This is a genomic window from Pseudomonas sp. DTU12.1, from assembly GCF_009873475.1.
GTDB lineage: Bacteria > Pseudomonadota > Gammaproteobacteria > Pseudomonadales > Pseudomonadaceae > Aquipseudomonas > Aquipseudomonas proteolytica.
Map to the genome: position 1 here is coordinate 2,057,142 of NZ_CP045254.1, position 55,506 is coordinate 2,112,647.

The 55,506-nt window shown below is 60.9% G+C and carries 58 protein-coding genes (2 of these 58 running past the window's edge); 20 read left to right on the top strand and 38 right to left on the bottom strand.

Annotated elements, in window-relative coordinates:
- Nucleotides 1–1,089: the 5' portion of a carboxy terminal-processing peptidase gene (locus GDV60_RS09210; RefSeq protein ID WP_169852119.1), read on the bottom strand. 993 nt of this gene lie to the left of the window's left edge; only the first 1,089 of its 2,082 coding nucleotides appear in the window; it begins with the start codon at nt 1,087–1,089; the stop codon falls past the left edge of the window.
- Between the two features lie 138 nt (nt 1,090–1,227).
- Between GDV60_RS09210 and GDV60_RS09215 the strand changes: the two genes are divergently transcribed.
- Nucleotides 1,228–2,190, top strand: a complete 963-nt coding sequence (locus tag GDV60_RS09215) for a zinc-binding dehydrogenase (RefSeq protein WP_159906923.1) — start codon at nt 1,228–1,230, stop codon at nt 2,188–2,190.
- Nucleotides 2,191–2,374: 184 nt separating this feature from the next.
- Here GDV60_RS09215 and GDV60_RS09220 read toward each other — a convergent pair whose 3' ends face one another.
- The 6 genes from GDV60_RS09220 to GDV60_RS09245 form a co-directional block, all read right to left on the bottom strand.
- On the bottom strand, nt 2,375–3,028 hold the full coding sequence (locus GDV60_RS09220; RefSeq protein ID WP_029292818.1) for an HAD family phosphatase: 654 nt from the start codon (nt 3,026–3,028) through the stop codon (nt 2,375–2,377).
- Between the two features lie 31 nt (nt 3,029–3,059).
- The gene (locus tag GDV60_RS09225) at nt 3,060–4,049 is read right to left on the bottom strand and encodes an ABC transporter ATP-binding protein (protein ID WP_070995363.1); all 990 of its coding nucleotides are present in this window, start codon (nt 4,047–4,049) and stop codon (nt 3,060–3,062) included.
- Nucleotides 4,046–4,846: an ABC transporter permease gene (locus GDV60_RS09230; RefSeq protein WP_070995362.1), complete on the bottom strand. Its 801-nt coding sequence runs from the start codon at nt 4,844–4,846 to the stop codon at nt 4,046–4,048. Before GDV60_RS09230 ends, GDV60_RS09225 begins: the two co-directional genes overlap by 4 nt.
- Complete coding sequence (locus tag GDV60_RS09235) at nt 4,833–5,678, bottom strand: ABC transporter permease subunit (RefSeq protein ID WP_159906925.1); 846 nt, start codon at nt 5,676–5,678, stop codon at nt 4,833–4,835. Before GDV60_RS09235 ends, GDV60_RS09230 begins: the two co-directional genes overlap by 14 nt.
- Nucleotides 5,675–6,481, bottom strand: a complete 807-nt coding sequence (locus GDV60_RS09240) for an alkaline phosphatase family protein (RefSeq protein ID WP_159906927.1) — start codon at nt 6,479–6,481, stop codon at nt 5,675–5,677. Before GDV60_RS09240 ends, GDV60_RS09235 begins: the two co-directional genes overlap by 4 nt.
- 158 nt (nt 6,482–6,639) lie before the next feature.
- A complete protein-coding gene (locus GDV60_RS09245; RefSeq protein WP_159906929.1) occupies nt 6,640–7,707 on the bottom strand; it encodes an ABC transporter substrate-binding protein in 1,068 nt (355 codons plus the stop codon).
- Nucleotides 7,708–8,056: 349 nt separating this feature from the next.
- Between GDV60_RS09245 and GDV60_RS09250 the strand changes: the two genes are divergently transcribed.
- Nucleotides 8,057–8,770, top strand: coding sequence for a UTRA domain-containing protein (locus GDV60_RS09250; RefSeq protein ID WP_159906931.1), 714 nt, complete (start codon nt 8,057–8,059; stop codon nt 8,768–8,770).
- Here the strand turns inward: GDV60_RS09250 and GDV60_RS09255 are convergent.
- The 7 genes from GDV60_RS09255 to minC all read right to left on the bottom strand — a co-directional run bounded on the left by GDV60_RS09255 (nt 8,746) and on the right by minC (nt 15,627).
- Nucleotides 8,746–10,923, bottom strand: a complete 2,178-nt coding sequence (locus tag GDV60_RS09255) for a mechanosensitive ion channel family protein (RefSeq protein WP_159906933.1) — start codon at nt 10,921–10,923, stop codon at nt 8,746–8,748. The two genes, GDV60_RS09250 and GDV60_RS09255, sit on opposite strands and share 25 nt — an antisense overlap.
- Nucleotides 10,924–10,995: 72 nt before the next feature.
- Complete coding sequence (locus tag GDV60_RS26545) at nt 10,996–11,172, bottom strand: hypothetical protein (protein WP_166647837.1); 177 nt, start codon at nt 11,170–11,172, stop codon at nt 10,996–10,998.
- Nucleotides 11,173–11,427: 255 nt separating this feature from the next.
- A complete protein-coding gene (locus GDV60_RS09260) occupies nt 11,428–12,717 on the bottom strand; it encodes a M18 family aminopeptidase (protein WP_029300406.1) in 1,290 nt (429 codons plus the stop codon).
- Between the two features lie 173 nt (nt 12,718–12,890).
- Nucleotides 12,891–13,526: an RluA family pseudouridine synthase gene (locus GDV60_RS09265; RefSeq protein ID WP_029300403.1), complete on the bottom strand. Its 636-nt coding sequence runs from the start codon at nt 13,524–13,526 to the stop codon at nt 12,891–12,893.
- A gap of 91 nt (nt 13,527–13,617) precedes the next feature.
- Nucleotides 13,618–13,872 carry a cell division topological specificity factor MinE gene (minE, locus tag GDV60_RS09270; protein ID WP_003175252.1) on the bottom strand — a complete coding sequence of 85 codons (255 nt, stop codon included), beginning with the start codon at nt 13,870–13,872 and terminating at the stop codon, nt 13,618–13,620.
- Nucleotides 13,873–13,875: 3 nt separating this feature from the next.
- On the bottom strand, nt 13,876–14,688 hold the full coding sequence (minD, locus tag GDV60_RS09275) for a septum site-determining protein MinD (RefSeq protein ID WP_092235041.1): 813 nt from the start codon (nt 14,686–14,688) through the stop codon (nt 13,876–13,878).
- A gap of 201 nt (nt 14,689–14,889) precedes the next feature.
- Entirely contained in the window at nt 14,890–15,627 is a 738-nt protein-coding gene (minC, locus tag GDV60_RS09280; RefSeq protein ID WP_038447253.1) for a septum site-determining protein MinC, read from the bottom strand.
- 117 nt (nt 15,628–15,744) lie between these two features.
- Here minC and GDV60_RS09285 point away from each other — a divergent pair, with 117 nt between their 5' ends.
- Complete coding sequence (locus GDV60_RS09285) at nt 15,745–16,677, top strand: lipid A biosynthesis lauroyl acyltransferase (protein WP_029300398.1); 933 nt, start codon at nt 15,745–15,747, stop codon at nt 16,675–16,677.
- 34 nt (nt 16,678–16,711) lie between these two features.
- Complete coding sequence (locus tag GDV60_RS09290) at nt 16,712–17,866, top strand: patatin-like phospholipase family protein (protein ID WP_029300396.1); 1,155 nt, start codon at nt 16,712–16,714, stop codon at nt 17,864–17,866.
- Between the two features lie 63 nt (nt 17,867–17,929).
- On the opposite strand, the gene GDV60_RS09295 is transcribed toward GDV60_RS09290, so the two are convergent.
- From GDV60_RS09295 to puuE, 8 genes are all read right to left on the bottom strand, one after another.
- Complete coding sequence (locus tag GDV60_RS09295) at nt 17,930–18,715, bottom strand: outer membrane protein OmpK (protein WP_029300394.1); 786 nt, start codon at nt 18,713–18,715, stop codon at nt 17,930–17,932.
- Nucleotides 18,712–19,107: a hypothetical protein gene (locus GDV60_RS09300; RefSeq protein WP_133714268.1), complete on the bottom strand. Its 396-nt coding sequence runs from the start codon at nt 19,105–19,107 to the stop codon at nt 18,712–18,714. The genes GDV60_RS09295 and GDV60_RS09300 overlap by 4 nt, the downstream gene beginning before the upstream one ends.
- Before the next feature lie 44 nt (nt 19,108–19,151).
- Entirely contained in the window at nt 19,152–20,495 is a 1,344-nt protein-coding gene (locus GDV60_RS09305; protein ID WP_029300392.1) for a nucleobase:cation symporter-2 family protein, read from the bottom strand.
- A gap of 197 nt (nt 20,496–20,692) precedes the next feature.
- On the bottom strand, nt 20,693–21,991 hold the full coding sequence (locus GDV60_RS09310) for a urate hydroxylase PuuD (RefSeq protein ID WP_029300390.1): 1,299 nt from the start codon (nt 21,989–21,991) through the stop codon (nt 20,693–20,695).
- 51 nt (nt 21,992–22,042) lie between these two features.
- Complete coding sequence (locus tag GDV60_RS09315; protein ID WP_029300388.1) at nt 22,043–22,546, bottom strand: ureidoglycolate lyase; 504 nt, start codon at nt 22,544–22,546, stop codon at nt 22,043–22,045.
- Nucleotides 22,547–22,666: 120 nt separating this feature from the next.
- Entirely contained in the window at nt 22,667–23,662 is a 996-nt protein-coding gene (alc, locus tag GDV60_RS09320) for an allantoicase (protein WP_159906935.1), read from the bottom strand.
- A gap of 41 nt (nt 23,663–23,703) precedes the next feature.
- On the bottom strand, nt 23,704–24,219 hold the full coding sequence (gene uraD / locus GDV60_RS09325) for a 2-oxo-4-hydroxy-4-carboxy-5-ureidoimidazoline decarboxylase (protein WP_029300384.1): 516 nt from the start codon (nt 24,217–24,219) through the stop codon (nt 23,704–23,706).
- Nucleotides 24,216–25,142 carry an allantoinase PuuE gene (gene puuE / locus GDV60_RS09330; RefSeq protein ID WP_029300381.1) on the bottom strand — a complete coding sequence of 309 codons (927 nt, stop codon included), beginning with the start codon at nt 25,140–25,142 and terminating at the stop codon, nt 24,216–24,218. The genes uraD and puuE overlap by 4 nt, the downstream gene beginning before the upstream one ends.
- Nucleotides 25,143–25,561: 419 nt before the next feature.
- Here puuE and uraH point away from each other — a divergent pair, with 419 nt between their 5' ends.
- Nucleotides 25,562–25,915 (top strand): hydroxyisourate hydrolase, encoded by a 354-nt coding sequence (gene uraH, locus GDV60_RS09335; protein ID WP_092235056.1) that lies wholly within the window; start codon nt 25,562–25,564, stop codon nt 25,913–25,915.
- 225 nt (nt 25,916–26,140) lie between these two features.
- Here the strand turns inward: uraH and GDV60_RS09340 are convergent, their stop codons facing one another.
- The 3 genes from GDV60_RS09340 to GDV60_RS09350 all read right to left on the bottom strand — a co-directional run bounded on the left by GDV60_RS09340 (nt 26,141) and on the right by GDV60_RS09350 (nt 28,816).
- Complete coding sequence (locus tag GDV60_RS09340; protein ID WP_032863245.1) at nt 26,141–26,767, bottom strand: LysE family translocator; 627 nt, start codon at nt 26,765–26,767, stop codon at nt 26,141–26,143.
- 63 nt (nt 26,768–26,830) lie between these two features.
- Nucleotides 26,831–28,162: an NCS2 family permease gene (locus GDV60_RS09345; protein ID WP_186350907.1), complete on the bottom strand. Its 1,332-nt coding sequence runs from the start codon at nt 28,160–28,162 to the stop codon at nt 26,831–26,833.
- A 222-nt stretch (nt 28,163–28,384) separates the two neighbouring features.
- Nucleotides 28,385–28,816: a MarR family winged helix-turn-helix transcriptional regulator gene (locus GDV60_RS09350; protein ID WP_029300375.1), complete on the bottom strand. Its 432-nt coding sequence runs from the start codon at nt 28,814–28,816 to the stop codon at nt 28,385–28,387.
- An 82-nt stretch (nt 28,817–28,898) separates the two neighbouring features.
- On the opposite strand from GDV60_RS09350, the gene GDV60_RS09355 reads away from it, so the two are divergent.
- A complete protein-coding gene (locus GDV60_RS09355) occupies nt 28,899–30,065 on the top strand; it encodes a PLP-dependent aminotransferase family protein (protein ID WP_104911909.1) in 1,167 nt (388 codons plus the stop codon).
- A gap of 10 nt (nt 30,066–30,075) precedes the next feature.
- Nucleotides 30,076–30,678: a glutathione S-transferase family protein gene (locus GDV60_RS09360; protein ID WP_070995352.1), complete on the top strand. Its 603-nt coding sequence runs from the start codon at nt 30,076–30,078 to the stop codon at nt 30,676–30,678.
- A 122-nt stretch (nt 30,679–30,800) separates the two neighbouring features.
- On the opposite strand, the gene GDV60_RS09365 is transcribed toward GDV60_RS09360, so the two are convergent.
- From GDV60_RS09365 to GDV60_RS09385, 5 genes are all read right to left on the bottom strand, one after another.
- The gene (locus tag GDV60_RS09365; protein ID WP_029300369.1) at nt 30,801–31,172 is read right to left on the bottom strand and encodes a glutathione S-transferase N-terminal domain-containing protein; all 372 of its coding nucleotides are present in this window, start codon (nt 31,170–31,172) and stop codon (nt 30,801–30,803) included.
- Nucleotides 31,173–31,274: 102 nt separating this feature from the next.
- Entirely contained in the window at nt 31,275–31,820 is a 546-nt protein-coding gene (folE, locus tag GDV60_RS09370; protein ID WP_029300367.1) for a GTP cyclohydrolase I FolE, read from the bottom strand.
- Between the two features lie 320 nt (nt 31,821–32,140).
- Entirely contained in the window at nt 32,141–32,698 is a 558-nt protein-coding gene (locus GDV60_RS09375; protein WP_029300365.1) for a Smr/MutS family protein, read from the bottom strand.
- 76 nt (nt 32,699–32,774) lie between these two features.
- Nucleotides 32,775–33,095 carry a hypothetical protein gene (locus GDV60_RS09380; RefSeq protein WP_029300363.1) on the bottom strand — a complete coding sequence of 107 codons (321 nt, stop codon included), beginning with the start codon at nt 33,093–33,095 and terminating at the stop codon, nt 32,775–32,777.
- Nucleotides 33,096–33,242: 147 nt separating this feature from the next.
- On the bottom strand, nt 33,243–33,833 hold the full coding sequence (locus tag GDV60_RS09385) for a cysteine hydrolase family protein (RefSeq protein WP_029300361.1): 591 nt from the start codon (nt 33,831–33,833) through the stop codon (nt 33,243–33,245).
- Nucleotides 33,834–34,071: 238 nt separating this feature from the next.
- On the opposite strand from GDV60_RS09385, the gene prmB reads away from it, so the two are divergent.
- A complete protein-coding gene (gene prmB / locus GDV60_RS09390; protein ID WP_029300359.1) occupies nt 34,072–34,980 on the top strand; it encodes a 50S ribosomal protein L3 N(5)-glutamine methyltransferase in 909 nt (302 codons plus the stop codon).
- Nucleotides 34,981–35,269: 289 nt separating this feature from the next.
- Here prmB and GDV60_RS09395 read toward each other — a convergent pair whose 3' ends face one another.
- Both GDV60_RS09395 and GDV60_RS09400 read right to left on the bottom strand, forming a co-directional pair.
- Complete coding sequence (locus GDV60_RS09395) at nt 35,270–36,073, bottom strand: hypothetical protein (protein WP_029300357.1); 804 nt, start codon at nt 36,071–36,073, stop codon at nt 35,270–35,272.
- A 100-nt stretch (nt 36,074–36,173) separates the two neighbouring features.
- On the bottom strand, nt 36,174–37,136 hold the full coding sequence (locus GDV60_RS09400) for an alpha/beta hydrolase (protein WP_092235068.1): 963 nt from the start codon (nt 37,134–37,136) through the stop codon (nt 36,174–36,176).
- Nucleotides 37,137–37,278: 142 nt separating this feature from the next.
- Here GDV60_RS09400 and aroC point away from each other — a divergent pair, with 142 nt between their 5' ends.
- The 4 genes from aroC (at nt 37,279) to GDV60_RS09420 (ending at nt 40,637) form a co-directional block, all read left to right on the top strand.
- The gene (gene aroC / locus GDV60_RS09405; RefSeq protein ID WP_029300353.1) at nt 37,279–38,370 is read left to right on the top strand and encodes a chorismate synthase; all 1,092 of its coding nucleotides are present in this window, start codon (nt 37,279–37,281) and stop codon (nt 38,368–38,370) included.
- A gap of 10 nt (nt 38,371–38,380) precedes the next feature.
- Entirely contained in the window at nt 38,381–39,529 is a 1,149-nt protein-coding gene (locus GDV60_RS09410; protein WP_070995349.1) for an MFS transporter, read from the top strand.
- Nucleotides 39,530–39,575: 46 nt separating this feature from the next.
- The gene (locus GDV60_RS09415; RefSeq protein WP_029300349.1) at nt 39,576–40,121 is read left to right on the top strand and encodes an acireductone dioxygenase; all 546 of its coding nucleotides are present in this window, start codon (nt 39,576–39,578) and stop codon (nt 40,119–40,121) included.
- 213 nt (nt 40,122–40,334) lie between these two features.
- Complete coding sequence (locus GDV60_RS09420; protein ID WP_032867617.1) at nt 40,335–40,637, top strand: response regulator transcription factor; 303 nt, start codon at nt 40,335–40,337, stop codon at nt 40,635–40,637.
- Nucleotides 40,638–40,689: 52 nt separating this feature from the next.
- Here GDV60_RS09420 and GDV60_RS09425 read toward each other — a convergent pair whose 3' ends face one another.
- Entirely contained in the window at nt 40,690–40,968 is a 279-nt protein-coding gene (locus GDV60_RS09425; protein WP_029300345.1) for a DUF3509 domain-containing protein, read from the bottom strand.
- A gap of 350 nt (nt 40,969–41,318) precedes the next feature.
- Between GDV60_RS09425 and GDV60_RS09430 the strand changes: the two genes are divergently transcribed.
- From GDV60_RS09430 to GDV60_RS09450, 5 genes are all read left to right on the top strand, one after another.
- Nucleotides 41,319–43,145, top strand: coding sequence for a long-chain-acyl-CoA synthetase (locus GDV60_RS09430; protein ID WP_159906937.1), 1,827 nt, complete (start codon nt 41,319–41,321; stop codon nt 43,143–43,145).
- Between the two features lie 110 nt (nt 43,146–43,255).
- Entirely contained in the window at nt 43,256–43,771 is a 516-nt protein-coding gene (locus GDV60_RS09435; protein WP_159906939.1) for an ankyrin repeat domain-containing protein, read from the top strand.
- Nucleotides 43,772–43,921: 150 nt separating this feature from the next.
- A complete protein-coding gene (locus GDV60_RS09440; protein ID WP_159906941.1) occupies nt 43,922–44,452 on the top strand; it encodes a hypothetical protein in 531 nt (176 codons plus the stop codon).
- A 67-nt stretch (nt 44,453–44,519) separates the two neighbouring features.
- Nucleotides 44,520–44,711: a PLDc N-terminal domain-containing protein gene (locus GDV60_RS09445; RefSeq protein ID WP_003192770.1), complete on the top strand. Its 192-nt coding sequence runs from the start codon at nt 44,520–44,522 to the stop codon at nt 44,709–44,711.
- A 1,202-nt stretch (nt 44,712–45,913) separates the two neighbouring features.
- Nucleotides 45,914–48,001: an LTA synthase family protein gene (locus GDV60_RS09450; protein WP_029298760.1), complete on the top strand. Its 2,088-nt coding sequence runs from the start codon at nt 45,914–45,916 to the stop codon at nt 47,999–48,001.
- 174 nt (nt 48,002–48,175) lie between these two features.
- Here GDV60_RS09450 and GDV60_RS09455 read toward each other — a convergent pair whose 3' ends face one another.
- Complete coding sequence (locus tag GDV60_RS09455) at nt 48,176–48,328, bottom strand: DUF3309 family protein (RefSeq protein ID WP_032863216.1); 153 nt, start codon at nt 48,326–48,328, stop codon at nt 48,176–48,178.
- Nucleotides 48,329–48,658: 330 nt separating this feature from the next.
- Here GDV60_RS09455 and GDV60_RS09460 point away from each other — a divergent pair, with 330 nt between their 5' ends.
- Nucleotides 48,659–49,474, top strand: coding sequence for an SDR family oxidoreductase (locus GDV60_RS09460; RefSeq protein WP_029298758.1), 816 nt, complete (start codon nt 48,659–48,661; stop codon nt 49,472–49,474).
- A 343-nt stretch (nt 49,475–49,817) separates the two neighbouring features.
- Entirely contained in the window at nt 49,818–50,012 is a 195-nt protein-coding gene (gene csrA / locus GDV60_RS09465; protein WP_092235078.1) for a carbon storage regulator CsrA, read from the top strand.
- Here csrA and GDV60_RS09470 read toward each other — a convergent pair.
- From GDV60_RS09470 to GDV60_RS09485, 4 genes are all read right to left on the bottom strand, one after another.
- On the bottom strand, nt 50,009–50,236 hold the full coding sequence (locus GDV60_RS09470; RefSeq protein ID WP_003172962.1) for a YheU family protein: 228 nt from the start codon (nt 50,234–50,236) through the stop codon (nt 50,009–50,011). The genes csrA and GDV60_RS09470 overlap by 4 nt on opposite strands.
- Nucleotides 50,237–50,295: 59 nt before the next feature.
- Nucleotides 50,296–51,480 carry an osmoprotectant NAGGN system M42 family peptidase gene (locus GDV60_RS09475; protein WP_029298753.1) on the bottom strand — a complete coding sequence of 395 codons (1,185 nt, stop codon included), beginning with the start codon at nt 51,478–51,480 and terminating at the stop codon, nt 50,296–50,298.
- 165 nt (nt 51,481–51,645) lie between these two features.
- Entirely contained in the window at nt 51,646–53,391 is a 1,746-nt protein-coding gene (ngg, locus tag GDV60_RS09480; RefSeq protein ID WP_029298751.1) for an N-acetylglutaminylglutamine synthetase, read from the bottom strand.
- A gap of 3 nt (nt 53,392–53,394) precedes the next feature.
- A complete protein-coding gene (locus GDV60_RS09485; RefSeq protein WP_029298748.1) occupies nt 53,395–55,167 on the bottom strand; it encodes an N-acetylglutaminylglutamine amidotransferase in 1,773 nt (590 codons plus the stop codon).
- A 310-nt stretch (nt 55,168–55,477) separates the two neighbouring features.
- Here GDV60_RS09485 and GDV60_RS09490 point away from each other — a divergent pair, with 310 nt between their 5' ends.
- Nucleotides 55,478–55,506, top strand: partial view of an NEL-type E3 ubiquitin ligase domain-containing protein gene (locus GDV60_RS09490; RefSeq protein ID WP_159906943.1) — the beginning only. 4,810 nt of this gene lie beyond the right edge of the window; the window shows 29 of its 4,839 coding nt (coding positions 1–29); its start codon is at nt 55,478–55,480; its stop codon lies beyond the right edge, outside the window.

Genomic DNA, 55,506 nt, shown 5'->3' on the forward strand with positions numbered 1-55,506 from the left:
GTCCTTGCCATCCTGCTTGAGGTTGAGGACTTTCTTCTGCACGGCCTGGTCTTCGAGCTTCACCGCTTCGCGGGTGATCGACACCACTTTGCTGGTCTGGTCATTCGGCGCATTGGTGTGCGGAATCACTTCCAGGCGCACCACGCTGCCTTTGGGCCCACGGATCAGCTTGACCACTTCGTCCAGGCGCCAGCCGACCACGTCGACCATCTCTTTGTCGGCCTGGGCCACGCCAATGATCTTGTCGGCCGGGGCGACCTGCTTGGTCTTGTCCGCAGGGCCGGCGGGCACCAGGCGCACGATCTTGACCTGATCGTTGTCGCTTTGCAGCACGGCACCGATGCCTTCGAGGGACAGACTCATGTTGATATCAAAATTTTCCGCGTTATCTGGCGACAGATAATTGGTGTGCGGATCGTAGGACATCGCGAAGGTGTTGATATAGGCCTGGAAGATATCTTCGGCGCGGGTCTGCTCAAGGCGGCTCAATTGGTTCTTGTAGCGCTTGGTCAGCAGTTCCTGGATCGCCTTGGGCTCTTTGCCGGCGATCTTCAGGCGCAGGACTTCGTCCTTGACGCGTTTGCGCCACAGGTCATCCAGGGCGGCGGTGCTGGTCAGCCACGGGGCCTCCTTGCGATCCACCAGCAGGGTTTCCTTCTGGGTGAAGTCGAGCTTGTCGACGCCTTTGTTCAGCTCACCCAGGGCGAAGTCCAGACGCGCTTTGACACGGTCCAGGTAACGCTTGTAGATGGTGAAGCCAGGCTGCAGGTCGCCGCTCTTGAGGAAGTCGTCGAACTGGGTCTTCCACTTGTCGAACTCGGCAACATCACTGGCCAGGAAATAGCTGCGCGAGGGATCAAGCAGCTTGAGGTAGCTGTCATAGATGATCACCGAGCGCGCGTCGTCCAACGGCGGCTTGCTGTAATGGTGGCGCTTGAGCAACTCGACGACGTTAAGGCTGGCAATCACCTCATCGCGATCAGGCTGAAGTTTGTCCCAGCTGTTGGCTGCGAACGTATTGGTCGACAGCGGCAACAGGCCGAGACCAATGAAAAGAGCGAGGGCGGTGCTGGGGAACAAATGCTTCATGCTGATTCGACGCGGGGGCAATTGATAACGCATATTAGGCCGTCTTTGAAGTCGCCGGTTCCATTTGGGCCGGTCGCATAATGCAAAAAGCCCGGCGCTACAGCAACGGGCTCAGTCCAGACTCACTATGGAGGCACTGTGAAAGCATTGCAAGGCGTTGAAGGTCATGTGGAGTGGGTTGAGACCCCGAGTCCTACGTGCGATGTAGGGCAAGTTCGCATTCGGGTGGCAGCAGCCGGCTTGAATCGGGCGGATTTATTACAGCGTGCGGGGCTCTATCCGCCACCCCCAGGTGCCAGCGAGGTGCTGGGCCTGGAGTGCTCCGGGGTTATCAGTGAGGTCGGCGCCGGGTCTTCCTGGCAAGTGGGGGATCGGGTCTGTGCGCTGCTGGCCGGCGGTGGCATGGCGCAGGAAGTGGTGGTAGACGCGCGCCACGTACTGCCGGTGCCCGAGGGCCTGTCCCTGGCTGAAGCGGCCGCTTTGCCTGAGGTGTACAGCACTGCCTGGCTGAATCTGTTCCAACTGGCGGCCCTCAAGCCGGGTGAAAAGGTGCTGTTGCACGCGGGCGCCAGTGGCGTCGGTTCGGCGGCGATCCAGCTTTGCAAGGCCTTTGGCAGCCCGTGCTGGGTCAGCGTCGGCTCTGCGGATCGCCTGGCCTACTGCGAAGACCTCGGTGCCCAGGGCGGTGTGGTACGTACTGACGGCATCGAGAGCCTGGGGGATTTTGGCCCGTTCGACGTGATTCTCGACCCGGTGGGCGGCAATTATGCAGCCATCAACCTCAAGCTCCTGGCCCGCGACGGTCGTTGGGTATTGATCGGCTTGATGGGCGGGCGCGAGGCCCAGTTGGACCTGGCGCAGGTGCTGGCCAAGCGCGTGCAGTTGCTGGGCTCGACCCTGCGCAGCCGCGATGATCAGTTCAAGGCTGATCTGCTGAGCGACCTGGGCCAGCAGGTGTGGCCATTGTTTGGTGAAGGGCGCTTGAGCCCGCAGTTGGCCAAGACCTTTGCGATCACGGATGCCGAGGCGGCGTTTGCGCAGCTGGCGACCAACCAGATTTCCGGGAAGTTGGTGCTGGTGATCGACGAAAGCCTGGCTTAAATGCCAATCCCGAATTGAAACCGGGTCAAAAGTGTGGGAGCGGGCTTGTCGGATCGCCGCACCGTCGCGAAAGCGGTCGTCAGTTAACAACTATGTCGACTGATACACCGCTTTCGCGACGGTGCGGCGATCCGACAAGCCCGCTCCCACATTTTGATTGGGTTTCAAGTCAGGAAACGCGCTGTCAGGTCCACTGGTGAATCGGCCAGCCCGCCTGTTCGGCGTGGGCCCGTAGCACAGGATCGGGGTTCACCACCTGTGGGTAATCGACCTTGCTCAACAGCGGCAAGTCATTGCGCGAATCCGAATAGAAATACGCTCCTTCCAGGCTTTCACCTTCCTGCTCCAGCCATTGCATCAAGCGGGTGATCTTGCCTTCCCGGTAGGTCAGTACACCGACGGTCTTGCCGCTGTACACCCCATGGGCCACGTCCAGTTCAATCCCCAGCACCTCATCGATGCCAATACGCGCCGCTATCGGCGTGACCAAGTGCGTGCCCGAGGCCGAGATCACCAGGATCCGGTCACCGTTCTGGCGGTGGCGGGCGATGGTCTTGGTGGCGTCGCTGTAGATCAGCGGCTCGATAATATCTTCCACCCATGGCTCTACCAGATGTGCGACTTCTTCCGGGGTGCGCCCGATCATCGGTTCCAGGCTGAAGTCCATGAACTCTTCCATGGCCAACTCGCCGCGGCTGTAGGCAGACATCAGTTCATGGTTCTTGCGCATGAACGATTCACGGTCCACCCAGCCCAGGCGGCCCATCTGTTCGCTCCACAAGGTGGCGCAATCGCCGTGGATCAGGGTGTCGTCCAGATCAAAAATTACCAAAGCCATCAGTCATGCTTCCTCAATAAACGCTGCATCCTCAGGCTACCTCACACAGCGCAGCGGGATCGATAGAAAGTGCCAGGCGCTGGCCATCCGCATGCAGATCCTGGGCCGAGCGATTGAGTACGTCCACCACCAATTCCACGCCCCGGGCCTCGACACGATAGCGAATCACATTGCCCAGCAGGCTATGGCTGCGCACCAGGGCATCCAGTTCGCCGCTGCGGTTGAGCTCGATGGATTCAGGGCGGATGGCGATGCGCCCGTTGACCGGGCGCTGCAACAGCTTGCTGGCCTGCTCGGCATCCAACAGGTTGTAGTTGCCGATAAAACCGGCGGCAAAGGCATCCACCGGAGCGGTGTAGAGGGTCTCGGCGTCGCCGCTCTGCACGATCTTGCCCTGGTTCATCAGGAAGATGCGGTCGGACATGACCAGGGCTTCTTCCTGGTCGTGGGTCACGAAGATGGTGGTCAGCCCCAGCTCGCGCTGGATCTGGCGGATCTGTTCGCGCAGGTGTTTGCGAATCCGTGCGTCCAGGGCCGACAGCGGCTCGTCAAGCAGCAGCAGGCGCGGCCGCGTGACCAGGGAGCGGGCGAGGGCGACGCGCTGGCACTGGCCGCCGGACATCTGGTGCGGGTAGCGCCCGGCCAGGTCCTTGAGCTCGACCAGTTGCAACACTTCCTGAACCCGTTTGTGGCTGTCATCGGCGTTGACTTTCTGCATGCGCAGGCCGAAGGCGACGTTCTGTTCCACGGTCATATTGGGGAACAGCGCGTAGCTCTGGAACACCATGCCGATATGGCGCTTCTGCGGGCTCAACGGAACAATGTCCTGGCCGTCCAACAGGATCTGCCCGCTGTCCACCGGCGTCAGGCCGGCGATGCAGCGCAGCAGCGTGGACTTGCCGCAACCGGACGGGCCGAGGAGGGTGACGAATTCGCCCTTGGCGATCTCGCAGTTGATGTCACTGAACACCGGGGTGGCGGCGTAGCTTTTTTGCAGGTGCTGGACGCTGACGAAGCTCATTGGCTTTTGTCCTTGTTCAAGAGGTTGGCGGCCCAAGTGAGCAGCAGCACGAAAAGGAAATAGGAAATGACCACGGCGCTGGTGAAATGGCCGCTGCTGTTGCGCATGTTGTTGAGGTACACCTGCAAGGTCTCGTAGCGCGTGCCGACGAGGATATTGGCGAACACAAACTCGCCGAACAGGAACGAGAACGACAGCAGCAACGCCACCATCAAACCCTTGCGCAGGTTGGGCAGCACCACCAGGATCGCGGCCTGCCAGGTGCTGGCGCCGAGCAGTTGGGCGGCGTCCATCAGGTCACGCAGGTTGATCGCTTGCAGGTTGTTGGTGATCGCGCGGTACATGAACGGCAGCGCCACGGTGAAGTAGCAGCCGATCAGGATCCACGGCGTACCGACCATGGCCAGCGGCCCCGAGCCATACAGCTGCAACAGCCCCACCGACGACACCACTGGCGGCACGGCGAAGGGCAGCAGGATCAGGATGTTCATCAGCGCATCGAGCCGGGGGAAGTGGTAATGCACCACGAACAGCAGCGGCAGGATCAGCACCACCGACAGGATCAGCGCACCCACGCATACCAGCAGCGACTGGCCAAAGGCATGTAAAAAGCGCGGGTCGCTCCACAGCTGCACATACCACTTGAAGGTAAAGCCGGCGGGCAGGATGGTGGCCGACCAACTACTGGCGAGGGAGTACACCAGGGTACCAATCAGCGGCAGCACCAGGATCGCAAACAGCAGGTACACCACCACGCGATGATAGAGGGCAGCGGGGCTGGCTTCAGCGCGAGACATGGTAGCTCCTCTTGAGCAGCAGTTGATGAACCACGGTGACCACGGTCATCAGCGCCACCAGGATCACGGCCAGGGCGCTGGCCATGTTCGGGTCCAGGGAAATGTCACCGGAAACCATCGCCGCGATACGGATCGGCAGCACGTTGAAGTTACCGGTGGTCAACGCGTACACCGTGGCGTAGGCGCCCAGGGCATTGGCCACCAGGATCACGAAAGTACCCAGCAGCGCCGGCGTCAGCACCGGCAGGCCGATATGCCGCCAGTACTGCCAGCCATTGGCTCCCAGGAGCGCTGCGGACTCACGCCAGTCTTCACGCAGGGCGTCGAAGGCCGGGTAGAGCAGTAGCACGCCTAAAGGGATCTGGAAGTAGGTGTACAGGATGATCAGGCCGGTCTTGGAGTACAGGTTGAAGTCCTGAATGATCCCGGCCTGCTTGAGCATGATGGTGATGCTGCCGTTGAACCCCAGCAGGATGATGAAGGCAAAGGCCAGGGGCACGCCGGAGAAGTTGCTGGTCATGTTGGCGAAGGCGGTGACGAAGTTGCGCAGCGGCGAATCCACCTTGCGCAACGAGTAGCTGCCCAGCAACGCGATGATGATGCCGAAGATGCTGGAGTAGAAACTGATCTCCAGGCTGTGCTTGATCGCCTGTAGGTAGAACTTGGAGTTGAAGATCTTGTTGAAGTTGGCCAGGCCCCAGCCGAACTCTTCCGATTGCAGGCTGTTGACCATCACCCAGAACAGCGGTGCGATCTGGAATACGATAAAAAACAGGGCGAAGGGTACCAGGCACAAGGCGGCCAGCCATTTGCCACGGATCACTGAACTCACTTCAACAGCTCCTGGCAGACAGGTTTTTCGTGGGCAACGCCAAGCAGGGCGCAGACGGTGCCGCAGATATCGGTTTGCTTGGGCTGGGCCTTGGGGTCGAGACTGAAGGCATCACCGAAGACAAACAGCGGGACTTCACGCTCCTCTGGCAACAGGCCGTTGTGGGAGCGGTCGTTGTTCATGCCGTGGTCGGCCGTTACCAGCACCTGGTAGCCGGCATCGAGCCAGCCTTGCAGGTAGTCGGCCAGGATAATGTCGGCCGTGCGGGCGCTGTTGCGGTATTGCGCGGTGTCGAGGCCGTGCTTGTGGCCGGCGTCGTCGATATTCATCGGGTGCACCAGCAAAAAGTTCGGCGCGTGCTTGAGGCGCAGGCTTTCGGCGTCGGCAAACAAGTGGGCGTCCGGGTAATGATCGCTCCAGTAGAAGTGCCCGTGCTGGATCGCCAGGGCTTGGTCGTCGGTGTGCCGGTCCCGGGCTGCGATGAACGGCGAGCGGTTGTAGAGCTCGCTGACCCAGTGGTAAGCCGCCGCTGCGGTAGTCAGGCCGGCGGCTCTGGCGTAGTGGAAAGTACTGCGCTGGTTGGACAGGCGCGAGACGTGGTTGTGCACGATGCCGCTGTCGATCGGCGGTACGCCGGTGAGGATGCATTCGTAGAGCGGGCGGGACAGGGCGGGCAATTCGCATTCCAGCTTGTACAGCGCCGCACGCCCGGCACCGACGTAGGCCTGCAGATGCCCCATGGCATGCCGGGCGACCTCGTAATTGAGGCCGTCGAGCACCACAAGGATGACGTTGTGCTTCATAGGGGCAGGGGCTCCGCGACAAATTGGGCTTGATTGCGTGGTTCTTCTGGAACCGGATCAATTGTGGGAGCTGGCTTGCCTGCGATAACGGTGCATCAGCCGATACAAGTGCTGAATGTCATACCGCTATCGCCGGCAAGCCAGCTCCCACCCAGGGCTTACTGCATATTGATGATGACTTCTTCCTGCCACTTCTGCGGCAAGCTCTTGGAGGTGGCCTCCCAGGCGGCCGGGTCCTTGATGGGCGTCACGTTTTTGTATTGTTCGTTAGGCAGCAGCTTGGCCTGCACTTCGGCGGGCAGGGTCAGGTGTTCGGCACGGATCGGCCGCGCATTGCCCTTGGCCAGGTTGATCTGCCCGGCATCACTGAAGATGTATTCGCGGGTCAGCTTGGCCGCATTCGGATGCTTGGCGTATTTGTTGATGATGGTGGTGTAGCCGGAAATCACCGAGCCATCCGATGGGATCAGCACCACGTAGTCATCCGGGTTGGCCATCTTCGCCTTGTAGCTCAGGCCGTTGAAGTCCCAGACCACGCCCACTTCCACTTCGCCTTTTTCCATGGTGGCGATGGTCGGGTTGGCCAGGGAAATACGCCCCTGCTTGGCAATGTCGGCGAACATCAGCAGCGCCGGCTGGATGTTCTTCTCGTCGCCACCGTTGGCCAGGGCGGCTGCCAATACACCGTTGGCAGCTTGGGCGGCGGTGCTCACGTCACCAATCGAGACCTTGTATTTTCCGGTCTTGAGGTCTGCCCACTTGGTCGGGACTTCGGAGCCGTGCAGCAGTTTTTTGTTGACGATGAACGCGATGGTGCCGGTGTAGGCCAGTGCCCAGTGACCGTCTTTATCTTTGGCCCAATCGGGGATCTGTTCCCAGGTGCTGGGCTTGTAGGGTTGCGTGACGCCCTTGGTGGCCGCAATCGGCCCAAAGGCTGCACCGACGTCGCCGATATCGGCGCTGGCATTGTCTTTTTCCGCATCGAACTTGGCGATTTCCTGGGCCGAGCTCATGTCGGTGTCGATGTGCTTGAGGCCGTACTTGGCCGCCAGGTCTTCCCAGGTGCCTCTCCAGTTGGCCCAGTCATCGGGCATGCCGACGCTGTTCACAGCGCCTTCTGCCTTGGCGGCAGCTTCCAGGGTTTTCAAATCGGTGTCAGCGGCCATGGCGGCGGTGCACATGGCAATGGTCGAGCCTAACAGTGATGCCAGGAAAAGCTGTTTCATCCGAAGCTCCTTTGGGCGTTTTCAACGCTGCGATTTTTTGATGGCGCGGTTGGTTTGGTCTAGGTCAGCAATACACGAGCCAATTTAGGCGCGCTGGATGACAGTTTCATGTCGATGTCGTTTTTAAAGCGCCTGGGCAGGCGCCTGCCGGGTAAGCGTAGACCACGGCCATGACCCCGTAATACCTGGACTTGGCCGATGTATTGCAGGGCATGTGAGACGGCGGCGCACGGCGCTGTCATCTGTCGGTCATGTGTGATGCCTAGGCTTGCACGCACTAGCCGTCGCCCACTCCAGGGGCATTTGGCGCACCCAAACAGTGCTGGCCTAGTCCAGATAGGTAACGTTGATGCGTGATGAGGCAACCAAAGCGGTGACAGCCATAGGCCTGGCGCTGCGAGAGCAGATCAGCCACGGTTTATTGAGCCCGGCGAGCAAATTGCCGGCCGAGCGCAAACTCAGTGAGTTGTTTGGTACCACCCGCATAACCGTGCGCGAGGCGTTGCTGCAACTGGAAGCCCAGGGCCAGATCTACCGCGAGGAGAGGCGTGGCTGGTTCGTTTCGCCACCCCGGCTGGCCTACAACCTGATGCAGCGCAGCCACTTCCACGCCATGGTCGGCGCCCAGGGGCGGGTGCCTTGCACTGAAGTCATATCGGCTCGCCTGCAACCGGCCTCGGCCGCTGTTTGTGCGTGGCTGCAACTGCCGGCGCTATCGAGCGTGATCCAGATCTGCCGCCGGCGACGTATTGATGGGCGGTTGGTGCTGTATGTCGAGCACTACCTCAACCCTCAGTATTTCCCTGGGATCCTTGCGTGTGACCTGAACGAGTCGATGACCGAGTTGTACGCCCGCCAGTACGACTTGCATTACGGGCGCGTGCGCTTTGAAATTGTGCCGACTTCATTGCAGGTGGAAGCGGCAGCCGCCCTGAAGGTCTCGGCAGGCAGCCCCGGGCTGCGGATCGCCCGGGTCAATTACGATCAGCACCAGCGCCTGATCGATTGCGACCTGGAGTTCTGGCGCCATGATGCGATTCACGTCGGGGTCGATGTGACCTGAGCGTCCTGCGGCCCACTCGCCGCCGTTACCACCTGCACACTCAAGCGCGGCATTGCCAGGTCCATGCCGGCCTCATCCAGGTGGCGCTTGAGCGACAGGTTGAACGCCCGCGACACTTCCCACTGCTTGATCGGCGCGGTCTTGAAGCGCGCGCGCAGGATGGCGTTGCCCGACTCGAAGCTCTCCACCCCCTGGAACTCCAGGGGCGACCAGATGTTGCGACGCTGCAGCGGATCGGCGCGCATCTTCTGGCCGACGTCGCGCATCAGTTTGATCGCGGTGTCGATGTCCATGCTGGCAGGCACCGCTACGCGGAAAATCGCATAGCCGAATTCCCGCGAGTAGTTCTTGATGCTCTTGATCTCGCTGAACGGGATGGTATGCACGATGCCATCGATATCGCGCAGGCGTACGGTGCGGATGGTCAGGCCTTCGACGGTGCCGAGGTGGCCGCCGACGTCCACATAGTCATCGATGGCCAGGGAGTCTTCGATGATGATGAACAGGCCGGTGATCAAGTCCGCTACCAGCGACTGCGCGCCAAAACCGATGGCCAGGCCGATCACACCGGCACCGGCCAGCAGTGGCGTGACGTTCATGCCCATGTTCGCCAGGGCGACGATGGCGGCGATGATAAAGATCGTCACGAACAACACGTTGCGGATCAACGGCATCATGGTCTGCGCCCGCGCATTCGCCAGGCCTTTGCGCGAGCGGGTGAGGGCGTGGTGGATCGCGGTGTCGCTGAGGATCCAGATCAGCCAGGCGAACAGCAGGGTACCCGCGAGGCCGAACAATTTGACGCTGATTTCATGCCCGTCGCCCTCGGTAAAGCGGATCAGCGACCAGCCCCAGACCCGCAGGCCGAGCTCGATGAACACCAGCCACACCGCCAGGTGGGCCAGGGTGTAGACGAAACTTTTCAGCCGTTCGGAATACAGCGCATGGCGCTTATGCCCACGTTGAGGCTTGAGGGCATGGCGGCGCACCAGGCCGTTGATCACCATGCACAGCACCAGCAACACCGTGCAGAGCAATGACTGGCGCAAGGCGGTGCTGGTGTCGCCTGCGGACACGAAGGTGGCAAACAGCGAAATGCCCACCAGCAGCAGCGCCGGCAGGTACCAGAAGGTGCCGATGATCTCGATGGTGTCGCTCAAGGCGCGACGGGTCAGGCGCCGGGACAGTGGCTGGTTGCGGATCAGGTGCGCGATGGGGCGGCGGAAACGCAGGATAAACACACCGGTAGAGAGTGCGGCCAGCACATTGGCGACGGTCGCCGCGCTGTGTGCCAGGTGGGTGCCCAGGGCTTCGGTCAGGCGCGGGTCGCTCAGCGCCTCGCCAAAGGCAGCGAAGCTGCCGATCAGCCACAGTGGGCGAAACGCCTGGTGGCGCAGGATATAAAGGGCCCGGTGGCGGTGCGGGCCGTCGAGCACGGAAAAGGCAATGACGCAGATCGCCGAGAAACAGGTGCCGACCACCAGCGCGTACGCCAGGACCATTGCCAGGGACTTGCCCAGGGACGAGGGCAGGGCGTAGCTCAAGTAGACGGTGATCACCAGGGCAATCAGCCAGGGGCCGAGTTTGCGCAGGGCAAAACGCAGCATGTCCCAGGTCTTGGGGTGTTGGGGCAGTTCTTCACTGAGGCCAAAACGCAGGCGCACGCGATGGCTGAGCCAGATCAGCGCGGCCGCCAGCAGGCTCCAGAGCATCAGCACCATGGCAAAGCCAAAGATGATCGGCAGCCATTCGCTGGCTGGCAGCATCAGGGCGGCAAACTCGGCCTTGGCCTGGTCGAACTCGACGGACCAGCGATTGAGCGGGCTGTCGCTGCCGGACAGTTGTTGCTCCAGGCTCGCCAGGGTGCCGCCGATCAAGCCCAGCACCCCTTGCTCGGCTGCCGGTTGAGCTTTTTTCGTGGCTTCGCGCAGCTTCTTCAGGTCGGCCAGCAGCTTGGTGCGCTGCTGGTCGTTTTCCAGGGTCTTGATCACCTCGTCCAAAGACTGGCCCAGCGGCACGTCGGCTTGTGGTTGGGCTTTGGTGCTGCTGCCCAGGATGCCTGGCAGGCCGACCGCCTGGGCAGGGGCGATAGGCAACAGGATCAGCAGGCAGAGGAGCAGGCAGTAGGGCAGGGCAAACAGACGGGCAAGCACGAGGCGGTCAACCTTGGAAACGACAGATCGACCGAGTGTACGAGGGCGCTATGCCCATTGCGAGTGCATTTGTTATTCGGCCAGTTTTGCGAGGATTCGGTAAACGATGGTGCCGAGGATCAGCAGCATGCCGACCCACATGCCAAACACACCGAGGTTTTTGTCGCGGAAGTTGAAGCCAACGGCCAGCAGGATCATGCCCGTGAGGATGGGGATGAGCATGGCGTGGAAGGCGGACATCGGGATCATGGTGGGGACGGCCTTGTCGTAGAAAGATGATTACCAGTCTAGGCTGGATTGGCGCAAGTGGGGTTGATGTGTGTCAGATAGGGCGAAGGCTATGTGGCCAGGCGCTGTCGTGGCGAGGGGGCTTGTCCCCCGCTGGGCTGCGCAGCAGCCCCAAAACCTGCCACATCTATCTGTCTGAAAAACCTCAGCGGTCTTGATTGACTTGGGGCTGCTGCGCAGCCCAGCGGGGGACAAGCCCCCTCGCCACAGCCGATCTCAGGGCAGGTCGCGGCTTGCGTAGAACGCACTCAACACCTTCACCAGGTGCGCCAGGTCGTGGCTGCCGCACAGCTCGCGGATCGAGTGCATGGCGAATGTCGGCAGGCCGATGTCCACGGTGCGCACACCCAGGTGGCTGGCGGTGATCGGGCCGATGGTCGAGCCGCAACCCATGTCGCTGCGCACCACGAAACTCTGCACCGGTACCTCTTCGGCCATGCACAGGTGGCGGAAGAACCCGGCGGTTTCGCTGTTGGTGGCGTAGCGCTGGTTGCTGTTGACCTTGATCACCGGGCCGGCATTGAGTTTCGGGCCGTGGTTGGCGTCGTGCTTGTCGGCGTAGTTGGGGTGGATGCCGTGGGCATTGTCGGCAGACACCAACAACGATTTCTGAATCGCACGTACGAACTCATCACCCTCAGGCAGCAGGCGCCGCAGGGTCTGTTCCAGCATCGGGCCGTCTGCACCGCAGGCTGAGCAGGAACCGACTTCTTCGTGGTCGGTACACACCAGCACGCAGGTTTCGTCGGTCTCGCTGGTGAGCAGCGCTTGCAGGCCGGCGTAGCACGACAGCAGGTTGTCCAGGCGGGCGCCGGCGATAAAGTCGCCATGCAGGCCGATCACCGCCGCGCCTTGGGTATCGTAGAAACTCAGCTCGTAGTCGAGCACCACATCAGCGTTCAACCCATGTTCGCGGGCCAGTTGGTCGGTGAGCACGGCACGGAAGTCCACGCGCTCATCACCGGCAAACTGCGCGAGGATTGGCGGCAGCTCGGTCTGGGCATTGATCGCCCAGCCCTGGTTGGCTTCACGGTTCAGGTGGATGGCCAGGTTGGGAATGATGGCGATCGGCAGCTTGAAGTCGATCAACTGGCTTTCGACCTTGCCGTCACGGCGGAACGTCACGCGGCCGGCCAGGGACAGGTCACGGTCGAACCACGGCGCCAGCAGCGCGCCGCCGTAGACTTCCACGCCCAGTTGCCAAAAGCCCTGGCGTTGCAGCTCAGGTTGCGGCTTGACCCGCAGGCATGGGCTGTCGGTATGGGCGCCGACCAGGCGGATGCCGTCGTGCAGGGGCGACTGGCGGCCCATCTTGAACGCGATGATCGAGGAGTCGTTGCGGGTCACGTAGTAGCGACCGTTGGCCTCGGTAGTCCAGGTCTCGCGCTCGTCGAGGCGCTGGAAACCGGCAGCTTCCAGGCGTTGGGCCAGGGCCGCAGTGGCATGAAAGGGGGTGGGAGAGGCCTTGAGGAAGTCGATCAGGCCTTGATTCAACGCTTCGCGCATAAGTAGCTCCAGACAGCAATGGCGCGAGTTTACCGTCCGGTGTGGCAAGTGCACAGAACAAATGTGGGAGCGGGCTTGCTCGCGAATGCGGTGGATCAGTTAGTTTATTCAGCGACTGACACAACGTATTCGCGAGCAAGCCCGCTCCCACATTTTTGATTGGGTTACCGATTTCAGAACGGTGCAGGGCACTCGAAGCGCAGGCGCTCGCCGCTTTGCGGGTGAGTAAAACTCAGCATGCTGGCGTGCAGGCACAGGCGCGGCCAGGCGGCCAGGGCCTGTTCGTGGGCATACAAGCCATCGCCCAGTAGCGGGTGGCCGATGGACAGCATGTGGACCCGCAACTGGTGTGAACGCCCGGTAATCGGCGTCAACTCAACCCGGCACCAATCCCCGCAACGCTCCAGGACTTTCCAGAAGGTCAGGGCGTGCTTGCCGAACTCATGGTCCACCACATGGCGCGGCTTGGTCGGTGGGTCGTAGCGCAGGGGCAGGTCGATGCTGCCGCTGTCCAGATCCGGCTGGCCCCAGCACAAAGCGGTGTAGGCTTTTTCGGTTTCACGGTCGTGAAACTGGCGGGACAGTTCGCGGTGGGTGTCGGCATCCCGGGCCAGCAGGATGATCCCCGAGGTTTCCCAGTCCAGGCGATGGACGATGCGGGCCTCGGGATAACCGTTTTCTTGCAGGCGGGTGATCAGGCAGTCCTTGTTGTCGTCGGCGCGACCAGGCACCGAGAGCAGCAGGGTCGGCTTGTTCACCACCAGGACAGCGTCATCCTGGTGAAGGATATGAATATTGGACAGCGGCATTAAACAGTCTCGTAACAAACGCCAACGGCGACTGCGCCAACCACCCCTGTAGGGGCGGGTAGCGCAGCCGCCGTGGCGACCGCCTGTTCGATCAACGATCAGGCAGGGTGATATTGAGTTCCAGAATCGAGCAGCTGCCGTCGTTTTCCAGGGCGACATGCACGTCATCGTTGCCGATATTGACGTACTTGCGGATCACCTCAACCAGCTCCTTCTGCAGGGCTGGCAGGTAGTCCGGGGTGCTGCGTTGGCCGCGTTCGTGCGCCACGATGATCTGTAGACGCTCTTTCGCTACCGACGCGGTGCTTGGCTTTTTGTTGGCGCGAAAGAAGTCGAGAAATTTCATTATTTAGTTGCCTCCAAAGATACGCTCGAAGAATCCCTTCTTCTTTACATCGAGGAAGCGATGTTCCACGGTCTTGCCCAGCAGGCGATCGACAGCATCGCTGTACGCCTGGCCGGCGTCGCTCTGGTCGTCGAGAATCACCGGTACGCCCTGGTTGGAAGCCTTGAGCACGGCCTGGGATTCGGGGATCACGCCCAGCAGGGTCACAGCGAGGATTTCCTTGACGTCTTCAACGCCGAGCATTTCGCCATTGCTGACACGCTCAGGGTTGTAGCGGGTGAGCAGCAGGTGCTCCTTGATCGGGTCCTGGTTGTCTTCGGCGCGCTTGGACTTGCTGGCCAGCAGGCCGAGCATGCGGTCCGAGTCACGTACCGAGGACACTTCCGGGTTGGTCACGACGATGGCTTCATCGGCGAAGTACATCGCCAGGTGAGCGCCGGTCTCGATACCCGCCGGGGAATCGCAGACCACGTATTCGAAGGTTTCTTTCAGCTCGGCCAGAACTTTGCCTACGCCTTCTTTGGTCAGCGCGTCTTTGTCACGGGTCTGGCTGGCGGCCAGTACATACAGGTTCTCAAGGCGCTTGTCCTTGATCAGGGCCTGTTGCAGGTTGGCTTCGCCGTTGACCACGTTGACGAAGTCGTACACCACGCGGCGTTCGCAGCCCATGATCAGGTCGAGGTTACGCAAACCGACGTCGAAGTCGACGATGACTGTCTTGTGGCCGCGCAGAGCGAGGCCGGTACCGATAGCGGCGCTGGTGGTGGTCTTACCCACACCACCCTTGCCGGATGTAACCACGAGAATCTTGGCCAAGGTGTTTCACCCCTAAGGAAAAAGGACCTCTCAGTCCCTGAAAAACATCTCTTGAAACTCGCTGCAGGCGGACAGCCTTCGTAGGAAAAAGATGTGCCTCCCGTAGGGAGAACGCCAACTTTCAATTATTCCTACACAAGTCTTGCCGGTTTCGCTGTGCTATCAGAGTCCAGAGATGCTTGGAAAATGCGGCAGTATCCGTTAAAGACGGATGATGTTCAACACATCGCCCGACAGGCTGACTTGTACCCCGGCCCCCCACAGCGGATCACGGCGCAAATCTTCCGAAACCTTGTACTGGCCGGCGATGGACACCAGCTCAGCGCTCAATTGCTGGCAGAAAATCCGGGCCTTGGTATCGCCCTTGACTCCAGCCAGTGCCCGGCCACGCATTGGGCCGTATACATGGATGTTGCCATCGGCGAGAAGTTCCGCGCCGGGACTGACCGGAGCGACCACCACCAGGTCGCCGCCCTGGGCGTAAATCTGCTGCCCGCCGCGTACGGGAGAGGTGATGATCCTTGTAGGCTTGATCGTCGGCTCTGGTGGTTTTTCCGGTTTTTTCTTCACTTCACCTTCCACCGGGTCGAGCACACGCTCGCGGGCGCCGGACGGTGGCAATACTGGCAGTTCAATGGCGATGGCGGCCGCGATGTCTTCGATACGGCTGGCGCGAATGGCCAGGGTGCGCAGGCCATGCTGGCGGCAAACACGCATCAACCCGGGCAGGTCGACCGCGCCCTGGCCAGCCGGCAATTTATCCAGGGCCAGCACCAGCGGCGCGTTGTTGAAGAAATTCGGGGCCAGGGCGACCTTGGCGGCGAGCTGGCGGTCCAGGGCATCAAGGTCGTTACGGGCCAGTTCCAGCACAGTAATGGCGAGCATGCTGCCTTTGAGCTGGAAGACGGGATCTTGGTCTAGCGATTCGGTTTGGCTCATGGTCGGCAAAGCGGCTTGTCACGAAAAGTGTCGAGACTTATAACGAGAACAACCGCTAGCCGCAAGCCGGGTCGAACCGTTGTAGAATGCGCGGCCCTGTCTTTACCGGAATCTGTAATGGATCGCCCGCGTTTTCGAGCTGTATTTTTTCACCCGCGTTTCTGGCTGCTATGGCTGGGGCTCGGTGTGCTGTGGCTGATTACCCAGTTGCCATACCGCGTGCTGCTGGGAATTGGTCGTGTGCTGGGTGCGTTTATGTACCGGGTGGCCGGTGAGCGCCGGCGCATTGCCGCGCGAAACCTGGAACTGTGCTTCCCGCAAATGTCCGCCCAGGAGCGTAAACATTTGCTCAAGGAAAACTTTGCATCCACCGGTATCGCCTTCTTTGAGATGGCCATGAGTTGGTGGTGGTCCAAACAGCGCCTGGCGCGCCTGGCCCATGTCGAAGGGCTGGAGCACCTCAAGCAGGCGCAACGCGAAGGCAAGGGCGTGATCCTCATGGCCCTGCATTTCACCACCCTGGAGATCGGTGCGGCCTTGCTTGGGCAGAAGCACACCATCGATGGCATGTACCGTGAGCACGGCAACCCGTTGTTCGACTTTATTCAGCGTCGTGGCCGCGAGCGCCACAACCTCGACTCCCTGGCGGTAGAGCGCGAAGACGTGCGTGGCATGCTCAAGCTGCTGCGCGCCGGCCGGGCGATCTGGTACGCGCCCGACCAGGACTATGGCGCCAAGCAGAGCATTTTTGTGCCGTTGTTCGGCATCCAGGCCGCCACAGTCACCGCCACCAGCAAGTTCGCGCGCCTGGGCAAGGCGTTGGTGGTGCCGTTTACCCAGGAGCGCCTGGCCGATGGCAGTGGCTACCGCATGGTGATTCATCCGCCTTTGAGCGACTTCCCCGGCGAATCCGATGAAGTCGATTGCCTGCGTATCAACCAATGGGTGGAAACCGCTGTGCGCGAGTGCCCCGAGCAATACCTGTGGGCTCATCGCCGCTTCAAGAGCCGGCCACCGGGCGAACCCAAGCTGTACGAAAAGCGCCGCTGAATAAACGGATTGTCCCCGCCCATGGAGTTATGCAATGCGCCCAACTGAACCGGTCACAGGCTTGATTCTTTCCGGCGGCGGGGCGCGTGCGGCGTATCAGGTGGGGGTATTGGCGGCGATTGCCGAACTGTTGCCACCAGGGGCTGCCAACCCTTTCCCGGTGATTGTTGGTACCTCGGCCGGGGCGATCAACGCGGTGAGCCTGGCGAGCGGCGCCATGGACTTTCGCGCAGCAATCGCGCGCCTCACCGCATTCTGGCAGGGCTTTCGCAGCCACTTGGTGCTGCGCAGCGACTGGCCGGGGGTGATTCACCAGGCCAGCCGCTTCCTGACCCGCAGCTTGCTGGGCCTGGGCTCACCAGTGCCGGTGGCACTGCTCGACAGTTCTCCACTGCGGGAACTGCTGCAGGAAAAGCTGCATTTCGAAGGCATCAATGAGGCAATCCGCCACAAACACCTGCACGCCGTCGCCGTGACGGCGTTCGGCTATGAGTCGGGGCAGGCGGTGACGTTCTATCAGGGCGGCGGCACCATCGACGCCTGGTTGCGCCACCGGCGCATTGGTTTGCCCACGGAACTGACCGTGGAGCACCTGCTGGCCAGTTCGGCGATTCCATTGCTGTTTGCCCCGGTCAAACTCGATCAGGAATATTTTGGCGATGGCGCCGTCCGCCAATCAGCGCCGATCAGCCCGGCGTTGCACCTGGGGGCCAGCCGGGTACTGGTGGTGGGTGTCAGTGGCAACCCGCGTTCCCCGGACCCCTCGGTGCCGCAGCAGCGCACCTACACCGGCCAGGAGCCGACCCTGGCGCAGATCGGTGGGCATATGCTCAACAGCACGTTCATTGACAGCCTGGAGAGTGACATCGAGTTACTGGAGCGCCTCAACCAGTTCAGCCATCTGCAACCGGCCAACAGCGCTGCGCGCGGTCTTGCACCGGTTGAAGTACTGGTGATTGCGCCCAGCCAACCCATCGATGAAATCGCGGCACGCCATCGCCAGGAACTGCCGGCGGCGTTGCGTCTGTTTTTGCGTGGGCCAGGGGCGACCAAGACCAGCGGGGCGGGGGTACTCAGCTATCTGCTGTTCGAGGCGGGATATTGCAGTGAGTTGATCGAGTTGGGCCGGCGCGATGCGCTGGCCAAGCGTGAAGAGTTGCAGCGGTTCCTGGGCTTGACCCCGAACTGAATCGGGGCGCGGGCTTGTGTGGAGCGGGCAAGCCCGCTCCCACAGGGGAGGCCGGGGTTGGCTTTAGAAGTGGTACTTGACCAACAGGCTCGCCGTGTCCTGGTTGGTCTCGAACGCGCCGCTGTCCTGGATCCCGTACTTGTTCTTCCAGTAGTCGTATTCAAAACCCACATACAACTGCTTGGCGCCCCAGCTCATGGCCTTGCCCAGGTCATATTTGACCTGTGGGTTGAAGTGCAGGTTGGCGTGGTAAGTGCCACGGGCGTTCTTGTCGTTATCCACCACCCAGTCCATGAAACCGTCGATCAGCACATCGGAGTTGCCCACTGGAATGGTGTAGGACCAGACCGGGGTGATCTGCCATACGCCATCACCCGGGCGATTGCCTTCGGTCTGGCGCTGATAGAAGTTCAACTGGAAGTAGTCAAAGCCAGGGATGTTCAAGTCGAACGCCGGGCCGACCAAGTACGACTCGTTGTCGCCTTCGCCGAACTCGTAGGTGAACGCCAGCAATACATCTTTGATCGGGCCGAAGGACAAGTCTTTATCGAAGATCTTGCCAAACGACAGCCGCGGGCTGAACTCGCCGTAGTAAGTATTGGGGCCGACGTTGCCGTCTTCCTTGCCGTTGTAAAAGATGCGGTCGAGGAAGAAGAAGTTGTCGCCGTACTTCCAGGCATCGGCATGTTCGAAGGTAACGGTTTGCTGGATCTCTGGGTTGACTTTGAAGTTCTTGCCCCACAGGTAAGTCAGGCTGTTGTTCTGCCACTGCAACAGGTCACCCGCTATTGCTTGGCCCCCGGCCAACAGGGATCCGGCCAATATCAGGCTGTTCACGGTACGTTTCATTCGGTTGCTCCCGAGCTAAAGTTTTGTGGTTTTTCTTCTACGCAGGCGCTCTGGTGTGGCGCCTTTTGGTTCGCTGCAAAAATCGTCTGTTCGGTCAGCTTTAATGCTTTTAGCAAGAGCTGCGCCAAAGTGTTTGAAAAGCCAAAAAATCCCCGCCGGCTGCATGGGATGCAGTCGGGTTCAGAGGACTTTTGCGCACTTTGGCAGCAGACATAAGGCCGGGATAAGTTGGCCTTTAAGTCAGCTTTTACATTCGCTGTTTTTTTTTGAGTCGATTCGAGCGGGCGCGGAGAATACTGGCTCCAGAGCCTGTGCTCAAGTGCGCTGTAAAAGAGCGCAGGGGGCGAGAATGGGGCACGGCGTGTGGCCAGCCCCAAGTTGGTGGTGTGCATGTTGGTGTTCCCTGTTCGTTGTTATTTTTGTAGTAACGAAGGAATCAATGCGTATGGGCGACTGCGGGGCGTTCTGAGCCGCCCAGAATGTTAAACAGCACGTTCAGCGACAACGCACTGAGCGTGGCCATGGCGATGCCACTGTGTGTAATCGGGCTCATCCACAAGGGCAACTGGGCGAAGAACTCCGGGCGCACCACGGGGATCAGGCCCATGCCGATACTGACCGCTACCAGCAACTGGTTGCGACGGTCGGCGATGTCGGCTTCCTGCAGGATCTTGATCCCGGTCGCCGCCACCATGCCAAACATTGCGATAGCCGCACCGCCCAGTACCGCAGGAGGGATCGAAGCCACCAGGAATGCGGCCTTGGGCAGCAGGCTGAGGACAATCAGAAAGGCCCCCGCCATGATCGTCACCGAGCGGCAGCGCACACCGGTCATCTGTACCAGGCCGATGTTCTGGGCGAAAGAGGAGTGGGTGAAGGTGTTGAAGAACCCGGCGAAAAACGACGCCCCGGCATCGCACAGCAGGCCGCGCCGCAGCATTTTCGGGGTGACTTCCTGGCCGGTGATCTTGCCCAGCGCGAGGAACATGCCGGTGGACTCGACAAAGATAATCACCACCACCAGGCACATCGACAGAATTGGCGCCAACTCGAACGTGGGCATACCGAAGTGCAGCGGTGTGACCACCTGCAGCCACGGCGCCTGCTCCAGGCCGCCGAGGTCGACCATACCGAGCAATCCACACAAGGCGTAGCCCAGGGCCATGCCGATCAGTACCGAGATATTGACCCAGAAGCCACGCATAAAACGGTTGATCAGCAAGATGGTGGCGAGCACCAGGCCGGCGATGGCCAGATAGATCGGCGAGCCGAATTGCACAGCGGTAGCGCCACCGCCGGCCCAGTTCACCGCGACAGGAAACAACGAAAGACCGATAGCCGTAATCACGGTACCGGTCACCAGAGGTGGGAAGAAGCGCACCACCTTGGACATGAATGGGGCGATGACCATGCCAAAGAACCCGGCGGCGATGGTCGCGCCAAAAATCCCTTGCAGGCCGATACCTGGCATGCCGGCCATGGCGACCATGCTGCCGACGGCGGCGAAACTGGCGCCCATCATCACCGGCATGCGGATACCCAGCGGGCCGATGCCAAACGACTGGACCATGGTGGCGATCCCCGCCACCAACAGGTCGGCGTTGATCAAAAAGGCGATTTCTTCACGGCTCAAGCCCGCGGCTTGTCCGATGATCAGCGGTACGGCCACCGCGCCGCCGTACATCAGCAGTACATGTTGCAGGCCTACCAGGATCAGTTGCAAAAGTGGAAGCCGCACCATGGCGGGCGCGGCAGGAATCTGCGTTTCTAACTGGGACATGCAACACCTCGAATCTTTTTTATTTTTGTGTTGTTTGGCAGTCAATTGCCATTTGGAGCTCGATCTCAAAATCACCGCAGATCCCCTGTGGGAGCGGGCTTGCTCGCGAAAACGGCGGCTCAGTCACCTTAAGGGTTGAATGACACACCGCATTCGCGAGCAAGCCCGCTCCCACATTTTGGATTTGCGTCAGGCTGTCAGTTAGTGCGGGCCCCCTGATTGATCCAACTGCCAATCAACTCCCGCTCCTGCTGGGTCATCTGGGTAATGTTGCCCAATGGCATGATCTGGCTGGCCACCGCCTGCGCTTGAATGCGCGCCGCCTGCTGCTGGATCTGCGCCGGGGTATCGAACATCACCCCGGCCGGCGCGGTGCTGAACAGCGGGCTGGTGGGCTTGGCCGAATGGCACACGGTGCAACGCTCTTCGATCACGCTGTGCACCTTGCCAAAATCCGTCGAGGCCTGGGCCGCAGGCGCTTGTGCCGCTGGTGCTGGCGCGGCGGGAGCTGCTGGCTTGAGGCCGCCACCCAATGCGGTTTCCGGCAATGGCTGGTACTCGATCGCTGCTGGCGCCTTGGCCACGTCCGGTGTGGTCGCCACGGGTTTAGGACCGGTGACATAGGCCAGGCAGATCATCGCCAGGGCGCCGACCGGTAGGGTCCACGCGTATTTCTGGCTGTCATGCCGGGTGTTGAAGTAGTGCCGTACCAATACCGCCGCCACCGCGATCCCGGCCAGGATCAACCAGTTGTACTGGCTGCCGTAGGTGCTCGGGAAGTGGTTGCTGATCATGATGAACAGCACCGGCAGGGTGAAGTAGTTGTTGTGACGCGAGCGCAGCAGGCCCTTGGCCGGCAGTGCCGGGTCTGGGGTGCGGTTTTCCGCAATCGCTGCCACTAGCGCACGCTGGGCCGGCATGATGATACGGAACACGTTGCCGACCATGATGGTGCCGATGATCGCACCCACATGCAGGTACGCACCGCGGCCGCTGAACACCTTGCTGAAGCCGTAGGCGGCGCCGATCAACAGGACGAACAGGATAAAGCCGAGCAGGGCAGGGCGTTTGCCCAGGGCCGAGTCGCACAGAAAGGAGTAGATGAACCAGCCGGCGAACAGTGAGCCTATGCCCAGCAACACGCCTTCGGTACCGCTGAGGCTGCTGCCGGGGGCGAGCAGGTACAGCGTCGGGTTGAGGTAGAACACCACGCACAGCAGCGCGACGCCCGACATCCAGGTGAAATAGGCTTCCCATTTGAACCAGTGCAGGTTGTCCGGCATGGTCGGTGGGGCCAGTTTGTATTTTTCCAGGTGGTAGATACCGCCACCGTGGATCGCCCATAAATCGCCAGCCAGGCCACTTTTGGGGTTGACGCGGTTCAGGTTGTTTTCCAGCCATACGAAATAGAAAGACGCACCGATCCAGGCCACGCCAGTGATCATATGAACCCAGCGCACGCTTAGGTTCAGCCATTCCAACAGATGTGCTTCCACAGTCTTTACCTCTCGCCCGTCACCCTTGTTGTCGGGTGATCGGACCTTCTCTTATTGGTGGGGGGCAAGGATCAACCGCTCATCCTCTTTGAAAAAATGCTCATCGCAGTTATTGCCTGTGCCACTGCGATCAACCACCAGGAAGTCATCCCGCTTTTCGATCGTCAGCACCGGGTGGTGCCAGACGCCGCGATGGTAATTAATGCCCTGCCTGCCGTTGGTGACGAAGGCGCGGACCAAGCCTGATACAGGTTCATCGCCAACCGGCGCGACCACGATCAGAAAGGGGTTGCCGAGCAGCGGGATAAAGGCCTGGCTGCCCAGCGGGTGTCTTTCCAGCATGCACACGGTCAGCGGCATGTCCTGCGCATCGGCGCGGAAGATGCTGATGATGGCGTGGTCTTCTGGCGTGGCGGTTTCTACCGTCGCCAGTTTATGAAAGCGCATGGTCGAGCCGTTGTTGATCATGAAGTGATCGCTGCCATCGGTTTCGATAACGTCTCCGAAAGGGGCGAAGGCTTCTTTGGTCAAGGGTTCGATCATCAGTGTGCGCATGGCTGTCTTCTTATCCGGATTCTTTGTTGTTTGTTCTGGCGCCTTCGCGAGCAAGCCCGCTCCCACATTTGGAATGCATTCCCCTGTGGGAGCGGGCTTGCTCGCGAATGGCATCACCGCTTACTTCGAAACCTTGCCGAACACCCGCAGGCGGCTTACACCACCATCCGGGAATACGTTGAGGCGGATGTGGGTGATCGGGCCCAGTGCCTTGATCTGCTCGGCGAAGGTGTGTTCGGCGTGCATTTCCAGTTTCTGAGCCGGCAGCAGTTCGCGCCAGAACAGCGATTGGGTCTCGATCTGGCTGTCAGTGCCGCCTTTGACGAACGCGCCCTGGATCGAGCACGTGTCCGGGTAGTTGCCCTTGAAGTGCAGGGTGTCGACCACCACTTTCTCGATCTCGCCGGCATGCCCCAGCGCGACGATCACCCAGTCATTGCCAGGTGTGCGACGACGCGCGGTTTCCCAGCCATCGCCCATGTTGATGCCACGGCCCGGGTTGAGGATGTTGCCCATGCGCCCGAAGTGTTCGTCGGAGCAGGCCAGTGCGCGGCCGCCATTGAGGGAGGAGGCCAGGTCCACTTGTTCGTTGTCGCCCACGGCCGACCAGTCGCGGAACGGAATGCCGTACACCCGCAGACGCGCTACGCCACCATCGGGATAGATGTTGAAGCGCAGGTGGCTGAATGCCTGGTCGTTGTTGATTTCGTGGAAATGATGGCTGTTGCCCTGCAACTCTACGGCAGACAACACTTCGACCCACTGGGTGTTGTCATCGGGCTCGCCCGACACCAGGAAGCAACCTTCCAGGGACGCCGATGGCGGGAAGTTGCCGGTGAAGAATGAAGTGTCGATGTCCACGCCCTTGATCGAGCCCGGTACGCCCAGGCGGATCACCGCGCTGTCGAAGCCTTCGAAGCGCTTGCGGCGTGACTCCCAGCCGTCCATCCACTTGCCGTTATCATCGAAAACGCCCTCCTTCCATACGGCCGGGGTCGGCTGGAACAGTCGGTTGGCGTCGGCGAACCAGTCATCAGTCACGGAGATGATCTTGGTGCCCAGGCGGGCGTCGGCCAGGTTGACGAACTTCTCGAAAGGTACGGCGTAAGCTTTCATTCTTCTTGTCTGCCTTAGATAGAGTGGCTGGGGATGGTCGTTTAGAGGGTCAATAAACGGAACAACGCGATCTTGTTGATCTCTGCCAGTGCGCACTTGAACTCGGTCTCGACCGGGTTGTGGATGCGCGTTTCAAACGCGGCGAGGATCTGATGCCGGTTGCTGCCTTTTACCGCCATGATGAAGGGAAACTTGAACTTGGCCTTGTAGGCGTCGTTCAGCTCGGTGAAGCGCGAAAACTCGTCGCTCGAGCATTGGTGGATACCGGCGCCAGCTTGTTCATGGGTACTGGCTTCGGTCAGTTGGCCCTGGACGGCAGCTTTGCCGGCCAGGTCCGGGTGAGCGTTGATCAGGGCCAGTTGCCTGGTGTGATCGGCGCTCAATAGGATATCGCTCATGCGCTGGTGCAGGGTTTCGATCTCATCGATCGAGGCGTCCTGGCCCAGGTCGAAGGCCTTTTCGGCCACCCATGGCGAGTGTTCATAGATATCGGCGAAGGCTGCGACAAATTCGTCGCGGCTGAGGGCCGATGGCTTCAAGGTTTGGAAAGCAGTCATTTGGCGGCTCCCTGGAAAGGGTGTACGTCATGCCAGTGGCGGGCAATGTCGACGCGGCGGGTGAACCACACCTGGTCATGGCCCTTGGCGTATTCGATAAAGCGCTTGAGTGCGGCCAGGCGCGCCGGGCGGCCGATCAGGCGGCAATGCAGGCCGATGGACAGCATCTTCGGCGCCTCGGCACCTTCGGCATACAGCACATCGAACGCGTCCTTGAGGTACTCGAAAAAGTCGTCGCCCTTGTTGAAACCCTGGACCTGGGTGAAGCGCATGTCATTGGTGTCCAGGGTGTAGGGGATCACCAGGTGCGCCTTGCCGGTCGGGTTGTTCGGTTCCCAGTAGGGCAGGTCGTCGTCGTAGGTGTCGCAGTCATACAGGAAGCCACCTTCTTCCATCACCAGCCGCCGCGTATTCGGGCCGGTGCGCCCGGTGTACCAGCCCAGTGGGCGCTCGCCGGTCAGCTCGGTAAGGATGCGGATGGCTTCGAGCATGTGCTCGCGCTCCTGGGCCTCATCCATGTACTGGTAGTCGATCCAGCGGTAGCCGTGGCTGCAAATCTCGTGACCGGCGGCGACCATCGCACGGATTACATCGGGGTGACGCTGGGCGGCCATGGCCACGGCGAAGATGGTCAGCGGAATGTCGAATTCCTTGAACAGCTTGAGGATGCGCCACACGCCGGCACGGCTGCCGTATTCGTACAGCGACTCCATGCTCATGTTGCGCGCGCCTTGCAGCGGCTGGGCCGAGACCATTTCCGAGAGGAAGGCTTCCGACTCTTTGTCGCCGTGCAGGATATTGCGCTCACCGCCTTCTTCGTAATTGAGTACGAACGACAGGGCGATACGCGCCTTGCCCGGCCAGTGAGGGTGCGGTGGGTTACTGCCGTAACCGATCAGGTCGCGTGGGTAGTCAGCGCTCACTGCAGTCTTCCTTCTTGTTCGTGATCGATGGTGTGGCGGCCGTTGCGTCACAGCGATGGGCTGATTGTATACAACTTAATGGTCACTTTGTAAGCCTGTATTTCTGCATTTTTTCCAAGTGGTCGTGCCGGCCTGTCCTTGCAAGAAACTTGCCCGACCGGTCAACTAAATCTCAAAAACCTGCGGCACCGCTTCAGTGTAGGAGCGGGCTTGCCTGCGATAGCGATCTTCCTGTAACCGCACTGCTTGCAGATACACCGTCATCGCCGGCAAGCCAGTGCCCATTGGGGAAGAGGGGGGTTGTTGAATTTATTGTGTACAATTTTTTTGAAAAGTGTCTTAATCAGCCATCGCCGGCTTTTTCAACGCCCCACAAAGGTGCGGCCTCTTATTAATCGATGACACGGGAGCTCCAATCCATGGGACGACTGACCACACACGTACTGGACGCCGCCCACGGCTGCCCAGGCAGCGCCATCAAGGTTGAACTGTACCGCGTCGAAGGCGCGCAACTGGAGCTGGTCGCCAGCGCCCTGACCAACAGCGACGGCCGTTGCGACGCACCACTGCTGCAAGGTGACGACTACCGCAGTGGGGTCTACCAGTTGCAGTTCAGTGCCGGGGATTACTATCGCGCCCGTGGTGTGCAACTGCCGGAACCGGCGTTTCTCGATGTGGTAGTGCTGCGTTTTGGCATCAGTGCCGAACAGGATCACTACCATGTGCCGCTGCTGATTTCGCCCTACAGCTACTCTACCTACCGCGGTAGCTGAGTCGTCGCCTCGCTTCACCCCCTCAAATGCTCTTCGTTGGTTTCGCCCGCTCACACTGCGGGCTTTTTTTTGCCCGCTCTGTAGGAGCGAGCTTGACTCCGGGCGGCGCTCCGACGAAAAACGTCAACGATAACGCGTGTTGTCTGGCTACACGCGCTGCTCTCAAGCTCTTCGTCGGAGCGCCGCCCGGAGACAAGCTCGCTCCTACACGGCGTCAGGAAGCCACTAGCCCCTGAGCAGCGATGCCGCCCCGGCGCTGCCAAACAGCCCGGCACTGAAGCGGTTGAACCAGCTCTGGCCCTTGCCGGTGCGCAGGTAGCGCGCTGCGCCGTGGGCACCCAGGCCGTAGGCCAGCTTGCATAGCAGGTCAAGCACGGTCCAGGTGGCGATCATGATCAGCAGTTGCGGCAGGAACGGCTGCTGGCTGCTGAGAAACTGCGGCAGGAAGGCGGCGAAAAACAGAATGTCCTTGGGGTTGCTGGCGCCCAGCACAAAAGCCCGGCCAAACAGTGCACGAAAACGCGGCACGGGGGCTGCGTCCGGCACCACGGCGCCCTGGGACGGCAGGCGCGATTGCTGCCAGCTCTGCCACGCGAGGTAGAACAGATACAGCGCACCGACGATCTTCAAGGCGCTGAACAACTGCTCCGACGCCAGCAACAAGGCCCCCAGGCCCAGGGCCGAGGCGCTCAACAGGCAGATCGAGGCAAACACCCCGCCAAGAAACGCCGGGTACGAACGGCGCAGGCCGTAGTTCAGGCTGTTGCTGATCATCAGCAGCGACAGCGGCCCCGGAATCAGGATCACGATCAAAGCAGCGCCGCTGAACAGCAGCCAGGTTTCCACGCTCATTACATTCCTCCATACATGCAAAAGCCCCACCCAAGGGTGAGGCGGTTTTCGCCGGCTTCCGAGTTACAGGAAGATAAACTTGGCGATGAAAATCGCGCACAGCACCCACAGACTGATGGAAATCTGCTTGTACTTGCCCGTGCCGGCCTTGAGGGCCACGTAAGTGATAAAGCCCAGCGCGATGCCGTCGGCGACCGAGAAGGTCAGGGGCATCATGATTGCCGTGACAATCGCCGGAATGCTGTCGGTGGCGTCGTCCCATTCGATATGGGCCATGCCGCTCATCATCAGCATCGCCACATAAATCAGCGCACCGGCCGTGGCATACGCAGGAATCATGCCTGCCAGTGGGGCGAAAAACATCGCCGCTACAAACAGCACGCCCACGGTCACGGCCGTAAGTCCGGTGCGCCCACCGGCCGCCACGCCCGCGGCGCTTTCCACATAACTGGTCACGGGCGGTACACCGACCACTGCGCCAAACACGCTCGAAGCACTGTCGGCTTTCAAGGCCCGCGACAGGTTCTCGATCTTGCCGTCGGCATTGACCAGGCCCGCCCGCTGGGCAACGCCCATCAGGGTGCCGGCGGTGTCGAACATGTGCACAAACAGGAAGGCGAATACCACACTGATCATGCTGACGTTGAACACGCCCATCACGTCCATCGCCATCCAGGTCGGCGCCAGGCTCGGCGGGGCGGCGACGATGCCCTGGTACTGCACCAGGCCCAGGCCCCAGCCGGCCAGGGTGACCGCAATGATGCTGATCAGGATCGCGCCGAATACCCGGTGGTAACTGAGGATCGCGATCAGCAGGAAGCACACGGCCGCCAACAGCGGGGCCGGTTCATGCAGGGAGCCAAGCTTGATCAGGGTGGCGGGGCTGGCCACGATGATGCCGGCGGTTTTCAGGCCGATCACCCCCAGGAATAGACCCACCCCGGCGCCCATGGCGTGGCGCAGGCTTACCGGAATGCTGTTGAGCAGCCATTCGCGGATGCGCGACAGCGTCAGGATCATGAACAGCACGCCGGAGATAAACACCGCACCCAGCGCGGTCTCCCAGGTGTAGCCCATGGTGCCGACCACGGTGTAGGTAAAGAACGCATTCAAACCCATGCCCGGCGCCAGGCCTACAGGCCAGTTGGCGTACAGGCCCATCAACAGGCAGCCGAGGGCTGCGGCGATGCACGTCGCGACAAAGGCGGCGCCGTGGTCGATGCCCGCGTCGGCCATGATGTTGGGGTTGACGAAGATGATGTAGGCCATGGTGATAAACGTCGTGAGGCCGGCGATCAGTTCGGTCTTCACTGTGGTGCCATGCAAGCTGAGTTTGAACAGGCGTTCCAGCCAGCCCTGCTTTGCGGTCGAAAGGTGGGGCGGACTGAGGTCCAGGGTCGGGGCGTCGGATTTATGGCTTTCCACAGCAAGTACTCCTCAAGAGTTTTATTGTTATTTCCAGCACCGGACACTGGGGTGGGCAGCGGTGCTTTGAGGTACCAGCGGGCTTTGTTGACCATTAGGTCAGGAACTCGCACGAAGCGAATTATGCTTTTGTATACAAAGAAAGCAAATAATGTTTGCGATTATGTGTGCAAAAAAGATGAAAGGCCAATTTCAAGGCAGGGTCAGGGCCTTGTTCACTGCCAGCCAACCCATCACCGCCTCTTCACCGGCCTCGGCGAAGGCGTGCTGCAGCAGCTTGACTTGTTCGCGGCGCAAGGACTGTTCGAAGCGCTGGCCTTCTTCGGTCAAGTGCAACAGGCGCTTACGTTTGTCAGCGTCCGAGGCAACGCTGTCGACCAGCTGCATTTCCTGCAATTGGCGCAGCGGCATGTTCAGCGCCTGCTTGCTCACCCCCAACAGCTCCAGCAGTTGCTTGACGCTCAAGGCGGGGTAGCGGGCGATAAAAAACACGATGCGCTGATGCACCCGGCTCAAGCCCCGACGCTCCAGCATTGCGTCGGCCTTGGCGGTGAAGGCCTGGTAGCCGAAGAAAAACGCTTCCATGGCGGCTTGCTGCGAAGTCTGGTTTTTAAGGTCAAGCATATTGACGTATCTACCTTGGGCGTCGTAATTTCGGTCAACCAGTTTGACGTATTTTCCCCAGGCTTTGCTACCGGTGACCCCTATGGCTTTCTCTGAACGTGTTTCTCGCCTTAAAAGCTCCTTGATCCGTGAGATCCTCGCGGCGGCCCAGCGCCCGCAGGTGATGTCATTTGCCGGTGGCCTGCCCGCCGAAGCCATGTTGCCTGCGCTGGATTGGCAAGGCATGCCGCCGGCCATGGGCCAATACGGCATGAGCGAGGGCGAGCCGCAATTGCGCGAGTTGCTGGCCGCCGAGGCGCGGTCGCTGGGGGTGGCTTGCGAGGCCAGCCAGGTCCTGGTGGTCAGTGGTTCGCAGCAAACCCTGGACCTAGCGGCCAAGTTGTACATCGACCAAGGCACGCAAATCCTGCTGGAAGGCCCGACCTACCTGGCCGCCCTGCAGATCTTCCAACTGTTCGGCGCCGATTGCCTGACCGTGGAGCTGGAAGCCGACGGCCCGGACATGACGGCGCTGCGCAGCAATCTGGAACGCCATCGCCCGGCGTTCATCTACCTGATCCCTACCTTCCAGAACCCGTCGGCGGTGCGCTACAGCGAAGCCAAGCGCGATGCCGTGGCGGCGCTGCTCGATGAATTCGGCGTGACCCTGATCGAAGACGAGCCGTACCGCGAGCTGACCTTTGATGGCGGCAGCGCCCGACCGATTGTCAGCCGCTTGCGCAAGGCCAGTTGGATCTACACCGGCACCGTCTCGAAAACCCTGCTCCCGGGCCTGCGGGTCGGCTACCTGATCGCCAGCCCCGACCTGTTCCCGCACCTGCTCAAGCTCAAGCAGTCGGCGGACCTGCACACCAACCGCGTCGGCCAATGGCAGGCCATGCAGTGGATCGGCACCGAGCGCTACCAGCAGCACCTGGTGCAACTGCGCAGTTTTTACCGTGAGCGTCGTGATGGGTTCCAGGCGGCATTGACGCGCCACTTCGATGAACTGGCCGACTGGCAAGTGCCCCAGGGTGGATTATTCTTCTGGCTGACCTTGAAACAGCCCCTGGATACCCGCACCTTGTTGGCACCAGCGCTCGACCAGGACGTGGCGTTCATGCCCGGTGAACCGTTCTTTTCCGAGCCGGACCAGCACCACGGGCACCTGCGGCTCAATTTCAGCCACATCGACCCGGCACGCCTGGACGAAGGTCTCAAGCGTCTCGCGGCGGTGATCCGTCAAGCACAGCGCGCGCAAGCGGCATAAGGGGAGCTTCATGTACAAGGTTTATGGCGATTACCGTTCGGGCAACTGCTACAAGGTCAAGTTGATGCTCAACCTGCTTGGCATCGCGTATGAGTGGGTCAATGTCGACATCTTGAACGGCGACACCCAGACCGCCGAGTTCCTGGCGAAGAACCCCAACGGCAAGATCCCGGTACTGGAACTCGAAGACGGCACCTGCCTGTGGGAGTCCAACGCGATCCTCAACTTCCTCGCCGACGGCAGCGAGTTCCTGCCCACCGAACCGCGCCTGCGCACCCAGGTGCTGCAGTGGCAGTTTTTCGAACAATACAGCCATGAGCCGTACATCGCGGTGGCGCGGTTTATCCAGTTTTACCTGGGGCTGCCGGACGATCGGCTGGAGGAGTACAAGACTACCCATAAAGGCGGCTACAAGGCCTTGAGGGTCATGGAGAAACAGCTGCAGGCCACGCCCTACCTGGTGGGCGATCAATACTCGATTGCCGATATTGCGCTGTATGCCTACACCCATGTGGCCCATGAGGGTGGTTTTGACCTGAGCCCCTATCCGGCCGTGCAGGCCTGGCTTGCACGCGTGGCCAGCCATCCCCGGCACGTGCCGATGCTCGACTGATAGGCGCGACCTAAATGTGGGAGCGGGCTTGCTCGCGAAAGCGTAGGGTCAGTTGATGAATAATTGACTGACACACCGCATTCGCGAGCAAGCCCGCTCCCACATTTTGACCGCGTTTTCTGTCAGATCGCGGCGAAGCGCTTGTCCAGGTAGTCGATGATCACTTTGGAGTCATACATCCAGGTGGTCTGGCCGTTTTCTTCGATACGCAGGCACGGCACCTTGATCTTGCCGCCTTGGGTAAGCAAGGTCTGGCGGTCCTGCTCGTTGTTCTTCGCGTCCTTGAGCGCCACCGGTACATTCAGGCGGTGCAGGGTGCGGCGGGTCTTCACGCAGAACGGGCAGGCGTGGAATTGGTAGAGGGTCAGGCCCTTGGCCGCTTCATTGACCTGTGCCTGTTGCTCGGCAGGGCGCTGTTTTTTGCGTGGGCGGGTAAGGAAGTCGCCCGCGATGATGACGTGGCCGAGGCCCACTCGAAGTGCTTTGACGAACATGGCTGAAACCTCTTGCCCATGACAGAAGGGGCCGCAGCTTACCTGATTTCCACAGGCGAAAAAAAACCGGCGATGAATGCCGGTTTTTTCTTACGCAGCCTGTTACTTGATCAGGCTGAGAAACTCGCTGCGGGTTGCCGCGTTTTCGCGGAACTCACCCAGCATCACCGAGGTGATCATCGACGAATTCTGCTTCTCCACACCGCGCATCATCATGCACATGTGCTTGGCCTCGATCACCACGGCAACGCCCAGGGCACCGGTCACCTGCTGGACCGCTTCGGCGATCTGGCGGCTGAGGTTTTCCTGGATCTGCAGGCGGCGGGCATACATATCGACGATCCGCGCGACCTTCGACAGGCCCAGGACCTTGCCGCTGGGGATGTAGGCGACATGGGCCTTGCCGATGAACGGCAGCAGGTGGTGCTCGCACAGCGAGTACAACTCGATGTCCTTGACCAGCACCATTTCGCTGTTGTCGGAGCTGAACAGGGCACCGTTGGTGACCTCTTCCAGTGTTTGCTCATAGCCGCGGCAAAGGTACTGCATGGCCTTGGCGGCACGTTTTGGCGTGTCGAGCAGGCCCTCGCGGGAAACGTCCTCGCCGATTTGGCCGAGGATTGCGGTGTAGTTTTGTTCCAATGTCACAGGACTGTTTCCGTATGGGTTTCAGAACGGTACGGTGTATGCCTGTACCAATGTGAAGCGGTACGCCAGCGAGCGGTCGTGCAGCGTCGCCAGTGATTGGCGCACATAGTAGCGTAGGTATGCCGAGAGGTGTAATTCCCTGGGATGCAGGGTTTGCATTCGTGGCGAGGGGGCTCGTCCCCTGGTGGGCTGCGAAGCGGCCCCAAAACCTGGCGCCTCGGTGTATCTGATAAAGCGCAGTGGGCCTTATAGATTGGCGCTGCTTCGCAGCACAGCGGGGGACGAGCCCCCTCGCCACAGATGAACCTTTCCCAGGTCATTCACTCGTCACGCCCTTCAAGCATCGTGCGCTTGAGCATCACATACACCGCACCGGCGCCACCATGGCGCGGTTGGCAGGAGGTGAACCCGAGCACTTGGGCATGTTGGCGCAGCCAGGTATTGACGTGACTCTTGATCATCGGGCGCTTGCCGTCCAGGCGCACGGCCTTGCCGTGGGTCACGCGTACGCAGCGGATCTCGAACTTGGTGGCTTCGGCAAGGAACGCCCAGAGGGTTTCCCGGGCCTTTTCCACCGTCATGCCATGCAGGTCGAGGCTGCCTTCGAAGGGGATCTGCCCGGCCTTGAGCTTGCGCACCTGGCTTTCCTGGACCCCGTCGCGGGACCACATCAACTCATCCTCGGGGCCGACGTCAATCACGAATTGGTCCGATAGGCCGTCCACCGTGGTGGCATCCGTGCGCACCGTGGCCGACTGGCGCAGCTTGGCGATCTGCGCGCGGTCGGTCTTGGGTTTGCCGGTATCGGCGCGATCGTGCTTGATCGGCTTGACGCCGCGCAGCTCGTTCTTGAATAGGGAAAAATCGTCGTCTTGCATGTCAGCCTCCGCGCGGGGCGGGCAGTTTACCCAAATCGAGGCGTTTGATGCGGGACAAAACGCTATCAGTGTTCCCTCAATCGTGCTTTTTCATCAGGTGCGAGGCGATGTTCAGCGACAGTGGCTGGCGCATACGGCGCCGGCAACGGCGCCACAGCCAGACGCCCAGCCACAGGATCAACAGCCCGCTGACCAACAGCACCGCCGCGCCACCCGGGCTGGCATTGAGTTCGCCCAGCGCGGGCGAATGACCGAACAGACCGGCAGCACCGGCCAACGAAAGCAGCAAGCCACACAACGCCAGCAGCGCGGCAAATGCCACGCCCAGGCGCAGACGCCAGTTGCTCGGGCCCTTGGGGCGCAAGCGACGAGCGTCAAAACCATCGGATATCTTCATTCCGACCTTTCCTCCAGGGTATCGGCCCTTCGACCGGAAGTTAAACAACTTGTTCCGGGCTGGGAGGCAATTGCGGTAAATGACAGGCTTTAGCGGATGAGCGGGGCCTTTGCGGTGGCCGCGCCGCTCATCGACAGGGCGACCAGATCAGATCAGATCTTGGGTCAGGGCCAGGGTGGCGAAGTTGTCGGCCATGATGGCCATTTCTGTCTGCTGTACATGCTCGGCGCTGAGGATGCCGCCTTTGTAAGGCAGGTCGCGGGTCGCGCAGGCGTCTTCGACCAGGGTGCAGCGAAAGCCCAGGTTCTTTGCCGCACGCACGGTGGTGCTGACACTGGAGTGGCTCATGAAACCGCAGACGATCAAGTCCAGGGAGCCGAGCTCCTGCAGGGTTTTTTCCAGGAGCGTGCCATGGAAAGCGCTGGGCAGCAGCTTGCCGATGATGGTTTCGTCGTCTTGTGGCTCCAGGCCGGGAATAAACTCGCCGCGCTCGCCCTGAGGGTCGAACAGGCCACCAACGGTGCCCAGGTGACGCACATGCACGATGGGCCGCCCGGCCTTGCGTGCGGCAGCGCTCAGTTGCTTGATGTTTTCTACTGCGGCGTCCATGCCCGACAGGGCGAGCGGGCCGCTCAAGTATTCTTTCTGGGCATCGATGATCACAAGGGTCGCGTGGCTCAAATTGGCCGGTGCGTAACCGCGACCGCTGAGTTGAAACATCGTCTTTGGAACGGACATTCTGGGGCTCCTGTGAGTGGGGCTTTTGCGACATTGTCCTCTGGCTGAGCGGTTCTGTGAATCGCTACTAACGTAAGGTGCGCCGTTGTTGGCCTAAAGCCCTGTCAAGAGGGGCTGCTGTGTAACAGAAAAACCTTGAATCAGGTTGGATCTGACGTTTTGCAAAGGTTTTTCATACATCGTCCGTACAGCTTAAGGCTGTTAGAATTGCCAGTCGTTTTTTCCTGGAGCTTGCCCCGTGATCACTTCCCGCCTGCGCACCTTGCGCGACCATATCCGTTGGGCTGTCAGCCGTTTCCATGGGGAAGACCTGTTTTTTGGCCATGGTACCGACAATGCCTGGGATGAAGCCCGGCAATTGGTGTTGGGTGCACTGCACCTGCCTTGGGAAATTGCCGACAGCTACCTGGATTGCAACCTCGAAGAAGAAGAGATTTCCCACGTACAGCGCCTGCTGCATCGCCGTATCCACGAGCGCGTGCCCACCGCCTACCTGTTGAAAGAAGCCTGGTTCTGCGGCATGTCGTTTATCGTCGACGAGCGCGTGTTGATCCCGCGCTCACCGATTGGCGAGCTGATCGAAAACCGCTTCGAGCCCTGGCTGGCCCAGCCGCCGGCGCGCATCCTCGACCTGTGCACCGGCTCCGGTTGCATCGGCATTGCCTGCGCCTACGAGTTCCAAGAGGCCGAGGTGGTGCTGGGGGACTTGTCCTTCGAAGCGCTGGAAGTAGCTAACCAGAACATCGAGCGCCATGGTGCCGACGAGCGCGTGTACACCGTGCAGGGTGATGGTTTCGACGGTTTGCCCGGCCAGCGCTTTGACCTGATTGTGTCCAACCCGCCGTATGTCGATGCCGAAGACTTTGCCGACATGCCCGATGAATACCAGCACGAACCCGAACTGGGCCTGGCCTGTGGTGACGACGGCTTGAACCTGGTGCGCCGGATGTTGGCCGAAGCGGCCGATCATCTGACCGAGAAGGGCTTGTTGATTGTCGAGGTGGGCAACAGCCAGGTGCACGTTGAGGCGCTGTACCCGGAAGTGGATTTTGCCTGGCTGGAATTCCAGAACGGTGGCCATGGCGTGTTCATGCTTACGGCGGAGCAGTGCCGGGCGCATCAGGCGGTGTTTGCCGCCAGGGTCTAGCCCGGACCATGTAGGAGCGGGCTTGCCTGCGATGGCCTTCAGAAACTGACGAGTTGCCTCCCCGTGGCGAGCGGGCTTGCCCCGCGCTGGGCTGCAAAGCAGCCCCAAAACCGGCCTCCACGGTGTATCTGATGCGGCACATTCGGCTTATTGGGGCTGCTTCGCAGCCCAGCGCGGGGCAAGCCCGCTCGCCACGGGGGAGTTCTTCGGTGTCTGAACGTTATGTAGATGCCATCGCAGGCAAGCCAGCTCCCACATTTGATTTGGTTTGATCAGTTAAAGCGTGTTGTCAGCGGTGCGTCGCAATCCAGATCAACAGCCCCGCCTGGAACACGGTAAACGCCACCAGGCAGGTGATGGTGAAGCGCAAGCCGCTGTCTTCGCGCTTGAACTTGATGACCTTTTCTTCTTCGTGGCGCAGTTTCACTTCCTGTTCCGCCAGGTTCTGCTCGGCCTGTTGCAGCATCTGCGCCGCCTCCAGGATTTCCACGAACTGCACCTTCTCGGTGTTCCAGCTGTCCAGCACTTCGCTGACCTTGCCCGGCTGCACGTGCCCTTTGAGGTGCTGCACATCGGCATAGGCCACATCAAAACCCTGGATCCGCAAAAAGTGATCGCGGCGCAGGCGGGTGGCTTCGTTCAGCGCGTCTTTGTTTGCCAGGTCCACACCGTCGACGCGATAGTGCGACCACTTCTTCTTCGCCCACGCGGCGCCCTGGGCCACCAGGAAACGACCGAGGCCACGGTTGGCCGGCTCGATTTCCAGGCTGTTGCCCGGGCCAAAATGCACGCGGTGGGTGGCGTGGTCGACCCACACATCCAGGTGATTCTGTTCGCGCCGCACCCGTTGGGCGGGCAATTGGATGACCATGCGCAGCAGGCTGTGGTCCTTGTTGTTGCGTTCGGCGTAGCCAAACTGCACAAAGCGCAATGGCCGGGCGCCGGTCGCGCGGTCAGTGGCCAAGGGCGCCAGGCGCAGCATCTTGAAGTGTTCGGCCTCAACCTCCGCCCACGGCAGAGCCGCCGCAGCCGCCGCTTCGGTTTCGGCGGTGCTCTCGGCGGGAGATTCCGGTACTGCTTCGGTGTTCGTCATTCGGCGCGATCCTGTCCAAGCCCAGCGAGTCGACAGTCTTTTTGCTGTCGACCCTGTGCTTATCGGCCGTTTTCTCCAGGACTGGAGGGTAAATAGTGGGTTATCGGGGGCGAAGTCCGTCGATAAAGCTCACCAGGCGCCTGCCCAACGCGTCGGCGAGGGGCAATTGTGGGTTGTTGTAGGAGCTCAACTGTTGTTTCACATCGTTGGGTACGATGCGCATGACGTGGTTCATGCCGGGAATCACCGCCAGCTCGGCGTCGGGTTTGGCCTGCTTGAGCTTTTCGGCATCGGCCACTCCCACTTGCAGGTCGGTGGTGCCCTGGACAATCAGGGCCGGCATGTTCAGACGAGCGAATGCCGCCGCAGGATCTGCGCGAAACAGACTGATCAGATAAGGCTGCACGCTGGGGCGGAAAATACCCTGCAGTGGGTCGGGCACATCGGCATCGACCTGACCGGCCTTGAGTCGGTCGAGGATCTGGTTACTGCGCAGCAGCAGGGCCGGTGGCAGGTGATCGGCCAGTTGCTGGCGGATCACCTGGTCCACCGGGCGGGCACTGCCGGACAGGGAAATCACCCCGGCGGGGTCGAGCTCAGGGGCGGCCAGGGCTGCGACCAAGGCGCCTTCACTGTGGCCCAGCACTATCAGGGGCCCGAAACGCGGATCGGCCTTGAGGGATTTGCCCCAGGCCACCGCGTCGGCCACATAGGCATCCAGCGTCAGGTTGCGCTCATCGGGCGTGGCCTTGAGGCTGGCGGCCACGCCGCGCTTGTCGTAGCGCACGCTGGCAATGTTGTGGCGGGCCAGGACCCAGGCCAGGCGTTTGAGGCTGTCGTTGCGTGCCCCTTCGGCGCTGTTGCCGTTGCGATCGGTGGGGCCCGAGCCCGCAATGATCAGCACCACGGGCACGGGCTTGGCGGATTGCGGCAGCAGCAACGAGCCAAACAACTCGCCGCTGCCGGTGTCCAGGCTGATGGGGCGTTGCAGCACCACAGGGGCGGCGGCGTGGGCGGCGGTACAGATCAGGGTGAGGGTAAACAGTAAAACTCGCAGCATCATCGCGCCATCATGAGGAAGGTGCCGGTTGGACCAACGTCTACCGGGAAGGTTTCGAGGATGAACTACTGGGTGAGCCTGCGTATACTGGCGCGCTTAGTTATCACGGTTGAGTTGATTCAACTGATTTCACGGAGCGCTCTGCATGTCCGGCAATACCTACGGCAAGCTGTTCACTGTCACCACCGCAGGCGAAAGCCATGGTCCGGCGTTGGTCGCCATTGTCGACGGCTGCCCGCCCGGCCTTGAGCTGTCCCTGGACGACCTGCAGCGCGACCTCGACCGCCGCAAGCCCGGCACCAGCCGCCACACCACCCAGCGCCAGGAGCCCGACGAAGTCGAAATCCTCTCCGGCGTGTTCGAAGGCCGCACCACCGGGTGCGCCATCGGCCTGTTGATCCGCAACACCGACCAGAAGTCCAAGGACTATTCGGCGATCAAGGATCTGTTCCGCCCGGCCCACGCCGACTACACCTATCACCACAAATACGGCGAGCGCGACTACCGTGGCGGTGGCCGCAGTTCGGCGCGGGAAACCGCGATGCGCGTAGCTGCCGGGGCCATCGCCAAGAAGTACCTGGCGACCCAGGGCATTGTGGTTCGTGGCTACATGAGCCAGTTGGGCCCGATCGAAATCCCGTTCAAGACCTGGGACAGCGTGCAAGACAACGCCTTCTTCAGCCCCGACCCGGACAAGGTGCCGGAACTGGAAGCCTATATGGACCAGTTGCGCCGTGACCAGGATTCGGTAGGCGCCAAGATCACCGTGGTCGCCGAAGGGGTGATGCCGGGCCTGGGCGAGCCGATCTTCGACCGCCTGGACGCTGAACTGGCCCATGCGCTGATGAGCATCAACGCGGTCAAGGGTGTGGAAATCGGCGCCGGTTTCGCCTGCGTTGCCCAGCGTGGCACCGAGCATCGCGATGAGCTGACCCCGCAAGGCTTTGTCAGCAACAACGCTGGCGGCATTCTTGGGGGCATCTCCTCCGGCCAGCCGATCGTGGCGCACCTGGCACTCAAGCCGACATCGAGCATTACCACGCCGGGGCGTTCCATCGATGTGCATGGCAACCCGGTGGACGTGATCACCAAGGGCCGCCATGACCCTTGCGTGGGCATTCGCGCCACGCCGATTGCCGAGGCAATGATGGCCATTGTGCTGATGGACCACCTGCTGCGCCACCGTGGGCAGAATGCCGATGTGCGTGTAAGTACCCCGGTGCTGGGCCAGCTGTGACGGTCTGACCGTGACAGCACTCCCGTACTGGCGACTTTCCAGCTTCTATCTGTTCTATTTCGCCCTGCTGGGGGCGACGGCGCCATTCCTGGCGCTGTATTTCCATCATCTGGGGTTCTCCAGCGCGCGCATTGGCGAGCTGGTAGCGATCCCGATGCTGATGCGCTGCGTGGCACCCAATATCTGGGGCTGGCTGGGGGACTACACCGGTCGGCGCCTGGCCATCGTGCGGTTTGGCGCGGTGTGCACGTTGCTGAGTTTTTCGCTGATCTTCGTCAGCCAGAGCTACGCCTGGCTGGCGCTGGTGATGGCCCTGCATGCGTTCTTCTGGCATGCGGTGCTGCCGCAGTTCGAGGTCATCACCCTGGCGCATCTACGCGGCCAGACCTCACGCTACAGCCAGGTCCGCCTCTGGGGCTCGGTGGGTTTTATCCTCGCCGTCGTTGCCCTGGGGCGGCTGTTTGAAGCCCTGAGCCTGGACATCTACCCGGTGGCAATCGTGTTGATCATGGCCGGCATCATCGGTGCCAGTTGGTGGGTGCCCAATGCCCAGCCGACGTCCACCGGGGAGCGCGGGGCCGGCGACGGCTTCCTGCGGCAATTGCGCAGCCCTGGTGTGCTGGCGTTCTATGCCTGCGTGGCCTTGATGCAAATGAGCCACGGCCCGTACTACACCTTTCTTACCCTGCACCTGGAAAGCCTCGGTTACAGCCGTGGTGTGATCGGTTTGTTGTGGGCCTTGGGCGTGGTGGCAGAAGTGTTGATGTTCATGGCCATGAGCCGGATTCTCACGCGCTTCTCGGTGCGCCGGGTGCTGGCGGCGAGTTTCCTGCTGGCGGCGTTGCGCTGGTTGTTGCTGGGTTCGTTCGCCGAGTTCCTCTGGGTGCTGCTATTTGCCCAATTGCTGCATGCCGCGACCTTTGGCAGCTTTCATGCGGCGGCCATCCAGTTTGTGCAGCGCAGCTTCGGTGCACGCCAGCAAGGCCAGGGCCAGGCCCTGTATGCGGCGCTGGCCGGCACCGGCGGCGCGCTGGGCGCCTTGTATTCCGGTTATAGCTGGAACCAACTGGGGCCGACCCTGACCTTCAGTATCGCCAGCCTCGCGGCCCTGGCCGCCGCGTTGCTCATGCTGCTGCGCTTGCCCGAGGAACGGCCGTGAGCCCGGCCCATCATCTGCAGACTCTTACCGCCCGAGGACCCCTTTTATGAGCATTCTCTTCGTTTATCACGTTGCCACCCCGGACACCCCGAACAAGGTCCTGACCCACGCTGACGACATTGCCTCGACCCTGGCCGAGCACGGCGTGGGCTTCGAGCGCTGGCAGGCCAACACCCGCGTCGAGGCCGGTGCCAGCGCGGCCGAGGTGACGGCGGCGTACCAGGGGCCCATCGACAGCTGGATGACCGCCCAGGGCTACGCGCACGTAGAGGTATTGAGTGTGAGCCGCGAGCATCCGCAAAAGGACGCCGTTGCTGCGGGTTTGCGCGATGAATATCGCCACGATGCCGATGAAATCCGCCTGTTCGCCGCCGGGCGAGGGCTGCTCGGCCTGCACATCGGCGATTACATCTTCACGGTACTCTGCGAAAAACACGACCTGCTGCGCATCCCGGCCGGCATACCGCGCTGGTTTGACTTGGGGGAAGAACCGCGTGTGGTTGCCATCAGCCTGTTCCAGACGGCCGCCGGGGCCGTGGCGCAAGTAACCGGCAGTGATATCGCCCAAGCGTTCCCCGGATTGGATGATTGATCCAAGTTCGCTTTTCACAAACTTATTCAATACTCCGAAGTTGGATAAGTTTGTGGGAATGGGCTCTATAGTTTGTAAGTTATAGCTATTTGTCTGTGGGTCGATGTGTTAATCCCAGGCTTTATGTAACTCTCCCGTCGCTGTGTATTTATCTGTCAATAGGAGGAGTCCGAATATTGGCAGTGCAATTCAATAAGAGACGGAGAGGTATGCATGAGCAGCCCAGATGAGTCGATCCCATCCGTGGCGCCTGCGGCAAACGAGGCCTGTGAACAGGCCTCCGACCACAGGGCAGATGGCGCACAACTGGCGTTGCCGAACAAGCCGCTGACTGCCAAGGAACTGGAAATATTGCATTGGGCCACGGAGGGCAAGACCGTATGGGAAATCAGTCGGATCCGTTGCGTCTCACAAGCCACGGTAAAATTTCACCTGCGCAATATCTACTGCAAGCTGCGCGTCAACAACCGGGTCCAGGCGGTGAGCGAGGCGATCAAGCGCGGTTTGTGCAGATAAAAAAAGGCCGTGAAGCCTGACGGCTTCACGGCCCTGGAAAACAAACCGGTACTCAGGCCGAGTGGTAGGTCGGCAGGGCAAAGCGGTGCTGGCTTTGCAGCATCGAAATCTGCGGCAGCTCGCTGGCCTGTTCTGCCAGGTCACGACGGATGGCGCTGATGACCCACGTCAGTTGGTCGGCAGTGTGCAGCTGCTGGTACGAGATCGAGCGTTTGATCTGCTTGCCCTCGGTGTTGCGCAGGGTCAGCAGGATGCCACCGTCAGGACGCGCTTGGGTGGTGACGTCGTAGTTGGAGAATACAGAAGCGAATTTGTCTTGGATCAGGCTCATGTCTATCGGCTCCATTGGCTCGTGTTGTGCGGCATGGAGTGATAGGTGCAGTGATTGTGCCAGTATTGCTTTTTATAAAAAATCCTTACAAATCAATATCTTATAAAAAATTGAATTTTTCGGTTTCGTGCAATATGCATGAATGGCCATCGTGCATCCTGCATTTTGCGCTATTGGCCGGTGACGAACGGTGCTGGGCGGCACCGCGCTGTGGGATACAAAACATTGCAAATCCTGCGTGTACAGCCAAGGAATGGCTGACGTATTTTCCTGCAAGGCATTCAGGAACGGTCCTACGTCCCATGACGGCCTGCAGACCCTACGAATAATAAGAAAAAGGACTTCTGTACATGAGCAATCCGAACAGCGAGATGATTACCCTCGGCATGATGTTGCGCAAGGTGCCGACCATTGTCCGTGCCCTGCCACGCCTGGTACGGGGTATCCGCGTCGCCAACATCACTGACCCCGATCAACCCTGCGGGTTGGGCTGGACCTTCGAACAGGCCACCCAGCGCAACCCCGAGGGCGCGGCGCTGCTGTACGGCGACCAGGTGCTCAGTTACCACCAGGCCAACCAGCACGCCAACCGCATCGCCCATCACCTGCAGGCCCAAGGCATTGGCAAGGGGGATGTGGTCGCGCTGTTTATTGAAAACCGTCCCGAACTGCTGCTGACCGTGCTGGCGGTGGCCAAGGTCGGCGGCATCTGCGCCATGCTCAACACCGCGCAAACCCAGGCGGTGCTGGTCCACAGCCTGACCCTGGTAGATCCGATGGCGATTGTGGTCGGCGCGGAGCTGGTCGAAGCCTACGACGCCGTGCGCGGGCAGGTGGCGATTGATCCTCAGCGCACCTGGTACGTTGCCGAACAACCGGCGGCGCCGGTGCCCGCGGGCTATGTCGACCTGATGGCAGCCAGCGCGGACTGCTCGCCGGATAACCCCGCAAGCACCCAGCAGATCTACTTCAACGACCCATGCTTCTATATCTACACCTCCGGCACCACCGGTTTGCCCAAGGCTGGCATCTTCAAGCATGGCCGCTGGATGAAATCCTCGGCGAGCTTCGGCACCATCGCCCTGGACATGGGGCCGGAGGACGTCGTGTATTGCACCCTGCCGCTGTACCACGCCACCGGGCTTTGCGTGTGCTGGGGTTCGGCGATTGCCGGCGCGTCGGGGTTTGCCATCCGCCGCAAGTTCAGCGCCAGCCAGTTCTGGGACGATGTGCGCAAATTCAACGCAACCACCCTGGGATATGTCGGTGAGTTGTGCCGCTACCTGATCGACCAGCCGCCAAGCCCGCGCGACCGCGACAACCGCGTGGTGAAGATGATCGGCAACGGCTTGCGCCCTGGGGTGTGGGGGCCGTTCAAGGAGCGCTTTGGCGTCGAGCATATCTGCGAGCTGTATGCGGCCAGCGACGGCAATATCGGTTTCACCAACGTGCTGAATTTCGACAACACCATCGGCTTTTCCCTGATGCACTGGGCGCTGGTGGACTACGCCCACGACACCTGCGAACCGATCCGTGGCAGCAATGGCTTCATGCGTGAAGTGCAGAAGGGCGGGCAGGGCCTGCTGCTGGCCAGGATCGACGACAAGGCGCCGTTCGATGGCTACACCGACCCGGAAAAGAACCGCAAGGTGGTCTTGAGCGATGTCTTCGAAAAGGGCGATCGCTATTTCAACACCGGCGATCTGCTGCGCAGCATCGGCTTTGGCCATGCGCAGTTCGTCGACCGCCTGGGCGACACCTATCGCTGGAAGGGCGAGAACGTTTCCACCACCGAGGTGGAAAACATCTTTATGCAGTACCCGCAGATCACCGAGGCGGTGGCCTACGGTGTGGAAATCGCCAATACCAACGGCCGCGCCGGGATGGCCGCGATTACCCCGTCCGAGTCCCTGGCAACCCTGGATATGCGGGCGCTGTTGCAGTTCGCCCTGAGCCAGATGCCGGCCTATGCGGTGCCGCTGTTCCTGCGGATCAAGGTCAAGATGGAAACCACAGGCACCTTCAAGTACCAGAAGGTGCGCCTCAAGGAAGAGGCGTTCGACCCGGCCAGGGTCGGTGATGATCCGCTCTATGCCTGGCTGCCAGGCACGGATGCCTATGTGCCTGTGACCGAGCAGGTGCTGGTGGATATTCAGGGCGGAAAATATCGCTACTGACGGTGGGTGATAGAGCCTGGCTATTGCGGCTTTCGGCAAAAAAGGGGTGACAGGCGTGGCGCTGCTCGGGAAACTGACGGCCTTACGCCACACCCCACAGGGAGCCGCAGATGTCAGATCAAGCCAAACAAATGACCGAAGATGAAGCCGCCGAATTTGCCGAGCAGGTCTTCGACGTGGCCCGCCGGGGTGATGCCGCCATGCTGGCCGCGCTGCTGGCCAAGGGCTTGCCGGTCAATCTGCGCAATCACAATGGCGATACCTTGTTGATGTTGTCCGCCTATCACGGGCATGCCGATGCCGTGAAGGTGCTGCTGGAGTTCAAGGCCGACCCGCAGATGGCCAATGACAAAAACCAGTTGCCCATCGCCGGTGCTGCGTTCAAGGGCAACCTCGTGGTGGTCAAGGCGTTGATCGAAGGTGGCGCGCCGGTTGAAGGCGCATCTGCCGATGGCCGCACGGCGCTGATGATGGCCGCGATGTTCAACCGCACCGAGATAGTCGATTACCTCCTCAGCGTCGGGGCCAACCCGAAGGCCACCGATGCCCAGGGCGTGACTGCACTGGTGGCGGCCCAGACCATGGGCGCTGCCGATACAACAGCCCAACTGCAAAAGCTGGCTTGACCAAATCCCCCTGTAGGAGCCGGCTTGCCGGCGATGGCGTCAGCAAGATCGCCATCGCCCGCAAGCCGGCTCCTACAGGGGGATTTGTCGCGTTTATCAACCAGTGTTATCGTCGCGCCCCCAAAATCGGCCCCAGCACAGGATGTATCCATGAAAACCGCCCTCATCGAACTCATCGGCAAAATCAGCACCGGGCTGATGAGCGATGCCGAGGTTGCGCAGATCGCCGACGAGGCTGCCCAAGCCTACGCGGATGCCGACGGGTTCCTGGCGGCCAACCCCGATATCAACTACGACGACAGCTTCCCCATCCCCCTGGGTGAGTGGATTGTGGTCGGTAGCCTGCCGGAAACGGTGCTTTTCCAGGCCGATACCTACCAGGACCTATTCGCCCAGATCGTCGCCTCGTTTGGTCCCGACGTGGCGTTCAACCTCAAGCCCAAGCAATTGGCCAAGACCGAGGCGCTCACGGCGCTCAATCGCATCCAGATCCAACTCGCTGCCATGAACCCGGAAAACGGCGGCTACACCCTGATGAACTTCAGCCAGTTGCTCGATGACGAGATCCAGGCGGTGTTGGTGTACGGCAACGATGTGCCACGGGTGCTGGAGTTGTGTGCTGCAGTCGGGATCAAGGGTGAGCCGTCCCTGGAAGCCCTGCGCATTGCCCTGCACGTATGAAATAAAACGGAACCCTCGCCAGGGCTGGCTATCCTAAGCAGGCAAGCCCTCACTTAGGAGCGACACCATGGGTTCCACATTTAACAGCCTGATCGGCTTGATCATCCTGGCTTTGGATATCTGGGCGATCATCAACGTGTTCAAAAGCGGCGCCAGCACCGGCGCCAAAGTGTTGTGGATCCTGTTGATCCTGCTGTTGCCGGTATTGGGCCTGATTATTTGGGCCATCGCCGGACCACGGGGCAATGTGCGGATCTGATCCTCAGTGAGCACAATCAAGTAATGTGCGGCCTTGCCGGCGATAGCTGTGAGTATCTACACAAGTATCTTCTTGGTATGGGTACATATCCGTTGTTGCGGTCACGGCCACTTAGGGTTCCGCCCTGACGGCGGGTCACTTTCGAAGAGCGCGAAAGTAACCAAAGCGCTCTTGCCCCACCACTCGGTGCCTCGCCTAGGCTCGGCATGCCCGCAGTCAGGCATTGCTCCGTGGGCCCGCCGCGATCGGCCATCCATGGCCGTGTCGCGGCTACCCCGGCATCCATGCCGGGGTGCCCACTGCGCAATACCTGCCTGCGGCCATCGTGGTTTAACGGGGCGCCCAAGATCAAAAGCCAGATCAAAAGCCAGATCAAAAGCAGAGCAATAGCAACGCCAGAACGCGGAGCTGCATTCCCCTGTGGGAGCTGGCTTGCCTGCGATAGCGGTGTATCAGCCGATAAATATATTGACTGATCGACCGCTATCGCAGGCAAGCCAGCTCCCACAGGTATACGCGTAAGCCTCACCGATCAGGTCGGCTGTCAGGCCGCCTCGCTCTGCTTGTGATTTTGATCTTAGGCGCCCCGTTAAACCACGCTGGCCGCAATCCGATATTGATTTGGGGGGTAAACCGGCAGGACGCCGGTTTAGCCGCGCTGGGCCATGGATGGCCCATCGCGGCGGCCCCCCAAATCAATGTCGGATTACGGGCACACCGAGCCTAGGCGAGGTGCCGAGTGGTGGGGCAAGAGCGCTTTGGTTACTTTCGCGCTCTTCGAAAGTGACCCGCCGTCAGGGCGGAACCCTAAGTGGCCGTGACCACAGCAACGGATATGTACACACCCCCAAAAGAGCAACTTGTGCAGATCCTAATGCCCCATCAGTACCCGATTAATTGGCTGACACGCGAACAAACCCACCCCCACATTTTTGTACCCCGCATCTAGATTTGTGTGTCTGGATATTCGCTGCACAAAATTTTCACACTTCATCCAAGACAATTCCCCCGCTTTATTTTCCTGCCACGGTCCCTCTGTGCCGCCAGGAACCCTGCGCGATGAGTAATCAATAGCGTTGCCGACGTTGATCGGGCACCATCTGCCCACCGCGTAATACCCTGGACCCTGTGCCTTTACTGGCCGGGGCAGGACGCCGCTGCATTATTTCGCCACTTAAACTTCCAATGGGTCCTCAAACAACATGGCAAACCCGGACGCCCTGAATCAGCAGCGAGCTTCTAATCGCCTGCTGCAACCCACCGTCAAATCCCACCTGGCCTACACGCTGCTTTGCGCGCTGGTCATGATGGTGATGCTCTCCCTGCTGCGCCTCGGGCTGTTGGTCTACAACAGCGACATGATGCTCGACACCCCGGCCTCGACCTTCCTTGAAGCGTTCGTCAACGGCCTGCGCCTGGACTTGCGCCTGGTGGTGTACCTGAGCATCCCGCTGATCCTGGCGCTGTTCAGCGTGCGCGCCATGGCCGCCCGCGGGTTCTTCCGGTTGTGGCTGACCGTGGTTTCCAGCATCGCGCTGTTCCTTGGCCTGATGGAGATGGACTTCTACCGCGAGTTCCACCAGCGCCTCAACGGCCTGGTCTTCCAGTACGTCAAGGAAGATCCGAAAACCGTGATGAGCATGCTCTGGTACGGCTTCCCGGTGGTGCGCTACCTGCTGGGCTGGGCCGTGGGTACGTTTATCCTGAGCATCGCCTTCAAAGGCGCTGATCGTGCAACGCGGCCCCGTGGCCCGTTCAGCGGTGGCACCGTCGGCACCCGCCAGGTTGCCCCGTGGTACAGCCGCATCGCCGTGTTCGTGGTGTGCTTGCTGATTGCCGTGGTCGCCGCGCGTGGCACCCTGCGCCAGGGCCCGCCGCTGCGTTGGGGTGACGTTTACACCACCGACTCCAACTTCGCCAACCACCTGGGCCTCAACGGTACGCTGTCACTGATCGGTGCGGCCAAGGCGCGTTTCTCCGAGCATCGCGAGAACGTCTGGAAAGCCACCCTGGAGCAACCGCTGGCCACCCAGACCGTGCGTGACATGCTGGTGTTGCCTGACGAAAAACTGGTGGATACCGACACCGCCGCCGTGCGCCGTGACTTCACGCCACCGGCCGAGAAGACCCTGCCGATCAAGAACGTCGTGGTGATCCTGATGGAAAGCTTCGCCGGTCACTCGGTGGGCGCGTTGGGCAGCAACGGCAAGATCACGCCGTACTTCGATGAGTTGACCAAGGAAGGCCTGCTGTTCGACCGTTTCTTCTCCAACGGCACCCACACCCACCAGGGCATGTTCGCCACCATGGCGTGCTTCCCGAACCTGCCAGGCTTCGAATACCTGATGCAGACCCCGGAAGGTAGCCACAAGTTGTCGGGCTTGCCGCAATTGCTCAGTGCCCGTGATTTCGACGATGTGTATGTCTACAACGGCGACTTCGCCTGGGATAACCAGTCGGGCTTCTTCAGCAACCAGGGCATGACTAACTTCATTGGCCGCAATGACTTCGTCGACCCGGTGTTCTCCGATCCGACCTGGGGCGTGTCCGACCAGGACATGTTCGACCGTGGCCTGCAAGAGTTGAAGGCGCGCGAGGGCGGCAAGCCGTTCTACGCACTGCTGCAAACCCTGTCCAACCATACGCCGTACGCCTTGCCGACGCCGTTGCCGGTCGAGCCGGTGACTGATCGTGGCCGCCTCAACGAACATTTGACGGCCATGCGCTACTCCGACTGGGCCCTGGGCCAGTTCTTCGAGAAGGCCCGCAAAGAGCCGTACTTCAAGGACACCCTGTTTGTGATCGTCGGCGACCATGGTTTTGGTAACGAGCAACAGATCACCGAAATGGACCTGGGCCGCTTCAACGTGCCACTGCTGCTGATTGCCCCGGGCATGCAGGACAAGTTCGGCGTGCGCGACCACACCGTGGGTACGCAGATCGACATCGTGCCGACCATCATGGGCCGCCTGGGCGGCGAAACCCGTCACCAGTGCTGGGGCCGTGACCTGCTCAACCTGCCGGAAGGCGACAAGGGCTTTGGCGTGATCAAGCCATCGGGCAGCGATCAGACCGTGGCCTTGCTCACGGCTGACCGTGTGTTGGTATTGCCCAAGGAGATGCCACCGAAACTGTGGCAATACGAACTGGGCGCCAACCCTACCGGCAAGGTAATCCCTGAGTCGGCGGATGAGGCACAACTCAAGCAGAAACTTGAGTCGTTCCTGCAGACCGCTACCAAGAGCCTGCTGGATAACACCGCAGGCGTGGTAGACGGCAAGCCGGACTAATCGCCAGGCAATAAAAAAGAGGCCTTCTTCAAGGCCTCTTTTTTTGCATCTTTTTTTTGTAGGAGCGAGCTTGCTCGCGAAAAATGCCCAGGCAACACGTTTGTTCTGGATAACCGCAGTGCGGCTGAGTTCTTCGCGAGCAAGCTCGCTCCTACAGTTATGCAATCAACGCCGTTATATCTTGCCCAGCAACAACAGAATCAACAGCACCACCAGCACCGTACCGAGAATACCCGATGGCCCATAACCCCAGTTGCGCGAGTGCGGGAACACCGGCAGGCCGCCGACCAGCAGGAGGATCAGAACAATGATAAGAATGAGGCTCATAGGTTGTTTTCCTTATTCGTCTTCTGAAAAGACCTGATTGTTAATTGTCAGAGCCGCACATCTAAAACGGCTGCCTTAACCAATCCGACTCCTGCACTTTGCAGAAAATTCCCTGTTTTTTTAAAGCGATTTGGCCACTGGCTTATTTCCTTTTTAATTGTAGTGCGGCTTCGCACTTAGTTTAAAAAGATTGAACTAACCTCAGGCCCTGGCATCCGACCGGGCCCTTGGTTTGCCCGCGGCATTCAGCAACTTGATGGTGCATGGGGCGGTGAATAACCTTCGCTACACTGGCGCGTACTTCTTCCCTGAACCACAAGGCTACTTCCTATGCAAAATCGCATGATGATCACTGGCGCCGGATCCGGCCTGGGTCGCGAAATCGCTCTGCGCTGGGCTCGCGAAGGTTGGCAACTGGCCTTGTCGGATGTCAGTGAGCCGGGTTTGCAGGAAACCCTCGCGCTGGTGCGCCAGGCCGGTGGCGATGGCTTTATCCAGCGCTGTGACGTGCGTGACTACAGCCAGCTCACTGCCTTTGCCCAGGCCTGCGAAGTCAAGCTGGGCGGTATCGATGTGATCGTCAACAACGCCGGGGTCGCCTCCGGTGGGTTCTTCAGTGAATTGTCCCTGGAGGATTGGGACTGGCAGATCGCAATCAACCTGATGGGCGTGGTCAAGGGCTGCAAGGCCTTCCTGCCGCTGCTGGAAAAAAGCAAGGGCCGGATCATCAACATCGCCTCGATGGCGGCGCTGATGCAAGGCCCGGCCATGAGCAACTACAACGTGGCCAAGGCTGGTGTGGTGGCGCTTTCGGAAAGCCTGTTGGTGGAACTCAAGCAGCAGGAAGTCGGGGTACACGTGGTTTGCCCGTCGTTCTTCCAGACCAACCTGCTCGACTCGTTCCGCGGCCCCACCCCGGCGATGAAGGCCCAGGTCGGCAAGCTGCTGGAAAGCTCGCCGATCACGGCGGCGGACATCGCCGATTACATCTACCAGCGCGTGGCGGCCGGTGAGTTCATGATCCTGCCCCATGAACAAGGGCGGATGGCCTGGGCCTTGAAGCAGAAAAACCCGCAGTTGCTGTATGACGAAATGACCAGCATGTCGGAAAAAATGCGCGCCAAGGCCCAATCGGTCAAAAGTTAACGGGCGCACTGGCAAGTCTGGCTCAATCGCTGATTGTGGCGAGGGGGCTTGTCCCCCGCTGGGCTGCGCAGCAGCCCCAAAATATGCCACCCCGGTGTGTCAGATAAAACTCGGTGAGGCTTATTGGGTTGGGGCTGCTGCGCAGCCCAGCGGGGGACAAGCCCCCTCGCCACAGAGTAAACGGTGCGTTTGGTTTTTTGCTCTTTTGCGGCGTTTTTTATATTTGTCTGTCAGTAAAGTTAACCAAGGCTTGTAGGGGAGGTCTGTTTAGCTGGCAAGGCATTGATGGGGCATGGGGGAGGGCGCATGGTCGATGTCCGGTAACTTTCAAAGGACAAACGCCATGCTGGTACTTAGCCGCACCGTAGGCGAAATCATTTCCATCGGCGATCACATCACCCTGCGGATCCTGGAGGTCAACAACTTCCAGGTGAAACTCGGCGTGGAAGCGCCGGCAGGGGTCAATGTGCATCGGGCGGAGGTCTACGAAAAGATCCGCAACCTGCAGGGACAGCCGGTGCCCGTGGCCAACCCTTAGTCGAACAGATGCTTGGGCACGTCGTGCTTGAGCATCAGTTGGCACTGTTCACTTTCCGGATCGAAAACGATCAGCGCCTGGCCCTTGGTCAACGCCTGGCGTACACGCAGTACGCGGGTTTCCAGGGGCGTGTCGTCGCCGTTATCGGTGCCGTCGCGGGTGACGAAGTCTTCAATGAGGCGGGTCAGGGTGTCGACTTCAAGTGCATCGTGGGGAATCAGCATACAAGCCTCAAATGGTTGATCCCGGCGATCCTACTGTGCCGGGATCATTGTTGCCAGCTTCAGGATTTCTGCCCGACCAGGCTATCCACCGACGGCACGCGGGTGTCGCTCTCCATTTGCGTCTCGTGCTCCAGTTGATGGCTGAAGCGGTCCAGGGAACCCTGGGCGGGCTGGGCATCGCTGGCAAATACCGGCGGGCTGAGGATGTAGGCGCCAAGCAGGCGACTCAATGCCGCCAGGCTGTCGATATGGGTCCGCTCGTAACCGTGGGTCGCATCGCAGCCAAAGGCCAGCAGCGCCGTGCGGATATCGTGCCCGGCCGTCACGGCCGAGTGGGCATCGCTGAAGTAATAGCGAAACAGATCGCGGCGTACCGGCAATTCATGGTCGGCGGCCAGGCGCAGCAGGTGACGGGACAAATGATAGTCGTAGGGCCCGCCGGAATCCTGCATCGCGACGCTCACGGCATGCTCGCTGGAGTGCTGGCCGGGGGCGACCGGTGCAATGTCGATGCCGACGAATTCACTGACATCCCAGGGTAATGCCGCCGCCGCGCCGCTGCCGGTTTCTTCGGTGATGGTGAACAGCGGGTGGCAGTCGATCAGCAACGGTTCACCGCTGTCGACGATCGCCTTGAGCGCCGCCAGCAAGGCGGCGACCCCGGCTTTGTCATCCAGGTGGCGGGCGCTGATATGGCCGCTCTCGGTGAACTCCGGCAGCGGGTCGAAGGCCACGAAGTCACCGACACTGATCCCCAGGGAGTCGCAATCGGCACGGGTGGTGCAGTAGGCATCCAGGCGCAGTTCGATATGGTCCCAACTGATCGGCATTTCATCCACGGCGGTATTGAACGCGTGCCCGGAAGCCATCAGCGGCAGGACGCTGCCGCGGATCACGCCATTGTCGGTGAACAGGCTCACGCGGCTGCCTTCGGCAAAGCGGCTGGACCAGCAGCCCACGGGGGCCAGGGTCAGGCGGCCATTGTCCTTGATCGCCCGCACGGCAGCGCCGATGGTGTCCAGGTGCGCGGAAACCGCGCGGTCCGGGCTGTTTTGCTGGCCCTTGAGGGTGGCGCGGATGGTCCCGCGACGGGTCATTTCAAAGGGGATGCCCAGTTCTTCGAGACGCTCGGCGACGTAACGCACGATGGTGTCGGTAAAGCCGGTGGGGCTGGGGATGGCGAGCATTTCCAGCAGCACTTTCTGCAGGTAGTTGAGATCCGGTTCGGGGATGGTTCGGGTCATGGAAACTCCTGATGAGTTGAGGGCATCGATGGTTTCGATGAGGGGGCTGAGGGTATTGGGTGCCTGGGCTGGCCTCATCGCGGGCAAGCCCGCTCCTACAGTTGATCGCGTACCACTGTGGGAGCGGGCTTGCCCGCGATGAGGGCCGACCAGTCAACGCCTATCTCAAGCCGTGGACTGACTATGGGGAAACAACAGATCCACGAATTTCTCCGCAGTCGGTTGCGGTTCATGATTGGCCAAGCCGGCGCGTTCATTGGCTTCGATAAATACATATTCCGGCTGGTCGGCGGCCGGCACCATCAGGTCCAGGCCCACCATGGGAATGTCGAGGGCGCGCGCGGCACGCACGGCAGCGTCCGCCAGGGTCGGGTGCAGGATCGCCGTGACATCTTCCAGGCAACCGCCGGTGTGCAGGTTGGCGGTGCGCCGCACGGCCAGCACTTCGCCGGAAGGCAAAATGCTGTCGTAGCCGTAACCCGCCGCTTTCAAGGTGCGCAGGGTTTCGTCGTCCATGGGGATGCGGCTTTCGCCATCGGTGGCCGCCTGGCGTCGGCGGCTTTGCACTTCGATCAACGCACCGACGCTGTGCTTGCCGTCACCGATCACCTGGGCCGGGCGGCGGATGGCGGCGGCCACCACTTCAAAACCAATGACCAGGATGCGCAGGTCCAGGCCTTCGTGGAAGCTCTCCAGCAATACCCGCGAGTCAAACTGGCGCGCCGCCTCGATAGCGCTTTGCACTTCTTCGATGGTCTGCAAGTCCACGGCCACGCCCTGGCCCTGTTCCCCGTCCAGGGGCTTGACCACGATGCGCTGGTGTTCGTCGAGGAACTCCAGGTTATCGTCGGCGCTGGCGGCCAGTTGCTGCGACGGCAATTTCAAACCGGCGGCGCTCAGGGTCTTGTGGGTCAGGCTCTTGTCCTGGCACAGGGTCATGCTGATGGCACTGGTCAGGTCGCTCAACGACTCGCGGCAGCGCACCCGCCGCCCGCCATGGCTGAGGGTAAACAGCCCGGCATCGGCGTCATCTACCTGCACGTCGATCCCGCGTCGGTGGGCTTCTTCGACAATGATCCGCGCATAGGGATTGAACCCCGCCTGAGGCCCCGGGCCGAGGAACAGCGGTTGGTTGATACCATTCTTGCGCTTGATCGCGAAGGTGGTGAGGGCACGAAAGCCGAGCTTGGCGTAGAGGCTTTTCGCCTGGCGATTGTCATGCAATACCGACAGGTCCAGGTAACTCAGGCCACGGCTCATAAAGTGCTCGATCAGATGGCGCACCAGCACTTCACCGACCCCCGGCCGCGAGCATTGCGGGTCTACGGCCAGGCACCAGAGGCTGCTGCCGCTTTCCGGATCGTGGAAGGCCTTTTGATGATTGAGGCCCATGACGCTGCCGATCACCGCGCCGCTGTCTTCGTCCTCGGCCAGCCAGTACACCGGGCCACCTTGATGGCGCGGGGTCAACAGGTTGGCATCCACCGGCAACATGCCGCGGCCCTGGTACAGGCGATTGACGGCCTGCCAGTCGGCTTCGCTCTGTACCCGACGAATGCGGAAGCCACGAAACACCCGGGTCGCCGGGCGGTAGTCGGTGAACCACAGGCGCAGGGTGTCGGACGGATCAAGGAACAACTGTTGCGGATCGATCCCGAGGATCTGCTGGGGCGCCGCTACATACAGGGCGATATCCCGTTCCCCCGGCTGCTCGTTGAGCAACTCCAGGGCCAGGCTCGCCGGGTCAGGGAAGGTATGGCCAATCAACAATCGGCCCCAGCCGCAATGCACGGCGATGGGTTGCGCGCTGGGTTCGCTGCCGTCTTCGGCCAGGCGCGCTTGCAAGCGCTCGTAGGAAGGCGCCTGGCCGCGCAGCAGGCGTTGGCTGTAGGCCGTGGCGTGAGGTTTCATCAATCAGAGTCCTTGTTCGCTGAGCCACAGGTTCAGCGCTGCCAATTGCCACAGCTTGGAGCCGCGCAGCGGGGTCAGTTGGCCTTGTGGATCGGTGAGCAGGCGGTCGAGCATCGCCGGGTTGAACAGGCCGCGATCCTGGCTCGGGTCCAGCAGCAGGTCACGCACCCAGTTCAGGGTGTCGCCCTGCAAGTGCTTGAGGCCGGGCACCGGGAAGTAGCCTTTCTTGCGGTCGATGACCTCACTGGGGATGACCCGGCGCGCCGCTTCCTTGAGTACTTGCTTGCCGCCGTCCGGCAGCTTGAATTTACCCGGCACTCGGGCCGACAACTCCACCAGGCGGTAGTCGAGGAACGGCGTACGGGCTTCCAGGCCCCAGGCCATGGTCATGTTGTCCACGCGCTTGACCGGGTCGTCCACCAGCATCACCGTGCTGTCCAGGCGCAGGGCCTTATCCACCGCGGCATCGGCCCCCGGCTGTGCGAAATGTTCGCGCACGAAGTCGCCGGCGGCGTCATTGGCGGTCAGCCATTGCGGCGCGACAGTGGCGGCGTAATCGTCGTAGCTGCGATCAAAAAATGCATCGCGGTAGGCGGCGTAAGGATCGCTGGCCCCGTCCACCTGCGGGTACCAGTGATAGCCGGCAAACAACTCATCGGCTCCCTGGCCGCTTTGCACTACCTTGCAATGCTTGGCCACTTCCCGGGACAGCAGGTAGAAGGCGATGCAGTCATGGCTGACCATCGGTTCGCTCATGGCGCGGAACGCGGCCGGCAGTTGCTCGATGATCTCGCTTTCGGCGATGCGCAATTGGTGATGTTGGGTGCCGTAGTGTTTGGCGATCAGGTCCGAATACTGGAATTCGTCGCCACGTTCGCCGCCGGCATCTTCAAAACCAATGGAGAAGGTCGACAAGTCCTGCACGCCCACTTCCCGCAACAGGCCCACGAGCATGCTCGAATCCACCCCGCCCGAGAGCAGCACGCCCACATCCACCGCGGCGCGTTGACGGATCGCCACGGCTTCGCGGGTGCTGTCGAGAACGCGGTCGGTCCAGTCTTCCAGGGTCAGGTTCTTTTCATCCTCATGGGGGCCGTAGGGCAGGGTCCACCAGGTTTTCTGCTCGGTGGTGCCGTTGGCATCGATACGCATCCAGCTGGCAGGCGGCAGTTTTTCGATACCCGCGAGCAACGTGCGCGGCGCGGGCACCACGGCATGGAAATTCAGGTAGTGGTTGAGCGCCACCGGGTCGAGGATCGGGTTGATATCGCCGCCCTTGAGCAGCGCTGGCAACGCCGAGGCAAAACGCAGGCGCTGGCCGGTGCGCGACAGGTACAAGGGCTTCACGCCCAGGCGGTCACGGGCGATGAACAGGCGCTGGCTGTCGCGCTCCCAGATCGCGAAGGCGAACATGCCGTTGAGCTTGGGCAGCAGTGCTTCGCCCCAGGCGTGGTAGCCCTTGAGCAGCACTTCGGTATCGCCACCGGAATAAAACGCGTAACCCAGGGCTTCAAGTTCGCTGCGCAATTCGGGGAAGTTATAGATCGCGCCGTTGAAGGCCAGGGACAGGCCCAACTGGGCATCGACCATCGGTTGGGCGGAGCCATCCGACAGGTCCATGATTTTCAGGCGCCGATGGCCCAGGGCAATCGGCCCTTGGGCATGGAAACCCCACGCGTCGGGGCCGCGAGGGGCCAAGTGATGGGTGATGCGCTCAATGGCTGCCAGGTCGGCAGGTTGGGCATCGAAACGTAACTCTCCAGCTAATCCGCACATAAATTCCTTACCGGTTTTTCCGTTGGGGAGGGATAAAAACGCACCCGTCAATACGGCGGGTACCCAGAGACTGACCCCATCCGTGTTGCGGGAGTTTTAGAACAATGCGTTATAAGGCAAATGGCCTGCGCTGATTTTGTAGTGGGTATCGCACGCCGTGGCCTGGCGTTGAAGGGCGGTATATAGATAGGCAATGACATACAAATAGTGGGCGGTTCAGCGGGCTGAACGCCCTGCTATTCGAATCGGTTTTCAGGCGCGATGGGCTTAGGGTGTGGAGCCATGTTCAACGTCATAAGGGACGTGGTAGATGACACAAACACCCGAGCAAAAACAGGC

What these genes read in the sequence shown, in the direction of transcription:
- GDV60_RS09220 (WP_029292818.1), bottom strand. Translation starts at nt 3,028, where the DNA reads ATGGCTTTGGTAATTTTTGATCTGGACGACACCCTGATCCACGGCGAT.
- GDV60_RS09225 (WP_070995363.1), bottom strand. Translation starts at nt 4,049, where the DNA reads ATGAGCTTCGTCAGCGTCCAGCACCTGCAAAAAAGCTACGCCGCCACC.
- GDV60_RS09230 (WP_070995362.1), bottom strand. Translation starts at nt 4,846, where the DNA reads ATGTCTCGCGCTGAAGCCAGCCCCGCTGCCCTCTATCATCGCGTGGTG.
- GDV60_RS09240 (WP_159906927.1), bottom strand. Translation starts at nt 6,481, where the DNA reads ATGAAGCACAACGTCATCCTTGTGGTGCTCGACGGCCTCAATTACGAG.
- GDV60_RS09245 (WP_159906929.1), bottom strand. Translation starts at nt 7,707, where the DNA reads ATGAAACAGCTTTTCCTGGCATCACTGTTAGGCTCGACCATTGCCATG.
- GDV60_RS09250 (WP_159906931.1), top strand. Translation starts at nt 8,057, where the DNA reads ATGCGTGATGAGGCAACCAAAGCGGTGACAGCCATAGGCCTGGCGCTG.
- GDV60_RS26545 (WP_166647837.1), bottom strand. Translation starts at nt 11,172, where the DNA reads ATGATCCCGATGTCCGCCTTCCACGCCATGCTCATCCCCATCCTCACG.
- GDV60_RS09260 (WP_029300406.1), bottom strand. Translation starts at nt 12,717, where the DNA reads ATGCGCGAAGCGTTGAATCAAGGCCTGATCGACTTCCTCAAGGCCTCT.
- GDV60_RS09265 (WP_029300403.1), bottom strand. Translation starts at nt 13,526, where the DNA reads ATGCCGCTGTCCAATATTCATATCCTTCACCAGGATGACGCTGTCCTG.
- minE (WP_003175252.1), bottom strand. Translation starts at nt 13,872, where the DNA reads ATGAAATTTCTCGACTTCTTTCGCGCCAACAAAAAGCCAAGCACCGCG.
- minC (WP_038447253.1), bottom strand. Translation starts at nt 15,627, where the DNA reads ATGAGCCAAACCGAATCGCTAGACCAAGATCCCGTCTTCCAGCTCAAA.
- GDV60_RS09285 (WP_029300398.1), top strand. Translation starts at nt 15,745, where the DNA reads ATGGATCGCCCGCGTTTTCGAGCTGTATTTTTTCACCCGCGTTTCTGG.
- GDV60_RS09290 (WP_029300396.1), top strand. Translation starts at nt 16,712, where the DNA reads ATGCGCCCAACTGAACCGGTCACAGGCTTGATTCTTTCCGGCGGCGGG.
- GDV60_RS09295 (WP_029300394.1), bottom strand. Translation starts at nt 18,715, where the DNA reads ATGAAACGTACCGTGAACAGCCTGATATTGGCCGGATCCCTGTTGGCC.
- GDV60_RS09300 (WP_133714268.1), bottom strand. Translation starts at nt 19,107, where the DNA reads ATGCACACCACCAACTTGGGGCTGGCCACACGCCGTGCCCCATTCTCG.
- GDV60_RS09305 (WP_029300392.1), bottom strand. Translation starts at nt 20,495, where the DNA reads ATGTCCCAGTTAGAAACGCAGATTCCTGCCGCGCCCGCCATGGTGCGG.
- GDV60_RS09315 (WP_029300388.1), bottom strand. Translation starts at nt 22,546, where the DNA reads ATGCGCACACTGATGATCGAACCCTTGACCAAAGAAGCCTTCGCCCCT.
- alc (WP_159906935.1), bottom strand. Translation starts at nt 23,662, where the DNA reads ATGAAAGCTTACGCCGTACCTTTCGAGAAGTTCGTCAACCTGGCCGAC.
- uraD (WP_029300384.1), bottom strand. Translation starts at nt 24,219, where the DNA reads ATGACTGCTTTCCAAACCTTGAAGCCATCGGCCCTCAGCCGCGACGAA.
- uraH (WP_092235056.1), top strand. Translation starts at nt 25,562, where the DNA reads ATGGGACGACTGACCACACACGTACTGGACGCCGCCCACGGCTGCCCA.
- GDV60_RS09340 (WP_032863245.1), bottom strand. Translation starts at nt 26,767, where the DNA reads ATGAGCGTGGAAACCTGGCTGCTGTTCAGCGGCGCTGCTTTGATCGTG.
- GDV60_RS09350 (WP_029300375.1), bottom strand. Translation starts at nt 28,816, where the DNA reads ATGCTTGACCTTAAAAACCAGACTTCGCAGCAAGCCGCCATGGAAGCG.
- GDV60_RS09355 (WP_104911909.1), top strand. Translation starts at nt 28,899, where the DNA reads ATGGCTTTCTCTGAACGTGTTTCTCGCCTTAAAAGCTCCTTGATCCGT.
- GDV60_RS09360 (WP_070995352.1), top strand. Translation starts at nt 30,076, where the DNA reads ATGTACAAGGTTTATGGCGATTACCGTTCGGGCAACTGCTACAAGGTC.
- GDV60_RS09365 (WP_029300369.1), bottom strand. Translation starts at nt 31,172, where the DNA reads ATGTTCGTCAAAGCACTTCGAGTGGGCCTCGGCCACGTCATCATCGCG.
- GDV60_RS09375 (WP_029300365.1), bottom strand. Translation starts at nt 32,698, where the DNA reads ATGCAAGACGACGATTTTTCCCTATTCAAGAACGAGCTGCGCGGCGTC.
- GDV60_RS09380 (WP_029300363.1), bottom strand. Translation starts at nt 33,095, where the DNA reads ATGAAGATATCCGATGGTTTTGACGCTCGTCGCTTGCGCCCCAAGGGC.
- GDV60_RS09385 (WP_029300361.1), bottom strand. Translation starts at nt 33,833, where the DNA reads ATGTCCGTTCCAAAGACGATGTTTCAACTCAGCGGTCGCGGTTACGCA.
- GDV60_RS09395 (WP_029300357.1), bottom strand. Translation starts at nt 36,073, where the DNA reads ATGACGAACACCGAAGCAGTACCGGAATCTCCCGCCGAGAGCACCGCC.
- GDV60_RS09400 (WP_092235068.1), bottom strand. Translation starts at nt 37,136, where the DNA reads ATGATGCTGCGAGTTTTACTGTTTACCCTCACCCTGATCTGTACCGCC.
- aroC (WP_029300353.1), top strand. Translation starts at nt 37,279, where the DNA reads ATGTCCGGCAATACCTACGGCAAGCTGTTCACTGTCACCACCGCAGGC.
- GDV60_RS09415 (WP_029300349.1), top strand. Translation starts at nt 39,576, where the DNA reads ATGAGCATTCTCTTCGTTTATCACGTTGCCACCCCGGACACCCCGAAC.
- GDV60_RS09420 (WP_032867617.1), top strand. Translation starts at nt 40,335, where the DNA reads ATGAGCAGCCCAGATGAGTCGATCCCATCCGTGGCGCCTGCGGCAAAC.
- GDV60_RS09425 (WP_029300345.1), bottom strand. Translation starts at nt 40,968, where the DNA reads ATGAGCCTGATCCAAGACAAATTCGCTTCTGTATTCTCCAACTACGAC.
- GDV60_RS09430 (WP_159906937.1), top strand. Translation starts at nt 41,319, where the DNA reads ATGAGCAATCCGAACAGCGAGATGATTACCCTCGGCATGATGTTGCGC.
- GDV60_RS09435 (WP_159906939.1), top strand. Translation starts at nt 43,256, where the DNA reads ATGTCAGATCAAGCCAAACAAATGACCGAAGATGAAGCCGCCGAATTT.
- GDV60_RS09440 (WP_159906941.1), top strand. Translation starts at nt 43,922, where the DNA reads ATGAAAACCGCCCTCATCGAACTCATCGGCAAAATCAGCACCGGGCTG.
- GDV60_RS09445 (WP_003192770.1), top strand. Translation starts at nt 44,520, where the DNA reads ATGGGTTCCACATTTAACAGCCTGATCGGCTTGATCATCCTGGCTTTG.
- GDV60_RS09450 (WP_029298760.1), top strand. Translation starts at nt 45,914, where the DNA reads ATGGCAAACCCGGACGCCCTGAATCAGCAGCGAGCTTCTAATCGCCTG.
- GDV60_RS09455 (WP_032863216.1), bottom strand. Translation starts at nt 48,328, where the DNA reads ATGAGCCTCATTCTTATCATTGTTCTGATCCTCCTGCTGGTCGGCGGC.
- GDV60_RS09460 (WP_029298758.1), top strand. Translation starts at nt 48,659, where the DNA reads ATGCAAAATCGCATGATGATCACTGGCGCCGGATCCGGCCTGGGTCGC.
- csrA (WP_092235078.1), top strand. Translation starts at nt 49,818, where the DNA reads ATGCTGGTACTTAGCCGCACCGTAGGCGAAATCATTTCCATCGGCGAT.
- GDV60_RS09470 (WP_003172962.1), bottom strand. Translation starts at nt 50,236, where the DNA reads ATGCTGATTCCCCACGATGCACTTGAAGTCGACACCCTGACCCGCCTC.
- GDV60_RS09475 (WP_029298753.1), bottom strand. Translation starts at nt 51,480, where the DNA reads ATGACCCGAACCATCCCCGAACCGGATCTCAACTACCTGCAGAAAGTG.
- ngg (WP_029298751.1), bottom strand. Translation starts at nt 53,391, where the DNA reads ATGAAACCTCACGCCACGGCCTACAGCCAACGCCTGCTGCGCGGCCAG.
- GDV60_RS09485 (WP_029298748.1), bottom strand. Translation starts at nt 55,167, where the DNA reads ATGTGCGGATTAGCTGGAGAGTTACGTTTCGATGCCCAACCTGCCGAC.